The sequence below is a fragment of the Streptomyces sp. NPDC059010 genome, assembly GCF_042740355.1.
GTDB lineage: Bacteria > Actinomycetota > Actinomycetes > Streptomycetales > Streptomycetaceae > Streptomyces.
Window position 1 is genome coordinate 154,311 of the sequence record NZ_JBHYJA010000007.1, and the last position, 55,097, is coordinate 209,407.

Here is a 55,097-nt window from a genome sequence, read left to right on the forward strand (position 1 = left end):
CCGCGAACTCCCGCGCGGTGACCTCGATGTCCCGCCCGGCCCTGCTGACCGTGCGGGCCGCCGGATCGAGCCGCAGATCACCCGCGGCGAGCACGACGGGCCGCTCCCGCGCCTCGCGCCGCAGCAGTGCCCGGAGCCGGGCGAGGAGTACGGCGTAGGAGACGGGCTTGGTCAGATAGTCGTCGGCGCCGGTGTCGAGGCCCTCGATCTCGTCCCACTCGCCCTCCTTGGCGGTGAGCATGAGGATCGGCGTCCAGTCGCGCTCGGCGCGCAGGGTGCGGCAGAGGCGGTAGCCGTTGAGCCCGGGCAGCATGACATCGAGGACGATCGCGTCGTAGCTGTTCTCGCGGGCCAGCCACAGCCCGTCCACCCCGTCGAGCGCGACGTCCACGGCGAAGCCCTCGGCCTCCAGGCCGTCCCTGAGCCCGTCCGCGAACCGCTCCTCGTCCTCGACGACCAGCACCCGCATGCCCTCACGCTACGTCCGCGCGGACGAACGGGCCCGGTGTCAGTACGGGAGGATCCGGCCGGAGGGGGTGCGCCGGTCGATCTCGCCCCTGGTGTCGCGGGGAACGGCGGGCCGGCGGGTGACACGCACACGAACGTGGGTCTGGCGGTTCATGGCGCCCTCCTCTTACGTCGGTCCGTTGCGGCCAGCCTGCTCTGCGCAACCTTTCGGCACATCGTGCCCACGGAGGCACTTGTCATGCCTCCGCGGCAGGAGCAACTGCGCGCCGGGCTACTTCCCAGGGAGGACGGAGGCCTCCCCGAGCCGGGCCGGGGAGCGCTGGACCCGGACCGGGAACAGGCGCACGCTCATCAGTAGGACTCCGACCCAGTACGGAAGTGATCTCGATGGAAGACAAGAACTGGACCGTCCGGATCCACATCACCGAGGACGGCGACGACACCCGCGCCGAGGCCGTACTGACCACGCAGGAAACACCGCAGGACATGATGGCCGTCACCGGCCGGGGGGTGGCCCACCGCAATCCGATCGACCGGCCCATCCCCGAGATCGGCGACGAGCTCGCCGCCAGCCGCGCCCTGGAGGACCTCGCCATCAGACTCCACGACATCGCCTCCGACGACATCGTCCAGCTGGCCGGCCCGCTCGACGCTCAGGGAGGCAGCCGGGCGTGGGAGAGGCCCTGAGGGTGTCTCAGGGGGGCCTTTCTAGACGTCCACCCAGCTGTACCGCCGCTCCGGCCGTCCCGCCTGTCCGTAGCGCAGGGACACCTCCGCCTGGCCGGTGACGCTGAAGTGCTCCAGGTAGCGGCGGGCGCTGACCCGTGACACGCCGAGGCGGGCCGCGCACTCGGCGGCGGAGAGGCTGCCGTCGGCCGTGCGCAGCTCGCGTTCGATCAGCTCGGCGGTCTCCACGCTCATCCCCTTGGGCAGGGCGGCCGGTGCGGCGGCCGGTGCCGCGCCCCGCGCCAGTGCCCGGTCCACGTCGGACTGCCCGCTGACCACCGCCGCGTAGAGGTTGCTGCGCCGGGCCGCGTACTGCTCCAGGCGCGCCCGCAGATCCTCGGCGTCGAACGGCTTGAGCAGATAGTCGACGACGCCCTGCCGTACGGCGGCCCTGACCGCGTCCGACTCGCGTGCCGCGCTGATCACCATGACGTCGCAGTCGTGCCCGGCGGTGCGCAGCCGGGGGATGATCTCCAGCCCGAACATGTCGGGGAGATACAGGTCGAGCAGCACCAGGTCCGGTTGCAGCTCGGCCACCGCGGTGAGCGCCTGCTCGCCGCAGTTCGCCGTGCCGATCACCCGGAACCCGGCGACGTCGTTGACGAATCCGCGGTGGATCCGCGCCACCATGAAGTCGTCCTCCACGATCAGCACATCGATCATCGGACCGTCTCCGTCGCTCGGTCGGCCGGACGGCCGACGGACATCCTGGCGGTGAACATGGCGCCCGCCCGTGTGTTGGCCACGGATACCTCACCGCCCCGGCGTTTGCACACCAGCCGGGTCAGGGCCAGGCCGATCCCCCGGTCGCCGCCCTGGGCGGCCTTGGTGGTGAACCCGTGCGAGAACACCTCCTGCGCCAGCTCGGGAGCCACGCCCGGCCCCGAGTCCCGGACCACGATCTCCACGCTGGAGGCGTCCTGGCGCAGTTCGACCTCCACCCACGCGTCATGCCGGTCGTCCCCCGCCACTGCCGCGTCGACCGCGTTGTCCACGAGATTGCCGAGTACGGTCGCCACGTCCGCGGAGTCCGTCGGTGCCAGCCGTTCCAGCGAGGTCCGCTCGGAGATCTTCAGCCGTACCTTGCGTTCCGCGGCGAGCGCCGACTTGGCCAGGAGCAGCGCGGCGACGGCCCGGTCACGGACCCGGCTGGTGATGCTCAGGTCCAGCGACTCACGGTGTTTGCGCAGGGCGCGGACGTACCGTACGACCTCGTCGTGCTCGCCGATCTGGATGAGCCCGGAGATGGTGTGCAGCTGGTTGGAGAACTCGTGGGCCTGGGCGCGCAGCAGCTCGGTGGTGCTGCGGAAGGAGCCCAACTCCCGCTCCAGCTGGGCGAGTTCGGTACGGTCGCGCAGGGTCGTCACGGAGCCGAGGCGGCGGCCGTCCTTGGTGACGTCCATCCGGTTCATGACCAGGACCCGGCCCCGGCGTACGACCACCTCGTCTCGCCGTACGAGATCGCCGGGCTCCCCCTCGGGCGCGGTCCCGGCCAGGACGTCGTACAGCCGTCCCTCTATCCCCAGGTCGGCCAGGCTCATGCCGACGCAGTTCTCGGGGAGGTCGAGGAGCCCGCGGCCGACGGCGTTGACCAGGGTGAGCCGCTGGTGCGGGTCGAGGGCCACCACGCCCTCGGCGATCCCGAACAGCATCGCCTCCCGGTGCTCGGCCAGCCCGGCGATCTCGCGCGGCTCCATGCCGAAGGTCTGCCGTTTGATCCGCCGGGCCAGCAGCCAGGAACCGGCCACTCCGAGGACGCTGGCGACGCCGAGGTAGATGAGCAGATACGACGAGGCGCCCACCAGCCGCTCCCAGACCGAGGGCGAGGCCCGGCCGATCATCACCGTGCCCAGGTGGTCCCCGGCGTGGCCGCCCTCCGCGCCGAGCACCGGCGCCTGGGAGACCAGCTCGGTGATCCCGTTCACCGGCAGCTCGCCGGACCAGCCGCGGCCCTCGGCGGCGTCCACACCGGCGACCGGCAGCCGGGTCCCGAGGAGGGTGGGGTTGGTGGAGGCAACGATCCGGCCGCGGGAGTCGGCGACCGTCGCGGAGGTGACGCCGGACCTGGTAAGCGTGGACTGGAGCAGCGGCGCGAGCATCTCCGCGACGGCGGGCCGGACCAGCTGGGTGCGCACGAGGGGGTTGCCCGCCATCTCCTCGGCGAGCGCGGTGACCCGGCGTCCCTCGACCCGGTCGAAGGTCGCCTTGGACTGCGCCAGCGACACCGCGGCCACGGCGGCCAGCACGATCACGACAATGGCGAGCTGCCATACCAGCAGCTCACCTGCGAGCGTGTGACGGCGCTGCTTCCGCGACGGTGACCGTGACGTTATGACCACTATGAACTCAACCTTCAATGGTCACACAACCGAGACGGGGTGTCTCAGGAACCGCACAATCATGGCGCCGGATCAGGCCGAGCGAAAGAGATGAGCCATGAGAAGTCGACGAGCCGCACTTGTCGGAGCTCTTGCCACCGTGTCGATGATCGCGGTCAGCGCCTGTGGTGCCACCGCCGACAAGGAGGGTTCCGGGAGCGGAGGCGGGGACGGGAAGCCGGTCACCGGACTTCGTCTGATGGTCCCCAACACCCCGGGCAGCGGGTACGACCTCACCGCCCGCACCGTCACCCAGGTCATGCAGGACACCAAGGTCGCCTCCGGTGTGCAGGTGTTCAACCTGCCCGGCGCCAGCGGCACCGTGGGCCTGCAGCGCCTGGTGAACGAGAAGGGCAACGGCAAGATGGCCATGCAGATGGGCCTGGGTGTCGTCGGAGCCTCGTACACCTCGAAGTCCAAGGCGACGCTGACCGACACCACGCCGATCGCCAAGCTGATCGAGGAGGCCGGCGCGATCGTCGTGCCGAAGGACTCCCCGTACAAGTCGATGGACGACCTCGTCACCGCCTGGAAGAAGAACCCCAAGAAGTTCGCCGTGGGCGGCGGTTCGTCGCCGGGCGGGCCCGACCACCTGCTGCCGATGCAGCTGGCGAAGGCCGTCGGCCTCAAGCCGAAGGACGTCAACTACGTCTCCTACGACGGTGGCGGTGAGCTGCTTCCGGCCATCCTCGGCAACAAGATCGCCTTCGGGGCGAGCGGCTTCGGTGAGTTCCTCGACCAGATCGAGGCCGGGCAGGTCCGGGTCCTCGCGGTGACCAGCGAGAAGCCGATCGACGCGCTGAAGGACGCGCCCACGCTCAGGGACCAGGGCATCGACCTGGTCTTCACCAACTGGCGCGGCATCGTCGCCCCTCCGGGCATCACCGACGAGCAGAAGAAGACCTGGGTCGACTCGCTGACCACCATGCACGACTCCAAGGAGTGGAAGGCGCAGCTGGAGAAGAACGGCTGGGTCGACGCCTTCGCCACCGGTGACGAGTTCGGCAGCTATCTGACCGAGCAGGACAAGGCCGTCGCCGACCTGCTGACCGAGCTCGGCCTGGCATGAGTTCGCAGGTGGAGGACCGGACCGCGGAGGAGTCCCGGCCGCCCCGGGAGGGTGGGGACCGCGCACAGTACGGTGTGTGCGCGTTCCTCGCCCTGCTGGGCACCGCGGTGATCGTGGACGCCGTCGGCATCCCGCACATCACCAGCGGCACCGACCCGGTCGGCCCACGCGCGGTGCCGCTGATCCTGGGCGCCCTGCTCGTCCTGCTGGCGGTGCTGTACGCCGTCGACGTGGCCCGGGGCGGCCACGGTGAGCCGGAGGCCGGCGAGGACGTCGACCTGACGGCCGGCAGCGACTGGCGCACCGTGGTGCTGCTGATCGCGGTGTTCCTGGCGAACGCGCTGCTCATCGAGCGGCTCGGCTGGGTGATCAGCGGCGGCCTGCTGTTCTGGGGCACCGCGTTCGCGCTCGGCAACCGCCACTACTTCCGCAACCTGCTGATCGCGACGACGCTCTCCCTGACGACGTTCTACGCGTTCGCGATCGGCCTCGGCGTGAACCTCCCCGCCGGCGTCCTGCAAGGAATCCTGTGAGGCCTGGGCAATGGACAACCTGAACAACCTCATGCAGGGCTTCGCGGACGTCATGGCCCCGCTGAACCTGCTGCTCGCCCTGGTCGGCGTCGTCATCGGCACCGCGGTGGGCGTCCTGCCGGGCATCGGCCCGGCGATGACGGTGGCCCTGCTGCTGCCCGTCACCTACGGCATGGAGCCGGTGCAGGCGTTCATCATGTTCGCCGGCATCTTCTACGGCGGCATGTACGGCGGTTCGACGACATCGATCCTCCTCAACACCCCCGGTGAGTCCTCGTCCGTGGTCACGGCCATCGAGGGCAACAAGATGGCGAAGGCGGGCCGCGCGGCCCAGGCGCTGGCCACGGCGGCGATCGGCTCGTTCGTGGCGGGCACGATCGGCACCCTGCTGCTGGTCTTGATCACCCCGTTCGTGGTGGACTTCGCGGTCAGCCTGGGCGCTCCGGACTACTTCGCGCTGATGCTGCTGTCGTTCATAGCCGTGACGTCGGTGCTGGGCTCGTCCCGCGTCCGGGGCTTCATCTCGCTCCTGCTCGGCCTGACGATCGGCCTGGTCGGCATCGACTCGGTGTCCGGCCAGCAGCGACTCACCCTGGGTGTACCGCAGTTGGCCGACGGCATCGACGTCGTCGTGGTCGCCGTCGGTATCTTCGCGGTCGGCGAGGCGCTGTGGGTGGCCGCGCATCTGCGGCGCAGACCGGCCGAGGTGATCCCGGTCGGCCGCCCGTGGATGGGCCCGAAGGACTGGAAGCGGTCCTGGAAGCCCTGGCTGCGCGGCACGGCGTTCGGCTTCCCGTTCGGCGCGCTGCCGGCCGGTGGCGCGGAGATCCCGACCTTCCTGTCGTACGCCACCGAGAAGCGGCTCACCAAGCACCCCGAGGAGTTCGGCAAGGGCGCGATCGAGGGCGTGGCGGGGCCGGAGGCCGCGAACAACGCGTCGGCGGCGGGCACCCTGGTACCCATGCTGGCTATCGGCCTGCCCACCAACGCCACCGCGGCCGTGATGCTGGCGGCCTTCCAGTCGTACGGCATCCAGCCCGGCCCGCTGCTCTTCGAGCGTGAGGCGAGCCTGGTCTGGGTCCTGATCGCCAGCCTCTTCATCGGCAATCTGCTGCTGTTGCTGCTGAACCTCCCGCTGGCCCCGGCCTGGGCGAAGCTGCTGCAGATCCCGCGGCCGTACCTGTACGCCGGGATCCTGTTCTTCGCCTCGATGGGCGCCTACGCCGTCAACGCGCAGCCGCTCGACCTGTTCCTCCTGCTCGCCCTGGGCCTGCTCGGCTTCGCCATGCGGCGCTTCGGGCTGCCGGTGCTGCCGCTGATCGTCGGTGTGATCCTGGGTCCGCGCGCGGAACTTCAGGGCCGGCGTTCCCTTCAGCTGTCCGGAGGTGAACTGTCAGGGTTGCTGGGCGGCCCGGTGTCGTACACGGTTTACGCGGTGATCGCGCTGGTACTGGTGTGGCCGCTGATAGGCAGGTTCGTCGTACGTCCCCTGCGCGCGCGTAGCGCCGCCTGAGACTTCTGGAGATCGAGATGACCATCCTGGTCGGCTACGTCCCCTCACCCGAGGGCGAGGCGGCCCTGCGGGCGGGGATCGACGAGGCCCGCCGCCGCGCCGAGAAACTGCTGGTCGTGAACACCACCCGGGGCGAGGCCTATGCGGATCCCCGGTTCGCCCAGGAGCCCGACCTGACCCATGTGCGCGAGGACCTCGCGGCACTGGGCGTCGCCTTCGACGTCCGCCAGGTCGTCGGCGCCCGGGACGCCGCCGAGGAGATCATCGACCTCGCGGAGACCATGGGCGCCTCCCTGGTGGTGATCGGTCTGCGCCGCCGCAGCGCGGTCGGCAAGCTGATCATGGGATCGGCGGCCCAGCAGATCCTGCTGGGCGTGGGCTGCCCGGTGCTGGCCGTGAAGGCGGAGGGCTGACATGCTGCTGCGCACCTTCGGCTGGTCGTTCGTCGTCACCGTGCTCGGCCTCGCGTTCGCCGCGTGGCAGTGGGGCTGGGAGGCGTTCGGGATCGTGCTGATCCTGTCGATCCTGGAGATCTCGGTGTCCTTCGACAACGCGGTCGTCAACGCCGGGGTCCTGAAGAAGATGAACGCCTTCTGGCAGCGCATCTTCCTCACCGTCGGCATCGTGATCGCGGTGTTCGGGATGCGGCTGGTGTTCCCGGTGGTGATCGTCGCCATCAGCGCCAAGGTCGGTCCGATCGAGGCGGTCCAGCTCGCCCTGGACGACCCCGACCGCTACCAGGACCTGGTCACCGACGCCCACCCGGCGATCGCGGCCTTCGGCGGCATGTTCCTGCTGATGATCTTCCTGGACTTCATCCTGGAGGACCGCGAGATCAAGTGGCTGGCCTGGCTGGAGCGTCCGCTCGCGAAGCTCGGCAAGATCGACATGCTGTCGGTCTGTGTCGCGCTCATCGCCCTGCTGGCCACGGCGATGACCTTCGCCACCCACGCCCACGTCAGCACGGGCCACGCGGACAAGGCCGGCACCGTCCTGCTTGCCGGAGTCGCCGGCCTGATCACGTACCTGGTGGTCGGCGGCCTCTCCGCGCACTTCGAGCACCGGCTCGAAGAGGAGGAGGAACACGAGCACGAGGAGGCGGAGAAGGCCAGGGCGCAGGGCAAGCCGGTCTCGGCGGTCGCGCTCGCCGGGAAGGCCGCGTTCTTCCTCTTCCTCTACCTGGAGGTCCTGGACGCGTCCTTCTCCTTCGACGGTGTGATCGGCGCCTTCGCCATCACCAACCACATCTTCTGGATGGCGCTGGGCCTCGGCATCGGCGCGATGTACGTCCGCTCGCTCACCGTCTACCTGGTCCGCCAGGGCACCCTCGACGACTACGTCTACCTGGAGCACGGCGCCCACTACGCCATCGGTGCCCTCGCCGCGATCCTGCTGATCACCATCCAGCACGAGATCAGCGAGATCATCACGGGCCTGATCGGCGTCGTCCTGATCGCGGCGTCCTTCCTCGCCTCCGTCCGCCGCAACAGGGCCCTGGAGGCGTCCGGGGAGGGCGAGTTGACGTCGGAGGAGGAGGCCGAGGACGCGGAGGTGACGTCGAAGGCGTGACGGGCCGGGCGGGACACGGGGCGTTCCGGGCACGACACGGGGCGTCCCGGGTGGGACACAAGGCGTGATATGGGACAAACGTGGCCTGCGACATAGTCCTTTTCGCCCGACTATGGCTAGCTGGATGTGCTTGCCTCGCGCACAGCGTCGCGTCATCCGACGCGCCGTCCCTGTCGTCGTCCGCCCGGGAGACCCATGCGCCTGCGCGCCCCCGCCTTTCCGCGAAAAGCCTCACCTTCCCGCGTAGCCTCCGTTCCACCCCTCGCCCTGGCCGGCGGCGCCCTCGCCGTCGGCGTGGGCGGCCTGTATGTCGCCGGGCTGCTGCTCGCGGGCGGCGACATAGATGCCGGCACGACGGTGCGCGGCGTCGACATCGGAGGCCTCAGCCGGGCAGAGGCCGTCCGGAAGCTGGAGGACCGGCTGGACCCGGCCGCCTCCCGCGAGCTGCCCGTGACGGTCGGCGACCGCAAGGGCACGGTCGACCCCAAGCAGGTCGGCATCACCTTCGACTACGAGAAGACCGCCGACCGGGCGTCGCGCACCGAGGACGCCGACCCGTTCACCGTGATCGGCGGCCTCTTCCGCTCCGGCGGCGCCGTCGAACCGGCCGTACGCGTCGACGAGGACAAGGCCCACTCCGGCATGGAGAAGCTGGCGAAGTCGCTCGACACCAAGGTCCGCGACGGCGCCGTCACCTTCGAGGACGGCCAGGTCCGCCGGACCGCCCCGCAGGACGGCCACGCCCTGGACACGGACGCCGCCGTCGACCCCCTGCGCGCCGCCTTCCTGCGCGGCGAGGCCGCTGCGGTCACGGCGCTGCCCGCCCACGAGACCAAGCCGAAGGTCACGTCGGCGGAGGTGGACCGGGCGGTGCGCCAATTCGCGCAGCCCGCGATGTCGGCGCCGGTCATGCTCAGCGCGGCCGGCGAGCGGTTCAGCATCGGCCCTGCGGTCCTCGGCGAGTACCTGACGATGCGGCCCGACGGCTCCGGCAAGCTCGCCCCGAAGCTGGACGCGAAGGGCCTGCGCGCCGCCCCCGCGGTGGCCGAGCCCCTCTCCGAGCTGCCCGCCAGGCCGCAGAACGCCACGCTGAACCTGGACGGCGACCAGGTCGTCGCGGCCGACGACGCCAGGTCCGGCGTACAGATCACCGACCAGGCGCTGAGCCAGGCCGTACTGCCGCTGCTCACCAAGTCGGGCCCCGCCCGCACCGGCGAGGTCGCCGCGCGTGTGGCCCGGCCGCAGGTGACCGCGCAGAACGCCGAGCGGCTGGGCCTGACGGAGAAGCTGTCGTCGTTCACCGTCAACTTCGAGCCGGCGCCGTACCGCACCAAGAACATCGGCCGGGCCGTGGAGCTGATCAACGGCTCCCTCGTCCTGCCGGACAAGACCTGGAGCTTCAACCGGACGGTCGGTGAGCGCACCGAGGCCAACGGCTTCACCGAGGGCGTCATGATCCTGGGCGGCGAGTTCAAGAAGGCGCCCGGCGGCGGTGTGTCGGCGGTCGCCACGACGATCTTCAACGCGATGTTCTTCGCCGGGGTGAAGCCGGTGGAGTACGGCGCCCACTCGTTCTACATCGAGCGCTACCCGGAGGGCCGTGAGGCCACGGTCGCCTGGGGCAGCCTGGACCTGAAGTTCCGCAACGACACCGGCAACGCCGTCTACATCCAGGCCGAGTCCACCGACACCTCGGTCACCATCACCTTCCTCGGGACCAAGAAGTACGACGACATCGAGTCGGTCACGGGGCCGCGCACCAACGTCAAGGAGCCGAAGCGGAAGGTGAGCACCGACAAGAAGTGCGTGCCGCAGACTCCGCTGGAGGGCTTCGACGTCACCGTGCAGCGGGTCTTCTACGCCGACGGCGAAGAGGTGAAGCGGGAGCCGTTCCGCACCCACTACACCCCGCGCGACGAGATCGTCTGCGAGTGACCGGCCCGGCTCCGGGGGCCATGGGACGAGTCACTCGTCGTCGGCCGGGGCCGGCAGGTCCAGCAGTGCCCGCAGCGGAGCCGACGAGTGCGGGCCGGAGCGCCAGACCAGCGCCTTGGCGTAGGGGATGGCGGGTGTCACCGGCACCACGGCGATCCGCGGATCCCGGGTGATGCCGCGGGCCGCGCCCGCCGCGAGGGCGATACCGACCCCGGCGGCGACGAGTTCCAGCTGGAGCGCCACATGGTTGGTGGCGTAGGCGGGCCGGAACGGGACGCCGGCCGCCTCGAAGGCGGTCCGCAGCCGGGAGTGCAGGCCGCTGTCCGGGCCGTAGGTGATCAACGGGACGGCGGAGACCTCGCGCAGGGACAGGGCCGTCTGTCGCGCCTGCGGCCGGCCGGCGCCGACCAGCGCCACGATCTCGTCCCGCACCAGGACCCGGTGCTCCAGCCCCGGCTCCAGTCCCGCAGGGGGCACGGCGACGAACACCGCGTCCAGCGAGCCCTGCCGCACCTGGGGAACCAGCCCGGCGCTCGCCCCCTCCACGAGATCCACGGTGACGCCGGGATACAGCCGGTGGAACGTGCCGAGCAGCGCCGGAAGGCTGCTGCTCTCCACCCCGTCGGCCGCGCCGAGGGAAAGGGCCCCGGTGAGCAGGCCGGAGCGGGCGGCGAACTCGGCCTTGGCGGCGGCCACGGCCGCCGACACCGTACGGGCGTGCGGCATCAGCGCCTCCCCCGCCGCGGTCAGCCGGACGGCCCGCGAGTCCCGCTCGAACAGCGCCTCGCCCAGCTCCCGTTCCAGCGCACGGATCTGCTGGCTGATGGCGGGCTGGGCGACATGGCAGCGGGCCGCGGCCCGGGTGAAGGACTGTTCCTCGGCGACGGCGAGGAAGTATCGCAGCGTTCGCACCTCCATGGACGTCAGTGTATGCGGGATGCATTCGGGATTCTTATGGCTGGGCCAAGAACCAGGTCTTTGACGTATGGCCGCTACGGCGGCACGGTGGAAGCACCCCCGAGGCACACCCCGAGCAAGGAGTTCCGCCATGCCGCTGGTCCGCATCGATCTCGTCAAGGGCCGCACCGACGCCCAGGTCCGTGCCGTCGCCGACGCCGTGCACACGGCCGTCGTCGAGGTGCTGGGCGTCCCCGGGCGCGACCGCTTCCAGATCGTCACCGAGCACGAGGCCGGCCGGGTCATCGCGCTCGACGCCGGACTGGGCTTCGAGCGCGGCGACGACACCGTGATGATCCAGATCTTCACGCAGACCGGCCGCTCGACCGAGGTCAAGCAGCAGTTGTACGCCGCCGTCAACGCCTCCCTGGCGAAGCTGGGGGTGGCCGGCGAGGACGTCTTCATCGGGTACGTCGAGAACACCGCCGCCGACTGGTCCTTCGGCTTCGGCCGGGCCCAGTACATCGAGGGCGACCTGGCGGTCCCCGCCGCGGCGACCGCCGCCCGGTAGCCGTGCCCGGGGGGGGCGGCGGAGTCACCGTCCCACAGCGGACCGCGGTGAAGAGGTCCTCCCGGACACCACGAGCAGCACCGCCGCCCCGAACGCGAACGCCGCCGCCACCAGCATCGTCGGCCGGGGCCCCGACGCATCGGTGAGGAGCCCGCCGATCAGCGCCCCCACACCGATCGCACCGTTGAAGGCCGCCACGTACCAGGACGAGGCCGCCTCGCTCTCCTCCGGAACGACCTGAAGCACCCACGTCTGCAGCCCCACCGGCAGCGTCGCGTACAGCACGCCCCAGCACACCAGCATCGTCACGGCGAGCACGGTGTTCTCGCCGACGGCCCACATCACCGCCAGTACGACGGCCAGCAGCCCGCTGCCGCCGATCAGGCTGCCCCGCAGCGCACGCCCCACCACGGCGCCGGCCGCGAAGTTGCCCACCAGTCCGGCCACGCCGAAGACCAGCAGCAGGACGCCGATCAGCGACGACCGGACACCCGTGATCTCCTCCAGATACGGCGTCACATAGGTGAAGGCCAGGAAGTGGCCGCTCATCACGAGCGTCGTCACCCCGATCGCTGCCAACAGCGCACGGTGGCGCAGGACTTGAAGAAGCACACCGAGGTTCGCGCTGCCCCGGGCCGGCAGCGCCGGCATGAACAGCAGCGCGGCGGCCAGCACCAGCATGCCGAGCAGTCCCACGCACACGAACGCCACATGCCAGCTCGTCGACTGGCCGATCGCCGTGCCGAGCGGCGTGCCCGCGACCGAGGCGAGCGAGATCCCGCCCAGGACGACCGACGTCGCGCGTACGGCGTGCCGTTCGGGCACCAGCCGTACCGCGACCGCCACGGCGATGGACCAGAACACACCGTGGGCCAGCGCCACGATGATGCGGGCGACCAGCAGCAGCGAGTAGGTCGACGCCACCGCCGCGAGCAGATTGCCGGCGACGTAGAAGACCATCAGCGTCACGAGCAGCCACTTGCGGTCCATCCGGCCCGTCAGCGCGGTCAGCGGCGCGGCCGTCGCCGCCGCCACCGCCGCGAAGCCCGTCACCAGAAAGCCCGCCGTGCCGACCGACACCGACGTTCCGTCGGCGATCGCCGGGAGCAGTCCGATCGGCAGGGTCTCCGTCGTGACGAACGAGAAGACGCCGAGGGCCAGACCTGCCACCGCCAGCCAGCCGCGCAGCGCCGATTCTCTCGGCGGTGCGGACTCCGGCGCCGTCCGACTGGTCACGCTGTGGGACATCAATACTCCCCGGGGAAATATTACTGAGTTGAATTCTTCCGCGAATTACTCTGGGAACTCACTCAGACAATTACGACGGGGCCATCATCGCGTGTGCGCGGCTTGTCCAGGAAGTGTTTCCTCATCATGGTGGTGGAGCCACCACCCAGCACAAACCTCCTGGTAGTCGGCCTGATGGTGCTGGGAACAACCGGATGAATCCACCCCGGCAAGACGCGTACGGGTCGGGTAACTTGCGTCACCCCGACCCCCATTTCCCTGAGGAGTAGAAACGTGTCGACGGACCGAATGAGTGCGCCGGGGCGTGCCCGGGTGGCTCGCCTCAACACGCTCACCGGGCTGCGTTTTCCAGCTGCATTCGTGGTGTTTCTTTACCACGCGGCGCTGCTCGGTTTCCTCGGCGTTCCCTGGATCAGCCACGAGAACGTGCTCGACTACTACCGCACCGTGCACCACGCCGGTTCCCTCGGCGTCAGCTTCTTCTTCGTGCTCAGCGGTTTCGTCCTGACCTGGTCGGCCCGGGACACGGACACCGCGCGGCGCTTCTGGCGCCGCCGGTTCCTCAAGATCGTCCCCAACTATGTCGTGGTCTGGGTGCTGGCGATGGTCGTCTTCGCCGCACCTGTCACCGACATGAAGATCGGGCTGCTCAACCTCTTCATGCTCCAGGTCTACTACCCGGACTTCGCCGTCAACTTCGGTGTGAACCCGGCCGGTTGGTCGCTGGCCGTCGAGGCGATCTTCTATCTGTCCTTCCCGGTCCTGCTGCACCTGGCCAAGAAGATCCCGGCCAACCGGATCAACCTCTGGGTCGCGATCGTCGCCCTCGGCATCGTCGCCACACCGTTCCTGTCCACCCAGCTCGTCCCGGCCGGCTCCGTGTTCATGCCCATGGAGCCCTCGACCTCGGTCAACCAGTACTTCTTCTCGTACATCCTGCCGTTCCCGCGGGTACTGGACTTCGCCCTCGGCATCCTCGTGGCCCGCTCGGTGCTTTCGGGGCGCTGGCGCGACATCGGCATGATCTGGTCCGGTGTGCTGCTCGTCGCCGGCTATGCGCTCGGCTACTTCACGCCGTACATCTACTCGTCGCGGGCCGTCTGCGTCGTCCCGGCCGCCCTGCTGATCGCCGCGGGCGCCATCGCCGACGACGAGGGCCGCTTCACCCTCTTCCGCAACCGGGTGATGGTCTGGCTCGGCGACATCTCCTTCGCCTTCTACCTCGTGCACTTCACGGTGGTGCAGGCCGTGTGGCAGTTACTGGGCAGCAAGTCGTACACCGCACCGCAGGCCGCGGGCCTGATGGTGCTCTGCCTCGGCGCCTCGGTCCTCGTCTCCTGGGCGCTGTACGACCTGATCGAGCGCCCGATCACCCGGCGCTGGTCCAACCCGAAGAAGAAGGAGAAGGGGACGGAGACGGAGACGGAGAACGCGAAGGGGACGGAGACGGGCCGACAGTGGCCGGTGCCCGCCGGGCCCCAGCCGGTCGCCGCCCAGCGAGCCGACAACGAGATCTGACCCACCCCGCGCGACGGACGGGGTCATACAACGACCGCCTGTTCCCTCCGGCCTTGACCGGAGGGAACAGGCGGTCGCCACGTCAACGGCCCGCGAGGCCCGCCGCCGCCCGCAGACCCGCCGCCGTCGAGAAGTACCCGAAGAGCGCGCCGCCGGGCTCCATCGCCTGCGACTCGTCCAGGCCGCCGAGGTGCACCGGGACGAAGCCCGCGTCGCGCACCAGGTCCTCCGTGATCCGCAGGGCGTCCGGATCGTCCGCGGCGACCGCCATTCCCCAGAAGTGCCGCTGCCGGGTGCCGCGCGGCCACAGCAGTTCGTCGGGGAAGTGGCCGAACGCCCGTGCCACCGAGCTGTTCGGCAGCCGCTTCGCCGACCAGCTGCCCTGGGTCATCCCCGCGCCCAGCTCGGACACGAACAGCCCCTCCGCCGAGACCCCGACCGGGCTCGTCGCGTCGATCACGGTCTTCCCGGCCAGCCGGTCCGCCACCTGGTCCAGCAGCTCCGTGAGGGCCGGGTGCGGTACGGAGAGCAGCACCACGTCACTCGCCTCGGCCGCGTCGGCGTACGTCGCCGCCCGCGCCCGCTCGCCGAGCGGCTCGACGAACGACGCGAGCCGCTCCGGGGTCCGGGAGCCGAAGGTCACGGTGTGACCGGCGGCCAGCCAGTGCCGGCCGAGGGGGCGGCCGATGTTGCCCGCGCCGAGGACGCAGATGCGCAGCGGGATGGGTGGGGTGGTGGATGCGGTGGTGGGTGCGGTCATCGTCGGTTCCTTGATCTCTGTGAGGGGTCACGGCGGCGAACGGCAACAGCCGCCGGACATGCATGACGGCCGCCGGTCTTCGCACACCGACGGCCGGCACAGCGAGCCATCAGGGCCCTAGCCGGGGAGGACCTCCGGCCACCGAAGAGCCGTGGAGCCCCAGGTCACGCCGCCGCCGAAGGCGCTCATCAGCACGCGGTCGCCCGGCGTGAGCCGCCCGGCGGCGACGGCGTCGCCCAGCGCCAGCGGGATGGAGGCGGCCGATGTGTTGCCCACGCGGTCGAGGTTGACGACCGTCCGTTCCCGGTCCATCCCCAGCTGGTCGGCGACGGCGTGCAGGATCCGTACGTTCGCCTGGTGGCCGACGAACCAGTCCACCGACTCCGGCGTCCACCCGGCGCGGTCGAGCATGGCCCGGGAGGAGGCCGCCATCCTGGTCACGGCGTGCCGGAAGACGGGCTTGCCGTCCATGTGGAAGTAGGTGTCGGCGGAACGGGCACCGGAGGCGTCGGCCGCGGCGGACGGCTGCCGGGAACCGCCGGCCGGGACGATGATGGCGTCCTTGAGCGAGCCGTCGCTGCCCAGGTCGTGCCCGAGGAGCGCGCCCGGCTCGTCGGGCTCGCCGGCCCGCAGCACCACGGCCCCGGCGCCGTCGCCGAAGATGACCGAGGTGGTGCGGTCCTCGGGGTTGAGGATCGTGGAGTAGGTCTCCGCCCCGATGACCAGGGCGCGTTCGGCGATACCGACCGCGATGGCGCCCGCTGCGGACGCCAGGGCGTAGACGAACCCGCTGCACACCGCGGCGATGTCGTACGCGGGGACGGTGCCCAGGCCCAGCCGGGAGGCGACGTCGGGGGCCGTGGCCGGGCAGGAGTGGTCCGGCGTGGTCGTGGCGAGGACGACCAGGTCGACGTCGCCGGAGCCGGCCGACTTCAGCGCCCGTTCGCCCGCCTCGACGGCCAGGTCGCTGGTGGCGGTGCCGGGTTCGGCCCAGTGGCGCTGGGTGATGCCGGTCCGGGTGCGGATCCACTCGTCGGAGGTGTCCATGGTCCGGGAGAGATCGTCGTTCGTGACGACGCGGGGCGGGGTGTACGTCCCGAGCCCGGTGAGGACCGCTGCTCTGCTCATGACGCCGCCTCGCTCACGAGGGGTCCGTGGGACAACACGAATACCAAGAGGGGCCTCCCTGATTACCGGTGCCGGAGGTCGCGGCCGGGCCACTGGAAGGGGCCTCCCCTCCGGTCGGGGGAGAGCGGGAGGGGAGGCCCTGTGGCCAGGTGTGATCGGCGCACGATCGAAGACGTACCTGACGTGTACGACGATTCTCCGACGGCCGGACGGGACGCTGCCAGACCGTACGGGCCCTGTGGGTGGCACCGGTGGTGGCGGGAGCACCACCCTTCTCCGGCCGGGCCGGACCCGGCCGGACCCGGCCGTGCGAGGGGCTACTTCCAGCCCGACGGCGCGCCGGCCCCGGGCGGCAGATACACGAGGAGGCGGGAGCAGGCGGCCTCACAGAGGTCCATGGTGAACAGCGTGAAAGGGGCACGGCTCGCGCCGAGATGGTCCAGCCGGACGGTCGTCGAGGTGCACTCCTCGACCTCGTGCCGGTCCCAGATCTCGGCGAACTCGTCGCTGTCCTGGGCGAGTTGGTCCGCCATCCGCTCGTAGCGCGGGTCGTCGGGGAGGTACGACGCCTGCAGGCGGAAGCGGGCGGTCATCCGGCGGGCCACGCGCGGCAGATCGCGATAGCGGCGGCCGTGGGATCCGGTGAACAGACTGATCAGGAAGTTCTCGTTGCCGGCCTGGCCCAGGTGCAGCACGCCGGCCGCCTCCTCGTTGACCGCGAGGACGTCCCAGTAGCGGTCGATGACACACGCCGGCCCCAGTAACTGGGTGTCGACCATCCGTTGGAGGATCTCGGCGTCGGGCGGGCCCGCGCATGCCTCCGACAGCGGAGGGTTCGCGTCTGCGAGCCGGTACAGATGGACGCGTTCCAACTCGGTGAGACGTAACGCGCGGCTGATCGCGTCGAGGATGCCGTCCGAGACCCTGATGGGACGGCCCTGTTCCAGCCACGCGTACCAGGAGGCGCTCACCCCGGCCAGGACGGCGACCTCTTCCCGGCGTAAGCCCGCACGGGTGCGACCGCCTGCCGAGGCCATGCCGACCTCGTCCGGAGAGAGCGCGGCGCGGCGGCTGCGCAGGAAGTGGGTCAGCGCGCTGCGCCGCTTTGTTCTGCTTTCGCTCACAGATGACGTGGTGCTCATGTCCACTCAAGGTAGATGGCCCGAACACGCAATGTCAGCGGCGAGGATCACACGGCGGGCGCGGTTTACCCAGGCAGTGGGGCCGCACCCGGCGGTGTGGCCGCACCCGTCGGGCGTGGCTACGCCGGGAGGTCGGCGGACGCCTGCATCAGCGCCCATCCCAACTCCTCGAAGAACAGCTCCTTGTGCTCCTTGTGGAAGAAGTGCCCCCCGGGCATGGTCCGCAGCGAGAAGGTTCCTTCGGCGTGCCGGTTCCAGGCCGCCGCGTGGGCGGTGGGGACCAGCGCGTCGCCCCTGCCGTGCAGGACGTGGACCGGGCAGGAGAGGGGTCGCTCGCTCTCCACCGGATGCCGGTAGGTGGCGCTGACGAGCAGGTCCTGCCGCAGCCGCTGCATGACGGCCGACATCCGCCCGGGGTTCTCCCGCAGCAGCCGCCCGGCTCCGCCGAGGCCCAGCAGCAGCTCCAGGGTGGCGCCGTCCGACGGCTCCACGATCGAGTCCGGCGGGGGCAGATGGGGCGCGCGGTGGGCGGCGGCCACGAAGCAGGCGGGCGGGCGGCGGCCCTCGGCGAGCCGGCGCTGCGCGACTCCGTAGGCGATCAGCGAGCCCATGCTGTGGCCGTAGAAGGCGTACGGCTCGTCGAGGGCGGGCGCGAGCTGCCGTGTCACCTCGTGCACCAGGTCGTCCATGGTGCTGACGGCGCCGTCGGCGCCGGCCGGGGCAGCCGACCGCGGGGGCAACGACACCGGCACCACCTCGACCTCGCGCCCGAGCCACTGCCCCCAGCCCGCGAACGACCAGGCGCTGCCGCCCGCGTGGTGGAAGCAGAACAGGCGCAGCCTGCGTGAGCCACCCCGTACCGCGCCGCGCCGGGCCGCACCGGCGTCGACGCCTCGTGCCGTACCTCCCGCGATGTTCCCTGTCATATGGGCCATGGCCGCCACCCTGCCGCCGACGCCGAAGCGGAGGAAGTGTGTGTCGAACCGGGTGGCACCACCACCCGTAGTACCCACTGCCGGGGCCACCGATATTCGGCCGAAATCAGGCTGCCGAAAATCGCCGTCAAAATTGAGTCAACGGATCTCCGCCTCTTTGAATGTTGCAGTACGGTCTCGCTTCGGGAATCTCTCACGCCCAAAGAGAAGGGTCGGTACATGCAGTCGAATGCATCCTCCAATGCATCCGGAATGTTACGCCGCCAGAAGCTGCGTCATTTCCTGCGGGCGCGCCGCGCACAGCTGTCCCCGGAAGAAGTCGGTCTGGTGAACGTGAATCGACGACGCACCCCCGGACTGCGCCGCGAGGAGGTCGCGGCCCTCGCCGGAGTCGGTGTGTCCTGGTACACCTGGCTGGAACAGGGCCGGGACATCAACGTCTCCGAGGGAATCGTGAACGCCGTCAGCACCGCACTGCGGCTGAAGGGCTGTGAGCGCGAGTACTTCTTCCGGCTGGCCGGACACAACCCGCCGCAACGCACGGCCGACGACCGACAGGACAACACGTACGCCCGGATGTCGGCGCTGGTCGAGAGCTGGTCCTTCCACCCCGCCTACATCACCAACCGGTACGGCGGTATCGAACTGGCCAACCATTGTGCCCGGTTGCTGTTCCGTGTCAAAGCCAGCGGAGACAGCTGCCTGGAGAAGTTCTTCACCGAGACGGACACCCGCGCGAAGTATCCGGAGACCGAAGCGGTGGCGCGCGGTCTGGTCGCCCAGTTCCGGGCGCAGTCGGCCCGGTTCCCGGACGATCCGGAATTCGAGCGAATAGCGAGGCAACTGTGCCGGACGAGCCCCAAATTCGCTGAACTGTGGAACTGCCACGAGGTCGACGACCCGCACCGGAACGTGCGTAAGATCGCCCACCCCAAGACCGGGGTCATGGTCTTCGACCGGGTGGTGATGCAGGTGCCGGAGCAGCCGGAGTCCCTCCTGACCTTGTACATCGCCCAGCCCGCCGCCGCAGCGGCCATACGCTCACGGATGCGCGGCAGCCAAGCCGCCTGATCCGCCCCCTGGTGCAACCGGACGCCGGTACGGGACACCGGCGCATCCGGTTCCACCTCATGATGGTGTTCTCACCACCACCATGAAGAAACACTTCCTCCGTCCGCGCCAGGATCCCAGAATTGCATCCGTGGGACGCAGCGGAATTCAAACCACTGAATTCAGGTCGCCCTTACCGGCGACGCACGGAGGAAGAAAATGGGTAACTCGATCGTCAGTCGCATCATCGTGACCCTGACGGAACTGAACGTGCCGACGGACGGCATCACACCGGACATGACATTCGAGGCCATGGAGATCGACTCCCTGCTCCTCGAAGAACTCGCCCTGCGTCTGCAGAAATCCTTCGGTATTGAGATCGAGACGGGTGAACTCGTCCCCGAGCAGACCGTCGCCGAAGCAGCCGCGGTTCTCATGACCAAGGGTGTCGCCGTAGCCTGACGCGCTCCGCGCCTCGAACCCCGCGCGCCGTCCGCACATTCTCGCCATTCTTCGCGCCGACTCGGCGGAGGAAACGCCTGTGCCCGGCCTCTCGACCGGCCGTGCCGTCACACATGTGTCACATGCAATCAATCGAAGGGAAACCCATGTCCGCCAGCCTGCTCATCCTCAACGAAGTCCGCGTGGCGCCCGGCAAGTTGGAAGATGTCCTGGCCCGCTGGAGCGAGCTGAACCAGAAGGATCCGGTGGCCGGCCGCACGTTGTTCCGCAGCCCGGACGGCGACACGGTTCTTGAGATCACGCCCGTCCAGGACTTCTCCGAATTGGAAGCGCTTTCCTCCGGGTGGCGGAATCTGTGGGACACCATCTCGGCGGATCTCGTCACCGACTTCCGGCGCCAGCTCCTGGAGTTCGTCGAGGCCCCGAAGGACACCGCCGACCCGCTGCCGCAGACGCCGTACGTCCAGCTGCGGTACATCGAGGTGAAGCCGGGTGAGTACACGGCGTACCGCGAATGGCGCGAGAACACGATCTTCGACGTCGTCCGCCGCGCCGAGCCGGTGACCACGTTCCTCGCCTACCACACCCTGCTCAGCACACAGCCGGGTGTGATGTTCGTGGCCGGCTTCGAGTGCGAGCCGGAGGAGTACCAGAAGACCTTCACCTCGCCCGAGTACCAGGGCATAGTCCAGCAGGCCGGAAACCGCTTCATCGTCGGCGGCGAGAGCGGCCTGTACACCCGCGTCTACCAGCGCGCCGATGTCTGAGATCACGACCACGGCCTGGACCGCCACCCCGGGCGTGACGGAGACCCACGAGCTCAGCCTCACCACTCAGGGCCCGCTCTACCCGCCGAGCGAAGTCATGGACGCCGACGGCGACTTCGTGGTGGTCGGGATGATCAACCGGACCACCCGGGAGGGCGCGACCGAGCCCGAGTGGGGCGCGGCCGTCGTCTCCCCGGACAGCCCGCTGCCCGAGTTCGGCACGCTCGCCCCGTACACCGTGCTGCGCGAGCTGGACACCGACCCCGACGGGGCCGACCGGGACCTCGTCCTGCACACGCTTCCGCTGCCCCTGCCGTGCAACAACTACCCCATGGTGTTCGCACCCGAGCAGTCGCCGGACGCCCATCGGGTCGAGCGGCCCAGTCACGCCTTCCACGAGGTGCCCATCCCGGATCTGCGCCCCGAGGACGGCCCCAAGGTCACCGAGCCGGTCACGCTCGGCGCGTGGCTGCGGGCAAGCGGCACCCTGGAGGTCGGGGTCACCCCCGACGGGCACCGCGGGACGTTCGACTTCGCGTTCTCCCGGCTCGTACCGAACAGCGTCTACACCGTGATGTCGCTGCGCGCCCGCGACCTGGACCCCGCCGGGCCGACCCGCCCGGGTCCGCTCGGAGTGCCGAACGTCTTCACCACCGACGCCGAGGGCAACGGCCGCTACCACGCCACCATGCCGGACCCGTTCCCGGACCCGGAGCGGTCCGGGGCCAACCGGATCATCAACGTCGTCGTGCTCTGGATGAGCTACCGGCGCAGCTACGGCGGCGCCATCGGCGAGTTCGGCCTCGGCGGCGACATCCACGCCCATCTCAAGCTGCGCGGCGCGTCCTTCCAGAACCTGCGGACGACCGCCGCCCCGCAGTCCTGACCCGCCGCACACCCACCCGCGTTCAGTACGTTCAGTACGTTCAGTACGAGAGAGGTCCCATGCCCATCATCTCCGTCACCACCTGGGACGGTCAGGACGACGCCCGGACCCAGGAACTCATGGAAGAGCTGACCCGGACCGTCCGGCGGGTCACCGGAGCTCCCCTGGACAAGATCACCGTCTATGTCCAGGAGGTGCCGCGCAACCGCTGGGCGGAGGGCGGGGCCCTGGGCAGCGACCCCAAGTTCGCGGAACTGAGCCGGCGGCTCTCCGAGTGAGACGAGAGGCGAGAGCCATGTCCACCGAGACCCCTGAGACATCTGAGATACCTGAGATATCTGATGAGATATCTGATGAGATATCTGATGAGATATCTGAGACACCCGGCCTCACCGACGCCGATCCGGGCCTGTTCTTCCTCGTCGGCGACGTCTTCGCCGACTTCGCCCGGCACGACGGCGTCCTGACGGTCTCCCAGCTGTCCCGCCGGATCAGGAGCGGCTCGTTCCCGGGCGGCTCCGGCACGGCCCGGGTGACCCTCGGGCAGGGTGTGTCCGACTTCGACGTCCAGTACCTACGCGACACCGCGGCCCGGCGCGGCCTCGCGGAACGGGTCGTCATCGACGACCGGGCCCTGCGCAATCGTGCCGGACGGGAGATCGCGCACAAGCACCGGGCGGAGAACGTACTGATCTCCCGGCCCCTCCCGACCGGCCCCGACCGGTTCGTGTCCGACCTGCTGGTGGATGCCGGCCATGAGGTGATGTCCGACCATGTCACCGGACAGCACATGCAGGGGATGCTGGCCATGGAGGCCGGTCGGCAGATGTTCATCGCCGTGGCCGAGCAGCACTATCTGCCGCGCGAGGCCGTCGGCAACAGCTACTTCGTCATCGACAGCTTCGCGACCCGCTACCGCAACTTCCTCTTCCCGCTCCCCGCGACGGTCCGGTGCCATGTCGTCTCGCACCGCTCACCGCACCGCACCCGCACGATGTTCCACTGCGAACTCGGCGTGCTCCAGGGCGGATCGGAGACCGCGGAGATGGAGGTCCGGTTCACCGCCTTCGACACCGAGGTCTCCCACACCAAGGAGACCCGGGCGGCCCAGCGGTCCCTGCAGGACGCCGGGGCGGCCCTGACCGAGCTTCATACCGCGTGACGGACGACGGCCCGTGCGTGCCGCGGGCCGTCCCCGGCAGCCCGTGCGTGCCACGGGCCGCCGTACGTCATGGATCCGGCCGTCTGGGCCCGGTCGTCAAGGACAAGGAGTCCCCCACATGTCAGATGCCAGCCGTACGTCGGACGCCGCGCGCGGCCACCTGGTCTTCAGCGACGTCGACGAGACCCTGATCTCCGTCAAGAGCATGTTCGACTTCCTCCACTACCAGCTGGTGCGCCGGCACGGCACGGTGGGCGAGGAGGAGTACGAGCGGATCATGGCCGTCATCCGTCACCAGGCCGCCGACGGCAAGCCCCGCGCGGACATCAACCGCTTCTACTACCGGATCTACACCGGCGACTCCGTGGCGGAGATCCGCGCTCTCGCCGACGACTGGTTCGCCGAACGCACCGCGTCCTCCCGGGGCTTCTACATCGAGTCCACCCGCGAGGCCCTGGCCGCCCATCGCGCGGCCGGCGCGACCGTCGTCCTGGTGTCCGGGTCCTTCCCGCCCCTGCTGGAGCCCCTCGCGCGCGAGGTGGGCGCCGACACCGTCCTGTGCACCCGCCCGCTCGTCGCCGACGGCCGCTACACCGGCAAGGTCGGGACCCCGGTCATCGGGGAGGGCAAACGCGCCGCCGTACTACGGGAGTTGGACTCCCACCCCGCCATCGACCCGCGCGACTGCTGGGCGTACGGCGACCACATCTCCGACCTGCCGATGCTGGAACTCGTGGGCCATCCCGTCGTCGTGGGGGACGACGAGGAACTGCGCGCGCGGCTGGCCGAGCGCACCAGGGGCGTGCGGGCATGACGAGCGGGCGTCCGTTCTTCGTGCTGCTGGGCCCCGACGGGGCCGGCAAGTCGTCGGTCATGGGCCGTCTCGCCGCACTGCTGCCCGAGTGGCGGCTGGTGTCCACGGACAGTGCCTTCGTCGCCCCCGAGCACGCGCTGATCCCCCGGCTCCGCCGTGATCTGCAGGACCACCTGCTGCCCGGGCTCGGCACCGCCTATTCGGTGGACTTCCTGGCCAGCGTGCTCCAGACGGCCGTGGTGCACCTCAGGGACCAGGTGCGCGGGCGGGACCCGCGGGTGCCGCTGCTCGTGGACTCGTACTACTACAAGATCCTCGCGAAATGCCGGATGGCCGGGGTCCGGGACAGCCGGATGTACGACTGGTGGCGGGGATTCCCCCAGCCGGACCGGGTGGTCTACCTCGATGTCTCACCCGAGGCGGCCTGGCGGCGGCGCGGTGACGGAACCGGCCTCAACTCCCTTGAGTACGAGGGCGACCACGGCGACTGGGCCGGGTTCGAGCGCTATCAGAAGGACCTGGGCAAGCTGCTCCTTGAGGAGGTGCGCGACCTGCCGGTGACCGTGCTGCCGGAACAGCCCGGTGCGGACCGCGCCGCCGAGGCCGTACGGAAGGTGCTCACCGCGTGAACGTCCCTGACGTCCCCTCCGTGTGGCACACCCCGGGCCACGCCGACCGCTACCGCGAGCGCGTGTACGCCGAACGCGCGCGGCTCGCCGCCGAGCACGCGGACCTGATGGACAGTCAGTCACGGGTTCTCGCCGACCTGCTGGACTTCAACGCGGACACCGAGTTCGGCCGGCGGCACGGGTTCGCCCGTATCCGTACGATGGACGAGTTCCGGGCCGCCGTCCCCGTGCAGGACTACGCCGCCCACGCCCCGCTGATCGAGCGGACCGCCGCGGGCGAGCGGGGCCTGCTCACGGCCGACGCGCCCGAGGTGTACTTCACCAGCAGCGGCAGCACCGGTGCGCACAAGAAGGTGCCCGTCACCGCGCGCTTCATGAGCACCACCTTCATGCCGTTCTACTTCGCGGCCTGGGCCCCCCTGATCGAGCACTTCCCCGAGGTGCTGCACAGGCCCGATGCCGTCCTCAACCTCAAGCACGACCCGCTCAGCGCCCCGCCCACCACCACCGACGGCCGCCCTCATGTGGGCGCCAGCCAGGTCGACTTCGGTGCCCGATTCGGCGAACCCCTCTCCGCCGAGCCCGGCACCGGAGCGCCCTGGGCCGTGCTGCCGGTGCCCACCGAGCCCGGCGACCACCTCGCCCGCGCCTATCTGCGGCTGCGGCTGGCCGTGCAGAGCGATGTGCGCTGTCTGATCGGCATCAACCCCGCGATGATCGCCGCGGTGCCGTACCAGCTGAACCTGTGGTGGCCGCGGATCGTGAAGGAGGTGCGGGACGGAACCCTGGGCGGTCTGCCGCACTGTGCGCCCGCCCCGGAGCGAGCGGCCCAGCTGGAGCGGCTCACCGAGTACTTCGGCACCGTGCGCCCCGCCCATGTGTGGCCCCGCCTGCGCGCCCTGTTCTGCTGGACCACCGGCGTCGCCTCGCTCTATCTCCCCGCGCTGCGCGAGGAGTTCGGCACCGGTGTCACCGTGCTGCCCGCACCGGTGGCCGCCTCCGAGGGCCCGACCGGCGTGGCGCTGGACCGGCACGGCACGGCGGGCAGCCTCGTCGCGTCGGCCGCGGTCTACGAGTTCGTGCCCGCCGACGAGGAGCTCGCCCCCGACAGCGCGACCCTGCTGCCGCACGAGATCGAGGCCGGCCGGGACTACCACGTGCTCTTCAGCCATGTCGGCGGGTTCTACCGGTACGCCGTCGGTGACGTGGTCCGCGTCCTCGACCGGGTCGGCGGAGTGCCACGGGTGGAGTACGCCGGCCGGGGCGTACGCTCCGACGCGGCCGGCGAGCGGCTGCGGGACGCCCAGGTCGTACGGGCCCTGCACACCGCCCTGCGCTGCGGCGGACTCGGGCTGCGCAACGTGGCGTGCCGGGTCGAACCGACGGCCGACGGCACCCCCCGGTACGTCTTCGCGATCGCGCCTCGCACCCCCTGGCAACCGCACGAGAGCGCCCGCTTCGGTGCCGATCTGGACCGCGCCCTGGCGGCCGAGTCCACCGGGTACGGCCACGCCCGGGGCGCCGGACGGCTGGGCCGGCCCACCGTACGGCTGCTGGACGACGAGGCGTTCGCCCGCGACTGGCACACGGCCGTCGAGACCGGAATCCGCCCGACCCAGGTGAAGGACCGCCTGTTCCGCCAGGACGACACCCTGTGGCAACGCCTGACCGGCACGGCTGCGGGTTGAGCCCGTCGTGGCTGGTTCCGGCAGAACAACACCCAGCGGCGGCGCCTGACCGGCCCGACCGCGGACTGAGCCCCGCCCGACACATCCGCCCCGGCCCGCCCAGCGCACCCGGCCCGCCCAGCGCACCCGGCCCGTCCGGCGCGCCCGACCGCCATCGGCACACCGGCCGGCCACCACGATCCGGCCCCCACCCACACCTTCCGCCCACGCCCGCACCCTCCGCCCTGCCGACACCTTGCGTCTCCGCCCCACCCACACCCTCCGCCCCGCCCCGCCCGCGACGAGGAGCCCCCATGCCCGTGTTCAACCCCGTAGAACGGACCGCCCTGCTCACCTCGGCCCTGCGCGCCGCCGAGACCCTTCGTGCGGACCGGCTGTACGAAGACCCGTACGCCGCAGGGCTGGCCGGTGAGGACGGGCCGGGGCTGCTGGCCGAGGTCCGCGCCGCGACCTTTCCCCCGGACCGGCCCCGCTCCCTGCCCAGCACCCCCGACTACAACGCCATCCGCACCCGGTTCTTCGACGACCTGCTGCAAGAGGCCGCGCGGGCACCGGAGACCACCCAGATCGTGCTGGCCCCGGCCGGGATGGACTCGCGCGCCTACCGGCTGCCCTGGCCGGCCCACATCCGCTACTTCGAGGTCGACCGCCCGTCGGTGCTCGGCTTCAAGGCGGAGCGGCTGCGCGGGGTCGAGCCCCGGGTCGACCACCGTACGGTCGCCGTCGACCTCACCGACGACGGCTGGGAGGACCGGCTCGTCGAGGCCGGGTACGACCCCGGCACGCCCTCGACATGGCTGCTGGAGGGCCTGCTCTACTACATCCCCGAGGCCGACTCCCGGCGCATGCTGGAGCGGGTCGCCGCGATCTCCGCGCCCGGCAGCCGGATCGCCGCCGACATCGTCAACCGGGCCGCCCTGACGCTCCCTCATATGCGCGGCCTGCTCGACGTGTTCGAGGGGTGGGGCTGCCCCTGGGTGTTCGGCACCGACGAGCCGGAGGCCCTGTTCGAGCAGTACGGCTTCGACACACGTGCCGTCCAGCCGGGTGAGCCCGACGCCGACTACGGGCGCTGGCCCGACCCGGTGCCGCCGCGCGAAGTCACCGACGTACGGCGGGTGTTCTTCGTCCACGGCCGGCGACGCTGACCATGACGGCCACCGTGATCGCGGGCGGCGGCACCGCCGGCCTCGCCCTGGCCCTGGCACTCGGCGCGCGTGGCCATCGGGTGCGTGTCCTGGAGCGGGGCGAGGCGCCGCCGGACGGACCCGTCGTCAAGAGTGCGGAGCTGTGGCGGCGGCCGATGGTTCCACAGGCCGCCCATGACCACATCCTCAACGCGCTCGGCGTACGGACACTGCGGCGGCACGCGCCCGCGGTGCTGGACGCGGCGCTGGAGGAGGGCGCGCGGCTGCTGGACCTCACGACGGCGGCGCCCGGTGCGGTCCGTGACGAGGACCTGGTCACCCTGGTCTGCCGCCGCTCGGTGCTGGATCTCGTCCTCCACCGGGCGGTGCGGGCCCTGGCCGGGGTGACCGTCAGCCACGACACCACGGTCGCCGGACTCCGGCTCGACGGAGGCCGGGTGAGCGCGGTCGTCACGGCGGCCGGCGAGACCGTCCCCGCCGACCTGGTCGTGGACGCCTCCGGCCGCCGCTCCGCCGCCCGGTCCTGGCTCGCCGCGGCGGGCCTCCCGGCGCCGGACGACCGCACCGGTCCCAGCAGCCTGCGCGCCTTCGGCCGCTTCTACCGGCTGCGCGACCCCGACGGCCCAGCGCCGGGCCCGCTCAACCGGGGCGACGCGGCCGGCGGCATCTGGGGCCACTACTCGGCCGTGGCGCATCCGGCGGACAACGACGTGTTCGCCATCACCCTCGGCACCCTGCCGAACGATCACGGCACGGCGGCGCTGAGCGACCCCGGCGCCTTCACCGCCGCGTGCCGGATCTCGCCGTATCTGGCCGCCTGGGTCGACGAGGACGCCGTGGAGCCGCTGGGCCCGGTACGGGTGACCGGCATGCCGCCGAACATCCTGCGGGGCGCCCCGCCCCTCCCGGGCCTGCTCCAGGTCGGCGACGCCACCTGCGTCACGGACCCGATGTTCGGCCGCGGCCTGTCCCTGGCCCTCACCCACGCCTTCCGGCTCGCCGAGCTGATCGACCAACACCCTTACGCGGACCACGAGTTGAGCGATGCCGCGGCAGACCTCACCGACCAGTTGCTCCGCCCCTGGTTCGAGCAGGGCAGCCACGACTCCTGGTCGCGCATCGAGCGATGGCGGGCGGAGACAGGGGCGGCACCGTCCTCCCCGGCCTCCCCCACCCCACCCGTGTCCCCTGTGTCCGCGCCGCTCTGGGCCGCCGCGATCGCTGCGGCGGCGACCGATCCCGTCGTATGGCGGGCAGTCACCCGCGCCCGGACCAGCCTCACCACCCCCGCCCGGCTCGTCGCCGACGAGAGCTTCCTGGCCCGCATACGGCAAACCCCCGAAGCCTCCGAAGCCCTGGCACCGGCCCCCGCACGAGCCCCCGCACCGCCCCCCGAAGCCACTCCCCCCACCCGGGCCGGACTCCGGGAAGCCCTCACCGCCGCCCTGAAAGGAGCATGAAGATGCCGCCGCGCAAGAACGTGCTGCTGGCCCCGGTCACGGTCACCCCCACCAAACCGCTGACGCCCAGCCACCTCAAGGGTCTGCTGTGGACGGACGTCATGTTCCGGGCCACGATGCCGCTCGCCGAGGTGACGTACCGCTACAGCCACACCACCTACCACGTCACCGAGCAGACGGTCGGCTTCTGGGAGTACCTCGACCGCGCGCACGGCGAGACCGACTGCACGCAGCTCTCCGAGGAGGAGATCGGCGACCTGTACGTCCGCTATCGCGCCGAGGAACCGCAGAGCGCCCAGGCGCTGCGGCCGTACCGGGACGCCGTGGAGCACAGCGGCTGGGTGCACCCCGCGAGCGAGCGGCTGCTGAAGCTGTGGGCCGGGCACTACGAGCGGCTCGGCATGCACGACCCGGGTCTCCGGAAGCACCAGCCGCCCGGCCTCGCCCTGGAGGAGATGATCGAACGGCTCTGTGCCGCGGGCCTCGCCCTCGACCAGCGCGCCTGGGGCGGCCCGGTCTACCTGGACCTCACCCGGTACGGCATGCCGCTGCGCCGTATCGTCACCTCGGACGGCCGCCCAAACTACCTCGCCTGCGCCCTGCGGGAGTTGCTGCCGCTCGTCCCCTGGTACGACGAGGTCGTCCTGCTCTACGACCGTGAGCTGGACACCGACTACCAGTTGCTGAACCGCGTCCTGACCCGGCTCGGTCCGACCGTGCGCCGGGTGCCCGTGGGGCGGGTGCCCATCGACGGACGGATCACCTCGGCCCGGCACGGCGGCTGGCGTGGCCACACGGCCGGCGTGCTGCTCGGCGAGGCCCGCGAGACCTGCGGTGACGACATCGAGGCACTGCGGCTGGGCATGCGCCTGTACTTCGTCGCGACCCTCGGCCCCGGCCAGCGCGAGTCGTTCCGCCACGACCTGCTGCGCAACTGCCTCACCGTGGCCGCCCGGCTGCTCCGGCGCTCCCGGGACGCCGTCACGGCCGGGCCGGGCGAGCTGCTGCACGCGCTCGACCGGCATCGGCGGAGCCACACGTATGTCGACCCCTACCGGCTGACCTGTTCCCTGCTGGGCCGCGGACGGCCCGCTCCCGACCCCGGACTCCTGTCGGCGGTGTACCTGTGACCGGCTTCCCCGAACCGACCGCGCTCACCGGCCGCACGGCCACGCTCCCGCCCATGGCCTCCGTGCCCGCCCCACAAGCCGAAGCCGCGGCCCCCGCCCCACCCCATCCGCTCTCCGCCGCCGAGCTGCTCCGCTCCGCCGTGGAACGCGTCCGCACCGCCCGCCCCGAACTGGCCGACCGGTTCGACCTGTCCAGCGCCCAGGACCTGAGCGCCCTGCGAGCCGGCGTCCACGGCGCCAGCACGGCCGACACCACCGACAGCGTCGACAGCGAGGTGCTGGCCGTGGTCGTCGTGGGCCATCTCGACCTGGCCCGCTGGGTACGCGAGACCTGCGCCTTCGCTCTCGCCCTGCCGCCGGAGGCGCGCGACGCCTGGCGCCGCTCCTTCACGCGCACCGTCTATCTGGCCGGCAGCCCGGCCAACCTGCGCGAGCGGTTCGACTTCGACCATGTCGCGGGCGACGGCTCGGTGGCCTGGCGCGGTCCGGCGCCGGGCGCGGCGACGGCCACGCTGCGCCGCCTCCTCAAGACCTTCGAGGCCGGACACGAACTGACCGCGCGACCGGCGGCCACCGTCACCGTGCCCGGCACCGTGCGCTCCCGCCCCGCCGTCAGCCGCGACCTGTACGTCGCCACCGCCAAGGTGACGCTCGCTCAGGCGCTCGTGCACATCAACCATCTGCTCGCCGAGGCCGTCCTGGACGGCCTGATCGGCCCCGGTGACCGCCTGACCCTGCGGTTCGTGCCTCGACTGAACGGCCTCGTCGCCGAGTTCGCCACGCTCCGCGTCGACACCGACGTCCACCGCCCGGACCAGCTCCAGGCCTACGCCGGACTGACCACGGAGGTCTGACCCATGACCACCCCCACACCCGCCGTCACCCCCACACCCGCTGCCGCCTCCATGCCCGCTGCCGCCCCTGGCGTGGCCGCCCCGCCGCCGGCCGTCCGGCTCGGCATCCACGGCTCCCCCCACCTCGCCTCCCGCATCGTGGCCGCCGCGGGCCATCCGGAGTCGTCGGTGGAGTACGTCCCCTACGAGGTCGCCGAGCCGTTCGCTCCCCTGCGTGCCGGAGCGACGGACATCATGATCGTCAAGTACGACCCGCGCGAACCCGACATCGAGGTCGGCGCCCCGGTCTGCCGGGACGGCCGTGCCGTACTCGTCGGCGCCCAGCACCCCCTGGCCGCGCGGGAGTCGGTCTCCATCGAGGACGTCGCCGACTACGACGGCTTCCAGTGCCCCGGCGACTTCCCGGCGAACGTCTGGGACCGCGTCGTACCACCCCACACCCCGCGGGGCCGCACCATCCGCCGCAGGCACCCCATGACGACCGTCCCCGCCCTGGTGGACCTGCTCCGGAACAGCACGGCGATGCATGTGTCCTTCCAGTCCCTGGACGCGGTCCTGCCCGCGGACATCAGGGTGGTCCCGGTGCGCGACCTGCCCCCGTCCCCGGTCGCCTTCGCGTGGCTGCGGGGTGCCCGGCTGCCCGACCACGTGGAACGGTTCGTCGGCGACGCGGAGCGGGCGGCCCGGCGATGAGCGAGACGACGGCCTGCGGCGGCCTCCCGGTCGTCCTTCTGCACGCCCTGCCCCTGGACTCGTCCATGTGGGACGAAACGGCCCGGGCCCTGCGCGCCCACGGCCACCCTGTGCTCCCGGTCGACCAGCGCGGCTTCGGCGGCGCCCCGCTCCCCGCCGGCGACACGCCCTGCCTCGACCTCGTCGCCGACGACCTGGCCCGCGAACTCGACCGGCGCGGCCTCGATGCCGTGGCCCTCGCCGGCTGCTCGATGGGCGGCTATACGGCGATGTCGTTCCTGCGCCGCCATCCGGACCGTGTCCGCGCGCTGGCCCTGTTCGCCGCCCGGGCCACGGCCGACACACCGGAGCAGGCCGCGGCGCGCCTGCGCTTCGCCGAACTGCTCCTGGACGACTCCCTGCGCGCCAGGATCGTCACGGACACCGCCCCGTCCCTGCTCGGCGCCACCACGCGTGCCGGGCGGCCCCGGCTGCTGAACCGGGTGACGGACCGGGCGCGGGCCGCCGCACCGGACTCCGTCGCGTGGGCGCAGCGGGCCATCGCCGCCCGCGAGGACTCGTTGCCCACCCTGGGCACCACGGGCGTTCCCGCGGTCGTCGTCCAGGGCGAGGAGGACGAGCTCGTCACCCTCGAAGAGGCCCGCGAGACCGCCGCCGCCCTGCCGAGCGGCCGGCTCGTCACCCTCCCCGGCGTCGGTCATCTCGCCCCGCTGGAGGCACCGGAGGCGACCGCGGAGATCCTCTCGGACCTCCTCGGCCAGGCGCAGAGGTCCACCACCTCGGGCGGAGCCACCGCATGCTGACCGACGACCACGCCGCCCTCGGCTACACGACCTCCACCGGCCTGGCCTTCACCCACGAGGAGATCGTCGACCCTCATTTCGAGGCCTGCGCCGACGCCTACCTGGAGGCCCTGGACGGCGTCGGCATCCGCCCCGGCTGGCATGTGCTGGACGCGGGCTGCGGAAGCGGCGCCTTCCTGCCCCGGCTCGCGGAACTCGTCGGCGAGCGGGGCCGGATCTCCGCGCTCGACCTGGCCGAGGAGAGCGCCGAACGAGCCGCCGAGCGGATGCGGGACCACCCCGTCAGGGCGCGCCTGGAGGTACGGCAGGGCAGCCTGCTGCGGCTGCCCTACCCGGACGACTCGTTCGACGCGGTGTGGTGCGCGAACACCACGCAGTACCTCGACGACGCCGAACTGGCCTGCGCGCTCGCGGAGTTCCGCCGGGTCACCCGGCCCGGGGGGCTCGTCGCGGTCAAGGACGTCGACGGCACGCTGAGCACCGTACGCCCCGCGGACCCCTTCCTGATCACGGACTTCTTCCGCGCGTCCGCCGTCTCACCGGGATACGCCCGGCAGCTGTTGCGCGGCCGGGACCTGTATCGCCGGCTGCGCGAGGCCGGTCTGCGTTCGGTACGACAGCGCACGATCCTCATGGAGCACCACGCTCCGCTCTCCCCGGCGGCCCTGCGGTTCTACGGCAACGCGTGCGCGCGTTTCGCACGGCAGGCATCGAGTCTCGGGATTCCGGGCGGCTGGGCGCCCTTCCTCGACCCGGACGACCCGACGAATCCGTTGCGGCATCCGGACGGATACATCAGCGAGGGCAATGTCGTCGCGGTCGGCACCGTCTGAATTTCGCAAATTGCTTGGCGTTCACTCCAATTACTAGCCTGGTGAATCATGAATGGATCAAAGAAATCCTCGGCCGACCGGAACGACACCCGATTCGAGCGCGGCCTCGCCATCCTCCAGGAGGTCTCCGGCCCACGCGGCGCCGCCGTCGTCGACGCGCTGGCGGACATCGCCCCGGACCTGGGCCGTTTCGTGGCCGAGTGGGCCTACGCCGACATCTTCGACCGCCCCGGCCTCGACCTGCTCGAACGCGAGCTGGTCACCGTCGGCGCGCTGGTCGCCCTCGGGGACACCGCACCCCAGCTGAACTTCCACATCGACGCGGCCCTGCGGGTCGGCGTCCCCCCCGTGGAGCTGGTGGAAGCCCTCATCCACCTGGTCCCCTTCACGGGCTTCCCGCGCGTGCTCAACGCGATCGGCGTCGCCCGGACCGTCTTCACCGAGCACGGCGTCACCATCGAGCCGCCGGTCATGGCCGACGACCGCGACCGCTATGAGCGCGGCGCCGAGAACCTCGTGAAGATCGACGGCCAACACGGCCTGGACGTCATCGCCTCCCTCGACGACATCGCCCCCGACCTAGGCAGGTTCATCGTCGAGTTCACCTTCGGCGACGTCTACCACCGGCCGTGGCTCTCACCGCGGCGCAGGCAGCTCGTCACCGTCGCCGCCCTCACCGCCCTCGGCGACACGGCCCCCCAGCTGCGTGTGCACATCGGAGCCGCCCTCAACGTCGGCCTCGACCCGGCCCAGGTCGTGGAGATCCTTCTGCAGGTGACCCCGTACGCCGGATTCCCGCGCGTACTCAATGCCATCAGGACGGCCCGGGAAGTGTTCGAGAACCGGAACATCTCCGCCCATCCCTGAAAATCGTATCCCTGAAGGGAATTCACTCACCATGAAATCGGATGTCACGGGCGTCGCGGATGTCACGGACGTGGTCGCAGACTTCGGGACGCTCGGCGAGGAATTCTTCAGGAATCCGCACCCGGTCTACGCCGGACTCCGTGCCCAGGGCCCCGTGCACCGCGTGCGGGTGCCCGAGGGCGCGGAGGCGTGGCTGGTGGTCGGGCACCAGGCGTGCCGGGCCGCCCTCGCCGACCCCACGCTGTCCAAGAACTGGAAGCACGCGTCCCCGGACCTGCCCCTCGCCCGGCTCTCCGCGGGCGAGAACCTGCTCAGCTCCAACCCGCCGGACCACACCCGGCTGCGCCGGCTGGTCTCCAGGGAGTTCACCCCTCGCCGCGTGGAGACGCTCGCCCCGCGGGTGCGGGCCCTGACCGGCGACCTCCTCGACACCATGCTCACGTCGCCCGACGGACGCGCGGACCTGGTCGAGGACCTCTCCTTCCCGCTCGCCATGGGCACCATCTGCGAGCTCCTCGGTGTGCCCCGCCTGGATCGCGGTTCCTTCCGCAGCTGGGCCGAAGAGGCCCTCAGCAGCCCGGACCGCGACACCCGCACCGCCGCCACGGCAGCGATGACCCGCTACCTGGTCGACATGATCGACGAGAAGCGCGGACACCCGGGCGACGACCTGATCAGCGCTCTGATCCGCACCACGGACGAGGACGGCGACCGCCTGTCCTCGGACGAACTCGTCGGCATGGCCTGGCTGTTGCTCGTCACCGGCTTCGAGACGACCGTCAACCTCATCGCCTCCGGCGTACTCGCCCTGCTTCGCCACCCGGACCAACTCACGGACCTGCGCGCCGACTTGGGCCTCATCGACAACGCCGTCGAGGAGATGCTGCGCTACGACACCCCGGTCGAGACGACGACGTACCGCTTCACCACCGAGCCGTTGGAAATCGCCGGCGTGATGATCCCCGGGGGCGGCGAGCTGGTACTCCTCGCACTCGCCGACGCCGGCCGCGACCCCGCCCGCTTCCCCGACCCGGACCGCTTCGACATCCACCGCGCCACGAGCGGTCACCTGGCCTTCGGACACGGCATCCACTACTGCCTGGGCGCCCCCCTGGCCCGCCTCCAGACCACGACCGCCGTCACCGCACTCCTGGAGCGGTGCCCCGACCTGGCCCTGGACGCAAACCCCGCAACCCTGCCCTGGCGCCACGGCCTGCTCATCCGCGGCCCCCGCCGCCTCCCCGTCCGCCTGCTCCCGCGACACTCCTGAGCGGGCACCTGCGGGCCGCATCGGGCCCCGGCCGGCTCAGTGGCCCAGACGTGACAGGGAGAGCGCGGCCGCGGCCTGAATCCGGTCTTGTCGGCCTGCGACAGCGAGAGCCTGCTCCCGCCGGGTCTGCGCTTTCACAGCTCAGAACGTTTCTGCACAGGTGACCACTGGTGGGGCGGGTGGGACTCGAACCCACGGCCGACGGATTATGAGTCCTTTCGGGTTCTTCCGAGCAGTTGCCGATCTTGCCTCAACCTTCCTGTTTTCGCAGGTCAGAGGCGCAGGGCGGCTCAGGGCTTGCTTCGGTCATCCCGGTCTTTCTCGATCCTTCCGTCCCCTGCGTGTCCCCTAAAGGTCCCCCCGCGAGACTTCCCGGGCGCACCCGCGGCCGAGTTCCCACGCGTCACGGCAGGTCAATCCAAGGGGGGAATCGCAGGGTGGAACTCTCGCGCAGCGGAGTTCCTTACCGGCGAAAGGGTCGCCGCCCTCTTCGCCCGGGGGAGGAGCGCACCACGTCTTCGCAGGTCAGGACGTGTTCTTAAAGATTACCCCGCCGTCAGCGGCTCGCCCGGAGATGGTGTGGAGTTTGCTTCTGCCGCCGTATCCGCATGTTCGAGGCTGCGGACCGCTGCTATCTCTGCGTCCAACCTCTGACGGGCTTGTCCCAAGCGAGCACGATGCTTCCGCAGGGCACGCCTTGTGTTCGCGAGATTCCTAGCCTGGCGCTTCTCCAGGTCCGTGAGCCGGGTGATCTGCCGCTCGTGGTGGGCGATCTCTTCGGCGCGTATGACGGCTGTGGGTCGGTGCGGGCCCGTCTTTCGGGCGGTGCCGGTCCCCTTGTTCAGCTGCCCATGCGCGAAGTCGAGGAACTCTCTGCGGGGGATGTACTTCGCCTGGCGGGCGCCTATGCCGATCTGAAGCGCGATTTTCGGGAACTTGGGGTGGCGTTTGAGCCAGTTGCTGATGGTGGAGCGTGTGACTCCTACGAGGGCGGCTGCGGCGGAGAGGTGGACCAACTCGTCTTCGCGGCCTTGGAATTCGGGGCGGAGCCAGACGACGGATGCGGCTGGTGTGGTCATGCGCGGTCTTTCTGCTCAGCGCGGCCCCTGGCGGGGCGCCGGGGCCGCGAGGGCTGGTTGGTCAGTCGGTCGGGGTGGTGTTGCTCTGAGCGCGGGCGTGGCGCTCGGCCTTCGCGGTGCGGGCGATGGGGAGGAGGCTTGCGGCGTCGACGCCGTGGTTGATGGCCTCGTGGAGGGCGTCGGCGAAGTCGTCGTCGGGGTCGAGGGCGAGGGCATGCTGGAGGGCGTAGCGCGCGGTGGGGATGTCGTCCTGTCGCCAGGCGACTGCGGCGAGGAGGGTGAGTGCGGGGACGGCGGCGGCTTCGTACGGGGCGATGGAGCGGCGGGCGAGGAAGGCCCACAGGCGGCGGGCGTGGGGCAGGTCGTCGTCCTCGATGTGTTCGAGGCCGTGGTCGCGGGCCCATTCGTCGTTGAGGCCGTGGATGAGTCGGGCGGTGATGTCGTGGGCGAGTCCGGTGGCGCCGGCTCGGAAGTCGGCTATGGCGGTCTTTAGGAGCGTGTGGGTGGCCTGCAGGAACGTGCCGTCGTCGGAGGGGTTGGCGCAGTATCGGGCCCAGACCTCACCCTCGTTGTCGAGGGCGCGGAGCAGGTTGGCGGCGTCCTGCGGCTCGGTGGGCCGGAACTCTTGGGTGATCTCGCTGGTGCGGCGTCCGAGGGTCCAGCCGTGGTGGGCGAGTTGCGCGGCGACGCTGGTGGGGTCGTCGGGGCTGGGGAGCGTGTCGCCCTCGCAGCATCCGGGGAGGTGGCACTCGTATGCCCACCAGCGGTCGTCGACGAGGGCGATGGTCGACTGGACGGGGGCGCGGCCGATGTCGGTGAAGGCGTCGACGAAGTAGTCGGCCAGGGGCCGCAATTCCTCGGCGGTCTCCTCTGCGCTCTGGCCGGGGCGCGGGGTGCGGCAGAGGAAGACAACGATGTCCAGGACGTCGGAGTGTCCGGGCGCGTGTGTGATGTGGATGAACTTGGCCGCGAAGGCTGCGGCGGTTGCCTGCCAGGCGTCGGGGTCTTCGGGGAGCGACATGGTCATGGTCGGCCCGGTGCCGGTCCCGGTGGCAATGCGGCCGTGGAGGGCGATGCAGTCCTCGGGCTGGTGCCCGACGAGGAAGGGCAGGAGCTGGGCGAATTCGGCGGGGCCGTCGACCTTGATGCGGGGGTCTGGCGTGGTCACTTCGGGGTGCCTTCCTTCTGGGTCGAGTGGGCCTGCTGGGTGCTGGTTTCTGGGGCTGGCCCGTACGTGGTGGCGCGGATGCGTTTGGGCTTGGTGGTGAGGGAGCGGATGAGGCCGTCGCGCAGGACGGTGTCAATGGCCGCTGTGAGGTCGTCGGTGTAACGGATGGGGATGGTGCGGTGCCAGGTGCGGCCGGGTTGGAGGCGTGCGTCGTTGGCTGCCTGGGCCTCGGCCTGCTCTGTCTCCGTGCCGTCGGGGACGGGCGGTAGGTCGGGGCCGGCGGCGATCCAGGTCTGGATGATCAGGTCGCCGCCTTGGAGGCGCAGACCGATGTGGTGGCCTTCGGGGTGGGTGTAGGCAGCGGTGCGGTCGGGGGTCTCGGTGTCCTCCTTTGTCCAGGGCGCCTCCAGGTCGGGGACGAGCTGATTGAGCGGGTGCGCCGCGCCGGTGGGTTGGGGCAGCGCGAAGGCGGGTGGGCGCCTGTCCTGGGTGGGGGTGGCGCGTGGTCGTGCGAGGTCGTCCTCAATGCTCATGCGGCGGTCGTCTCCTTGCCGGAGATGAGGTCGTCCACGAAGCGGAAGGCGCGTTGGTGGGCGGCGATCGTGGTGGCGGTGTCCACGTAGCGGTCACGTTGCTCGAAGGCCTCTTTGGCTTCGGCGAGCGTCTTCGCGTAGCCGCCGTCTTCGAGGGCGAGGGAGTCGGCGCAGCCGATGAGGCACTTGGGGCCGAGGTCCCAGATGATCGCGTTGATGGCGGCGCAGGCTGCGGCGAGTGCGTCGATGTCGTTGCCGTACCAGAGGTAGTCGTGCGGGTTGAGGCCGAGGTAGCGCAGGCGTTGGGCGACGGAGCGGAGCATGGTGCCGGAGCCGACGGAGGGTTCGCGGATGGTCATGCCGGGCTGGGCGAAGTCCTTGTCCACGGTGATGTTGGCCATGAGGTCGGTGACGCTGGCTGGTGTGTGGTATTCGCCGCGCCACTTCTTGTCGCTCTTGTGGCGCAGGCCGGTCAGGAGCGGGCTGAGGACGTCGGTTTCAGCGCGCATGTAGGGGTCGTCGTGGCCGGTGAGGTCCAACAGGCCTTGGTTGATGGCGCGGTGGGTGACGGCCTGGACGGCGCGGAGTTGCTGGGGGTCGGGGTCGGGGTTCCACGTCCAGTCGTGCAGGCGCAGGGCGCGGTTGATCAGGTCCGGGCGGCTGATCCAGTAGCCGAGGTAGATCTCCTTGAAGAGCTGGGGCAGTTCGTGCGGCTGGAGGTTGAGGATCCAGTCGGCGAGGCCGGTGCCGACCTGGTGGGGCTGGCGTAGGAGCGCGAGTGCGGCGACGGTGCCGAGGGGTATGTCGATGCTGCTGCCGCCGTAGTTCTGGTGCCAGGCGTCGATGACGTTCTCGGCGATCTTGCGGGCGTGCTCGTGGGGGTTGCGTGGGGCGTAGGCCTTCCGCCAGGTGGTTGTGGTGGGGCGGCGTACGGCTGCCTTGGACTTGGGTGGGGGCTTCTTCGCCCACGAGGGCGCGGGCCGTGCGGCGGCCGGCGCCGCGGCGCGGGGCAAGAAGTCGTCGGACATGTCTGCGGATTCCTTTCTGCGGGCGTGTACGGCGCCGCCCCGGTGCGCGGGGTGCGCGGCCGGGGCGGCGGGGGTGGTGCTGTGGGTGGAGGGGCGTCAGCAGTCGGGGCCAGCGGCGAGCGCGGCTTTGATGGCGCGAAGCTCCACGCGGCGGGCGGCGTCCGGGTGCCCGGCTTGGTGCAGGCCGCTGATCAGGAACATCAGGGCAAACTCGTCCTCGCTCATGGCGTCGACCAGTTCCTCGAAGGAACTGTCGAGCAGCGCGGGCGGGCGGTTGGCGTAGCCGTGGCGCAGGGTGTTCTCGATGCCTGCGAGGGCTGCGGCGGTCTGCGCGGGGGTCAGGGCGAGGAGCTTGGACCAGGTGCGGAGGGTGTCGTCGTCTACCGGAAACTTCACGTGCGTTTGGCCTTTCGGGGTCGGGTGCCCAGGACCCGCCGGTGAGCGGGCCCGGGCACGCTCACGGTCAGGAGGTGAAGGGGGTGTTCCGGTAGTCGGGGTGGACGACGGCCCACAGCCCTGAGGGCATGGGTTCGGTGATGACGCCCCATCCGGCCCAGCGCATGACGGCGAGGTAGCCCAGGCGGCCGCCGGCGAAGCCGCTGCGGTCATCGCAGTCCGGATCGGGTGCGATGAGGATCCAGCCAGGCAACTCGTCGCAGGTGGGCAAGACCTGGAAGCCGGGGCGCAGTTGGTAGGTGCCGTCGGTGACGATGGGCGGCAGTCCGGCGGCGTCGAGGATGCGGATGGCCTGCTGGATGTGGGGGTGCTCGTGGTGCTCGGGGACGGTTCCGACGCCCTTGCGGATGACCTGCCGGGGCGGCTTGGCGCCTTGGCTGGCGTGGTAGATGTCCATGAGGAGCAGCGCGTCCTCGACGCGTCCGGCGAAGCGCATCGCGAGGTTGGCGACCACGGCGACAACATGGCGGTCGCCGCCCGTGAGGTGTCGGAATTGCTCGTCGGTCAGGTGCTGGAATTGGTTGGCGCGTATGACGGCGTGGGCGCTGGATGCCGCGCGCAGGGCGCGGGCGACGTATTCGGGTTCGATGCCGATGTGGTTGGCGAGGGTCTGAATTCCTCGGTTGTAGGTCATGAGGGTGGGTCTCCAAGAGGACGCTTGCGCGTATGGGTGCGCCCCCGGCCGTGGGCCGGGGGCGCGAGGTGAGGCGGGGTGGTGTTACCGGCAGCCGTGGTGTGTCAAGGCCTTGTTGAGTGCGAGGAGTTCGCTCGGGGTGAGAGGGCGGTCGATGATGCGCGTGATGCGGATTCCACTGTTTTGTTCGTCGGCCGCGACGGTGGAGAGGTGGTCGGCGTTGACGACGGTCCAGCTGACGCCATGGTGGGTGAGGACGCAGAATCGTTCGTCCTTGGAGATTTCCCAGTGGACTTCGGCGTCATGGAAGGCAGCAACGAGGGTTTCCTCGTCGGCTTTCGCCCTAGCGAAGGGGAGTTGTTCGTAAGGCAGTTTCCGCACCGCTTTCCCTTTCCGAGTGTTTGGCATTTCCGAACTTCTTACTTATATCTTAATGGCAAATACCCCAAGAGCAAGGTCCATGCATTTGAATTCGCATTTATTTTCCGCAAATTCAATTCCCTAATTTGCGGAAATTGGGATGAGTTCGGGCCACTGCACCGCTTCCAGGGCCCGCCGGTGGGTGTCCGGAACCGGGACCGTCGGGTAGCCGAGCCAGTCGAGGCCCATCGCGGCGAGGATCGTGGCGTCCGCCTGGTCGTACCGCCCCGGGCCGTCGCATTCGACGCCGTACCGCTCGACCGCCACGTTGCGCACCATGCCCTTGGCCACGCGGGACCGCTCCTTGCGGGGAAGGTGCTGTGCAGGATTCGCCCGCCCGGTCGCGTAGATCGTGCGGTGGTGGGGGTTGGCCACGGCATACGGGATGCGCTGGCGCCACAGGTACTGCGTCACCAGCCACCACAGTCCGGCCAGTTCGTGATGTCCGGCCTGCCCGCCCTGCGCGTACGCTGCGCCTTCGACCACCACCAGGTCCGCGCCGTCCTGCAGGCGCACCGCGAGGGCGGCCAGCAGCCAGTCGAGCCGCTCGTGGTTGCGCCGCTTTCCGGGCCGGGCCGCCAGCGCCCAGCCCGTTCCCGCGATCCCGGTCGAGGTCAGGGACAGGTCGAGGCCGATAACGCGCGGCTGCCACTGCCCTGCGGCCTGCACGCTGGGCAGCGTGACGGGCGCGCTCTGGGGTCGGGTGTTCACTGCTCGGCCTCGGCCGCCGCGGCGAGATGCTGGGTGATCAACCGGTCGGCCGCGATGGTGGCCTCGGCCTTCCGTCCGGCCGTCCACTCGCCGAAGCAGCCTTCGGCCGGCCCCCACAGGTACCACCCGGAGTCGTGGCAGCCATCCTTCGGGTTCTTCCTGCGATAGGCCAGTTCCCACCAGCCGTTGCGCCAGCGCCACAGGCGGCGTGGTTCGGCGTCGGGCATCCAGCCCGCGCGTTCGACCAGGTTCTGAAAGCGCGCCAGATCGACACGCATCAGGGCGTTGTCGCGGGCGACTTCCAGCGCGGGAGGCGCTGAAGGCCTGGCCTGCCCGCTGAGCAGGTAGGGCGTGTTGCCCAGTCGCCGTGCCAGTTCAGCAGCTCCGGCAGCCTGGTGCTCGGCACGCCGACGCGCCGAGCACCAGGCCAGGCGATAGCGGTGCACGCGGTCCAGTGCGTCGTCTTCCCGGGTGCGCGCCTTGTCGCGTTGGTGAGCGACGCGGCGCAGGACATGGGCCGCACCGTCGGCGCCACGCTGCTCCAGCCACTGGGCGGTGGCTTCTATCTCGGCTCCCACAGGGTGGTTCATCGTGAGTCCTTCGTGCGGCCGCCGCCCCCCCCCCGCCCCCCGGCGCGGCGGGGCGGGCGGGGGGGGGGCCGCCCGGCGACAACGCCCGCCGTCTCTACGGACTGTCCGCCGACACCGACCCCCGTCAGCCCCGCGACTGAGCGTTCGCAATTCCCGGAAAGTATGATCAAGCAATGTCTGACATGACCGAAACCACGCCCGGCTGGCTGTCCCCCGACGAGCTGGAGATGGCGCGCGCCCGGATGCCGATCCTGTATGTCGAGGCCGTGCCCGTGCGGGTCGACGACAGCGGCGAGGTCACCAGCATCGGCCTGCTGCTGCGCATCGGAGCGGACGGAACGGTCAGCCGGACGCTGGTCTCCGGCCGGGTGCTGCACCACGAGCGCGTGCGCGACGCCCTGCTGCGTCACCTGGAGAAGGACCTCGGCCCGATGGCGCTCCCCCGCGTCCCGACCTCCCTGCAGCCCTTCACCGTCGCGGAGTACTTCCCGACGCAGGGCATCACGCCGTACCACGACCCGCGTCAGCACGCGGTCTCCCTCGCCTACGTCGTCCCGGTCACCGGCGACTGCCGTCCCCGCCAGGACGCCCTGGACCTGGTCTGGTTCAGCCCGCAGGAGGCCCTGTCACCGGCGGTGCAGAGCGAGATGCCGGGCGGGCACGGGGTGCTGCTGAAGCAGGCGCTGGCCCATGTGGGCTGCGTGGGCTGACCGGCGCGCCTGCCACTGCCTGGCCCCGGCGCCCCCCTCCTCAGAGCCTGTGCGACAGGCTCTCAGGCCGGGCCGCCCACCGCGCCGACGATCAGCGCTTCGAGCTGCTCGGCGACCCGGTCCAGGGGCTCCATGCTGCGCTTGGCGCGGCTCATGGCGATCGCGCCCTCGACGGAGGCCACGATCAGGGCCGCCAGCCCCGGTGCCCGCTCGGCGTCGGCGCCGTGCGTGCGCAGCGTCTCGGCGAGCAGCCGCTCCCAGTCCTGGAAGGCCTCGGCCGCGGCGGCGAGGGCCGGTGGCGTCTCGTCGGCGGGCGGCTCCTCGACGGAGACGGCCAGCACCGGGCAGCCCGCGCGGAAGTCGCTCTCCACGACGATGCCGCGCCACAGGGCCAGGAAGGCCCGCAGACCGGCGACCGGGCCGGCGTCCAGTTGCCTGCGCAGGATGCCGGACACCGCCGCACCCGCGTACCGGACGGCCTCGGTGGCCAGCTGCTGCTTGCCCTCGGGGAAGTAGTGGTAGGTCGAGCCGAGCGGTGCCTTGGCGTGCTTGGCGACCTCACGGATGCTCGCGGCTTTCAGACCGCGCCTGCTGATCAGGTCGGCCGCCCCGGCCACGATGCGGTCACGTGACGGTGCACCGGCTGACGGTGCGCTGGATTTGGCCACGACCGTAACTCCCCTCTGGCTATAACGCTCGTCATAGTCTAGCGTGACCTTCACTTATAACGACTGTCATAGACGGTGTGCGGGCAGAACGCAGACCGTGCGCAGACAGTGCGCAGAACACGAGGGGAGACTTCGTCATGCCGATGATCCGGCTCACCGTCCCGGCGGGTTCGCTGACCGAGGAGGGCCGCAAGACCGTCCAGCGGGACCTGGCCGCCGTACTGCTGCGGTGGGAAGGGGCGCCCGACACGGCGTTCTTCCGCGCCCAGGCGTGGAGCTATCTCGTAGAGCTGCCGGAGGGGACGCAGACCACCGCCGAGGACGACGCGCCCCGCTTCCTGGTCGAGGTGACGGTGCCGCAGGGCGCCGTGTCCGAGCGGCGCAAGGCGGGGCTGGTCCAGGACGCCACCAGGACCGTGCTCGACGCCGCCGGGCTGACCCAGGACGACGCCCTGCGGGTGTGGGTGCTGGTGCACGAGCAGGCCGACGGCACCTGGGGTGCGGGCGGATCGGTGATCCGGTACGCCGACCTCGTGGCCCTGGCGAAGGGGCAGCGGGCCGATGCGTGAGCTGACCTACGTCGCCCGGCACACCGTCGAGTGGTGTGAGGCGCCCGACCCGAAGCTCGGCTCGGACCAGGAGGCGATCGTCGCCCCGGTGGCCGCGACCTCCTGCGACGTCGACTCGGCGATCCTGGCCGGGCATGGCTTCATCGACCCGCCGTTCGCCCTTGGCCACGAGTGCGTGGCCCGGGTCGTGGAGACCGGCGACGCCGTCACGACCGTGGCGCCGGGCGACCTGGTGGTGGTCCCGTGGTCCATCAACTGCGGCGCGTGCGACCGCTGTCGCGCCGGGCTGACCGCGCACTGCACGGCCGTACCGCACATGGCGATGTACGGCGCGCCCATCGGCGGCAGCTGGGGCGGGCTCTTCTCCGATCTGGTCCGGGTCCCATGGGCGGACGCCATGCTGGTGCCGCTGCCCGCCGATCTGGACCCGGTCGCCATGGCGTCGGCCAGCGACAACTGGTCGCTGTCCTGGCGTCTGGTCGCACCGCACCTCAAGCAGCGGCCGGGAGCGCGTGTCCTGGTCGTCGCCCGGGGCAGCATCGGCCTGTACGTGTGCGACATCGCCCGCGCGCTCGGCGCCGCCGAGGTGCTGTACGTCGACCCGGATCCCGCGCACCGGGAGATCGCCCGTGGCTTCGGCGCGGACACCGCCGAGACGCTGGAGCCCGTCCGGCCCGGGTTCGACATCGCCGTCGAGGCCACGGGGCGCGTCGACCAGCTCGCCCTGGCCGTCAAGTCCCTTGCCCCGGAGGGCATCTGCGAGTCCGCCGGAAACCACTTCCGGCCCGGCGAGCTGCCGCTGCTCGACATGTACCTCACCGGCGTCACCCTGCGCGTCGCCCGCGACAACGTCCGGGGCCACATCCCCGACGCCCTCGAACTGGCCCGCTCCGGCAAGGTCGACCCCCGGCGGGTCGTCTCCCATGTCATCGACTGGGAGCAACTGCCCGACGCCCTGCCCGAGAAGCACCTCAAGCCCGTCTTCGTCCGCACGGACGGCTGACCGAGAAACCCGATGAACGCACCACTCACCGAACACCCGCCGACGGCCGCCGAGGAACTGGACCACCAGCGGGCGGCGATCGCCGCACTGGGCCACGAACTGCGCGCCCTCGTCGACGCCACCGTACGCACGGCCGCCCCGGCCGAGGCCCTCCACCGGATGGCCGGCGAAGTCCGTCGGCTCACCGGGCAGCTGACCGGCCGGAGGCGGCTGCGCGCGGAGATCCCGGCCGTGGACGAGTTCCCCGGCGGAGTACGGATGTACAGCCCCGTCACCGGCCCCGGCAGCGCCCTCGCCCCGCCGATGCGGGTGACACCGGACGGCGACGGGGTCGTGGGCCACTGCACCCTCGGCATCGCCCACGAAGGCCCGCCCGGGTATGTGCACGGCGGCATGAGCGCCATGCTGCTGGACGAGCTGATGGGCTGGGCCTGCTATGCGGCGGGGACCCCCGCCATGACGGTCTCCCTGCGCACCCGGTACCACCGGCCTGTCCCGCTGGAGACCCCGCTACGGGTCCACGCCCGCGTCGCGGGCACGGAGGACCGCAAGATCTTCGTGGCCGGCGCGATCAGCACCGAGGAGGAACGCTCCACCGAACTGGTCACCGCGGACGCCGTCTTCGTCTCACCGGACCCGGACCGCGCCCGCGCCCTGTTCCCGGAGAGGTCGCCGTAGACGGGCACCGTACGAGACGGTCATCGGAGCCTCATGCCGTCCAGGCCATGCTGTATCAATTAATAGCTAGATACAATCCAGTTCCGATCCTTTCCCGGATCAGCCTCCATGGACGGGAACTGATGCACCCCTGCCGGTGACGGCCGGGTTCATAGGATGAGGCTCCGCCGACCCACCACGTGAAGAGCGCAGGAACGATGCCGAGGACCGACCTGACCACCTCCATGGCCACCCGGCTGGTGGACCTGATGCGTCGTCGCGGCCTCACGGAGGGCGCCCATGTCACCGAGCAGTGGGCGGCGGACGAACTGACGGTCTCCCGCACCCCGGTACGCAAGGCGATGCTGTTCCTCACCGAGGTCGGCATCCTGGAACGGCTCCCCAACCGCGGCTTCTTCCTCACCCGCGACGCGAGCACCCTCGCCCGTCCCGACCTGAGCGGCACCGAGGACGTGGAGGAGTCGGCGTACTTCGAGATCGCGGACGACTTCGTCGGCGGCCGGTTCGAGGGCTCCTTCACCACGGCCGACATCACCCAGCGCTACCGGCTCACCCCGCGCCAGGCGGACCGGGTGCTCTCCCGCATGGAGGGCGAGGATCTCGTGCGACGCAAGGCGGGCGGCCGGGGCTGGGAGTTCCAGCACGTCATGGCGACCGCCGAGGCACACGACCAGAGTTACCGGTTCCGGATGATCATCGAGCCGGCCGCGCTCCTCGAACCCGGCTTCACCGTGGACGCCGACGCCTTCGCCCGGCACCGGCGGCAGCAGGAGGCCCTGCTGCACGGGGACATCCTGCTACTGCCGCGGGCCGAACTGTTCCAGGTCAACGCGTCCTTCCACGAGATGCTGGTCGGCTGCTCCGGCAACCAGTTCCTGCTGGACGCGGTGCGCCGGCAGAACCGGCTGCGCCGCCTGATCGAGTACCGCCACCAGATCGACCGCTCCCGCCTGGCCAATCAGGCCCGGGAGCATCTGCACCTCCTGGACCTCGTGGAGAGCGGGGACCTCAGGGAGGCGTCCGCCTTCCTGAGCACGCATCTGGACAAGGTGCGGTCGATCAAGACGGGGATCGGCGCGGAGGACTAGCCCCTCGGTGCGCTCGCCCTCTTCCCGCACGGCTGGATTGATTGTATTAATGAGCGACATAAGACAATGGGGCTGGGAACGACAACGACTCCGTCGCCCTCTCCACGACCGCAGGGGATCATGAACGCCGACCGCACCGCCGTACTCACCCTGGAGGGCCGCTCCTACCGCTGGCAGCCGCTGGAGCGGATCCTGCCGACCGCGGAGCTGGACGCCCTCCCGTACGCGATCCGCGTGCTGCTGGAGAACGTGGCCCGCCGGGCACCGGAGGCGCTGGCGGACGTGGTGGCCCGGGCGCGTGCCATGAGCGGCTCGTGCGAGGTGCCCGTGCATCCGAACCGGATCATGCTGCACGACACCACCTGCCTGCCGGCCCTGGCCGACTTCGCGGCGATGCGCGACAGCGTGGCCGAACTCGGCGGCGATCCCGGGCGGTTGCAGCCGTCCCTCCCGGTGGACCTGACCGTGGACCACTCGGTGATCGTCGAGGAGTACGGCCGTGCCGACGCCGTCGAGCGCAATCTGCTGATCGACTTCGGGCGCAACGGCGAGCGGTACGAGATGGTCAAGTGGGCCGAGCGCAGCGTGCACAACTTCCGAGTGGTCCCGCCCGGCACCGGGATCATCCACCAGGTCAACATGGAGGCGCTGGCCCGCGTGGTGTGGGTGACGGACCCGGCGGACCCGGCGGAGGGCGAGCGGCCCGAGCCTCCGTTCCTGCACCCGGACGTGCTCGTCGCCACCGACAGCCACACCCCGATGATCAACGCCCTGGGTGTCGTCGGCTGGGGCGTCGGCGGGCTGGAGGGGCAGGCGGCCATGCTGGGCGAGCCGGTCACCATCCCCTACCCGGAGGTGGTGGGCGTCCGCCTGACCGGCCGGCTCCGCCAGGGCGTGGGCGCCACCGACCTCGCCCTCACCCTGACCGAACTCCTGCGCGCCCACGGCGTGGTGAACAAGTTCGTCGAGTTCTGCGGCGACGGCGTCACGACACTGGGCTGGGCCGAGCGCGCCGCCGTCTCCAACATGGCACCGGAGTACGGCGCGACCTGCGTCTTCTTCCCCTACGACGACGAGACCGCCGCCTATCTGCGGCTCAGCGGCCGCGAGGAGGAGCACGTCCGGCTGGTCGACGCCTATCTCGACGCCCAGGGACTCAAGCGCACCGACGACCGCCCCGTCCCCCGCTACGACCAGCTGCTCGACCTCGATCTCGGCACCGTCGAGCCCAGCGTGGCGGGCCCGGACCTGCCGCACCAGCGGCTGCCGCTGTCGCGGGTCCCGGCGTCGTTCCGGCAGGCGGCGGGACGACCCACCACCGAGGCGGGCCCGTTCGGTGAGCCGCTGCCCGAGGCGCCCGTCGCCATCGCCGCGATCACCAGCTGCACCAACACCGCCAACCCGGCCCTGATCGTGCAGGCCGGTCTGCTCGCCGAGCGGGCGTCCGAGCGGGGCCTGACCGCCAAGCCGTGGGTCAAGACCTCGCTCTCGCCCGGCTCACGGGTCGTCGAGGAGTACCTGCGCGCGGCCGGGCTGCTGCCCGCCCTGGAGGGGACCGGCTTCCACATCGTCGGCTTCGGCTGTATGACCTGCATCGGCAACTCTGGCCCACTGCACCCGGACCTGGAGCGGCTCGCCGAGGCGGGCGCGGCCGAACCGGTGGCCGTGCTGTCCGGCAACCGCAACTTCGCCGGCCGGGTCAACACCCGGGTCTCCCTGTCGTATCTCGCCTCCCCTCCGCTGGTCGTGGCCTACGCGCTGGCCGGCTCGGTGCTGCACGACTTCGACACGGAGCCCCTGGGGACCGGCCCCGAGGGCGACCCGGTCTTCCTCAAGGACCTGTGGCCGTCCGACGAGGAAGTCGCCGCGTGCGTGGCGGAGTTCGTACGGCCGGAGATGTTCCGCGCCAACGTCGCGAACATCCGGCGGGGCACCCCGGCCTGGCGGGAGATCGAGGCGCCCAGCGGTACCCGGTTCCCCTGGCACCCGGAGTCGACGTACATCCGCCGTCCCCCGCATCTGACGGACCTGTCCGCCTGTCCGCCGGCCGAGTTGAGGATCGACCGGGCCCGGATCCTGCTCCGGCTCGGCGACGACATCACCACCGACCACATCTCCCCCGCCGGCGCGATCCCGGCCCGCAGTGCGGCGGGGCAGTGGCTCGCCGAGCGCGGTGTCGCCCGCCGCGGCCTGAACCAGTACTCCACGCGCCGCAGCAACCACGAGGTCATGCTGCGCGGCGCCTTCACCAACGCGGCCGTCACCAACCTGCTCCTAGACGGCGACGCCGCCGCACCACCGGGATCCGGTGGCCACGCGTACACCGCCGACGGCGCCCTGGTGCTGCCGGTCCATCAGGCCGCGCCCACCTATCGAGCGGCGGGCTACGACCTGGTTGTCGTCGCCGGGCACAACTACGGGGCGGGCTCCAGCCGGGACTGGGCCGCGAAGGCGCAGGCGCTGCTGGGCGTACGCGCGGTCGTCGCCGGGTCGTACGAGCGCATCCACCGCAGCAACCTGATCGGCATGGGCGTACTGCCCCTGGAGTTCACCGAGGGCGACGACGCGTCGTCCCACCCCTTCACCGGCGAGCAGGAGCTGTCCTTCGAGGGTCTCGACAGCCTGACCGTCGGCACGAACCGGGTCACCCTCCATCTGCGGGAGGCGGAGGGCTGCCATGGCAGGGTGGAACTGCGCCTGCGGATCTTCTCCCGCCAGGAGCTGGCCTATCTCCGGCACGGCGGCATCCTGCCGTATATCGCCCGCCGCGCCCTCTCCACGTCATGAGGCTCACCGACGGGCCGCCGCCATCCGGGCGGCCCAATCGGTTAACCGGTTGACGTATAGCTGGCTACCTCACCCTCACGCCCGGCCGAGCCGGGCCCGCAGCCGTCGCGTCGCCGAGTCCATGTGGGCGTGCATCGCGGCCCGCGCGGCCCGGGGGTTCTTGGCCCGTACGGCCTTCAGCACGGCCTCGTGCTCATCGAGCCGCCCCTCCCCCGGCTTGCGGATGTTCTGCCGGATCCACACCGCCACGAGGGTCTCCAGGCGGGCCTGGAGGCCGGCCAGCGCGCCGTTGTGCGAGGCCTGGGCCAGGGCCCGGTGAAAGGCCAGGTCGGCCTCCAGATAGCGCTCCGGGTCGGCGTGTTCGGCGGCCATCCGGGCCAGATGCGCCTCCAGCGCGGTGACGTCGTTCTCCGTCCTGCGCAGGGCGGCGAGTTCCGCGAGGTCGACCTCCACGCACGCGCGTGCCTCCAGGAGCTCGTCCATGGTGTGGTCGCCCAGCATCAGTCCCCACTCCAGGACCTGCGGCAACAGGTCCGAGGTGGCACCCCGCACATAGGTGCCGTCGCCCTGCCGGATCTCCAGGAGACCCAGCAGCGACAGGGACTTGAGGGCCTCGCGGACCGCGGAGCGGCCCACCCCGAAGGTCTCCGCCAGCTCACGCTCGGGCGGCAGCCGGTCACCGGCCCTGAGCTGGCCCGACGTCAGGAGATGGTCGAGCAGACGGCGTGCCACCTCCACCGCCGGAGTCTGCGGCTGCGCCCGTTCGATCCGTGCAAGCCCGGCCATGCCCGCGGCCTCCCCGCTCTGGTGGTCCACCGGCGCGGCAGGACTGTCGCGCACGACCCAAAAGTAACGCAGCAGGAATGGTTGACAGGTGGACCGGTTGAAGTCATGGTCTTCATCGTCTTCCGGAAGCCACGCAAGCTGCACCGGCACCGTCGCGCCCCTCACGAGAAGAGCCCCCCATGTCTCCCCCCGTTCCGGCACGCCGTCCCGCCGCGGGGTTCTGCGCGCCGCCGCCGTCGGAGCCCTCGGCGTCACCGGCAGCGCGCTCGGCGGCTGCACCAGCACGGACGCGAACGCCGCCGCACAGCCGAACCCCGCGTACTACCCGGCCTCGTACGAGAAGCTCGTCGACGCCTCGCGCCGCGAGCGGAAGCTGCTGATCTACTCCGAAGATCAAGCAGTGCTCCTACACGGGCGCCCGCTTCGAGTACGCCCTCTGCGTCGACGGCCTCGACCTCACCGCCGAGAGTCCGGTCCGCCATGAGGGCGAGGAGATCAACCTGCTGATCCGGCCCGAGGACTGTCTGCTGTACCCGGCGGCCGACTGATCCGCACAGTAGGTATAACTGTGAAAAAATCGCGCATAAAGCCTAAAGGAGGTGCTTTGTGAGCAGTCCCGGCGACCAGCTCGGCTACGGGAGCCTGCCGCTCGACCGGGGCGGCCAGGCCGAGGCCTTCGACGCCATCGGCGACCGCTACGACGAGGCGTTTCCGCACAAGGAAGGGCAGGTGGCGTCCGCCGAGTGGCTGATCAGGTCCCTGCCGGCCGGGGCCCGGGTGCTGGACCTGGGCTGCGGCACCGGGATCCCGACCGCGCTCCAGCTCTCGGAGGCGGGCCTGGACGTCGTCGGTGTCGACCTGTCGGACGGGATGGTCGCACTGGCCCGCAAGAACGTGCCCGGCGGGGTCTTCCACCGGGCGGACATCGCCGATCTACGGCCCGGCGGCCCGGTGGACCTCGGCCGCTTCGACGCGGTGGTGGCCTTCTTCTCCCTGCTGATGCTGCCGCGCGCCGAGATCCCCCTGGCACTGCGGACCGTCCACCATCTGCTGGCTCCGGAGGGCCTCTTCGCGCTGTCGATGGTGGAGGCCGACGTGGACGACTTCATGATCCCGTTCATCGGCACCACCATCCGCGTGTCCGGCTATCTGCGGGACGAGCTCCGCGAGGTCGTCGAGGCGGCGGCTTTCGAGATCGTCGAGGAGACGTCGTACACGTACGCCCCGTCGGCCGCGGACGTCCAGCCCGAGGTGCAGATCTTCCTGCGCTGCGGGCGGCGCACCTGACGACGCCCGATGCGGACCCGCGCGGCTGGAAGGACAGGCGTGACGAAGGACCTCGGAGCCGACCCGGTCGAGCCGCAGAGCAACCGGCTCCGCTACCTCGATGCGGCGACCCGGCAGATCGCCCGGGGCATGAACCTCGACGAGACGTTGCAGGAACTGTGCCGGGCCGCCGTCCCGGCGTTCGCCGACACCGCGTTCGTCCATCTGTACGCCCCGCTTCCGGTCGGCGACGAGACCGCCGCCGCGCCCCGGGTCCTCAAGCTGCACACCGCGGACCGCGCCCCGTTTCGCCGGGCGACCGCACAGCGGTCCGGACCCCGCGCGCCCACCGCCGGCCCGGTCCAGGCGGCGGAGGCCGTACACCCTGCGGCAAACGGCCTGCTCACCAAGCTGCTCCGGGCCGGCCGCCCGGTGATCGCGGACACCCGGGACATCGCGGCCGCGCTGTCCGAGCTGCTGGCGGCCGACTCCGCGTCCCGGACCGAGGTGACCGGACGACGCCTGATCCTGGCTCCGCTGCACGGCCGCAACCAGGTCATGGGCAGCGTGGTCCTCATCCGCGAAGGTGACCGGCCGGCGTTCACCGAGGACGATCTCCTCGTCGCCTCCCAGCTCGCCACGCACACCGCGCTCGGCATCGACAAGGCGGTGCTGTACGCCCGCGAGGCCTCCGTCGCCGACGCCCTGCAGCGCACCATGCTCCCGCCCTCGCTGCCCGAGCCGGCCGGGGTCCTGCTGGCCAGCCGCTATCTGCCGTCCTCACGGACCGCGCAGGTCGGCGGCGACTGGTACGACGCGATCCCGCTGCCCGGCAACCGTGTCGCCCTCGTCATCGGCGACGTGATGGGCCACTCCATGACCTCGGCCGCGATCATGGGCCAGCTGCGCACCATCGTGCAGACCCTGGCCGGGCTCGACCTGCCCCCGGACGAGATCCTGCACCACCTCGACGAGCAGGCGGAACGCCTGGGCAGCGAGCACACGGCGACCTGTCTGTACGCCATGTACGACCCCGTACTGCACCGGCTGCTGATCTCCAACGCGGGCCATCTGCCGCCGGTGCTGCTGCGCCCCGACGGCGGCACGGAGGTGGTGGAGGTTCCGCCCGGGGCGCCGATCGGGGTGGGCGGCGGCGGGTTCGAGTGCACCGAGCTGCACGCACCGGCCGGGGCGACGCTGCTGCTGTACACCGACGGCCTGGTCGAGTCCCGTGACTCGGACGTACTGACCGGGGTGGAGCGCCTGCGCGGATGCCTCCAGGCAGCCGCCGCGCAATCCACGCCCCCGGCGCTGGAGCTGCTCTGCGACCAGGCACTCGGCACGCTGGGCCCGGGAGACCGGGACGACGACGTCGCCCTCCTCGTCGCCCGCTTCCAGGGCATCCTCCCGGAGACCGTCGCGTACTGGTACCTGGCCCCACGCCCCCAGACCGCGGGCCAGGCCCGCCGGCTGACCCGCAGGACCCTGCACGACTGGGGCCTCGACTCCCTGGTGGAGTCCACCGAGCTCCTGGTCAGCGAGGTCGTCGCCAACGCCGTACGCTTCGCCTCCCGCCCGCTCGTCCTGCGCCTCCTGTGCACCGACGTACTGCGCTGCGAGGTCGAGGACGACTCCCCCCTGGTCCCCAGAATGCGCCACGCCCGACTGAGCGACGAGGGCGGCCGGGGACTGTTCCTGGTCGACCAACTGGCCCGGCGCTGGGGGGCGACGCGGGTGAGCACGGGGAAAGTGGTGTGGTTCGAGCAGCCGTTGCCGTCGGACGAGGACTCCGGCTGACGGGGCGGGGGCCGGTCCGCTACCCGGGTGTGCTCGTCACCGTCACCGTCCGGTTCCTCGCGGCGCTCGGGTATGGCGCCTCCCGCTGGCAGGCGGGGTTGACGGAGACTCAGCAGAGGCGCGACAGGTCCGGCCACCAGCGGGGGTGTTCGGACACGACGGCTCGCAAGGTCGGACTGCGGTCGAGCACATATCGGCAGTACGAGGCCCAGTCCTCCTCGGACTCGTTCTGCGGGATGCGCCGGGTCACTTGGATGCCGCTGTCCAGCACGTCCGCCAGCATCTCGGCGATCGTCAGCACCCGCTCACGGCCCAGTTCGTCCGTGGGCAACGGCCGTCCCTCGTAGATACAGGCCCGCGTGCCCGGGTACTCCAGCATCTTGAAGTGGATCTCACGTATGCCCGTGTAGGTGTGGTCCAGGGACTTGGTCCCGGCGAGGTTGTTGCTCGCCTTCACCTGCCTTGAGACCGCCCTCGTCTGCACGGCAAGGAACACCAGAGACACGATCAGACCCGCGAGACCCCCGATTGCCGTCACCGTCGCGACCATGCTTCCCCCTCCCCTGTGGGACAGAAGCATGCCCGCAACGAGGCGTGATCGGCACGGCACAGCAGGCCGCGAGCGACCCGACGAGCAGGACCGCCGCCAGGAGCCACCACCTCCGGGGGAGTCAGCCGCGCTCCGGGTGAATGACCGGTGGCGCGTGATCGTGGTGGGTGACGGCCACGTCGAGCAGCAGGCGCACATGGGCATCGCCCAGCCGGTAGTAGGCCAGTCGGCCGGTGCGCCGGACCTGCACGGCTCGGTGGGCGCGCAGCAGGCGCAGGTGATGGGAGACGGCGGATTCGCCCTGCTCGCAGACGGCGGCGAGATCACGTACGCAGAGTTCCCCTTCCAGCAGGGCCAGGAGGAGCTTGAGCCGTGCCGGGTCGGCGAGCAGGGCGAAGACATCGGCGACATCGGCCACATCCGCGTCGCACGGCAGGGAATCGCGTACCGCGTCCAATCGCCCCGCGTCGTAATGCGGTTGCACCTGCCCGGCCATAACGCTCCATTCACCCGCACCCGCTCAACCCTGCAGGTGTTCACCTATAGCAGCGCCGGGCGGGGCATCCGCCTTTTCGTCCTCCGGTGTGCAGGGAGTGACGCCGCAGGCGAACACGCGAGCCCGGAATCGGAATGAGTTCGAGCGGCATTCACCCTGAAGAGCTGAATGCCTGAACAGTCGTTTGTTGGTTCGACGCGCATGGGCAGCCACTCTTCGCAAACGCCGCAGTATTCACCAAACGGTGTTTTCTTCCGCTCCGCGACTTCTTCCGCTCCGCGACTTCTTCCGCTTCGCGTTTTCTTCCGCCACCGCGATGCGAACCGCCTCACGAAAACGAAAGGACAGTCGCTCATGGCCCCGCACGGCAAGGATGCCCATGCCCCGCACGGGCACGGCCATCAGCACGGCGTGAGTGCGCAGGCCGACCGCCGCTACCTCACCGCAGCTCTCTTACTCATCGCCGCCTACATGGCCGCCGAAGTCGTCGTCGGCCTCATCGCCCGGTCCCTGGCGCTGATTTCGGACGCCGGGCACATGCTCACCGACACGGCCGCCATCGTCCTCGCCCTGCTCGCGATGCGCCTGGCCGCACGGCCGCCCAGGGGCGGTTTCACCTACGGCCTCAGGCGGGCGGAGATCCTCTCCGCCCAGCTCAACGGACTCACCCTGCTGGGGCTGGCCGGATACTTCCTGTTCGAGGGAGCGCGGCGGTTGCTGGACCCGCCGCCCGTCGAGGGGCTCTTCGTCGTGGTCACCGGGGCCGTCGGCGTCGTCGTCAACATCGCCGCGACCTGGCTGCTGAGCAAGGCCAACCGCACCAGCCTCAACGTGGAAGGCGCCTTCCAGCACCTCCTCAACGACCTCTACGCCTTCATCGCCACCACCCTCGCCGGCCTCGTGGTGTGGCTGACCGGCTTCACCCGTGCCGACGCGATCGCCGCCCTCGTCGTCGCCGTCCTGATGCTCAAGGCGGGCTGGGGCCTCGTCCGCGACGCCGCTCGGGTGTTCCTGGAGACGGCGCCGACCGGACTGGACCCGGCCGAGGCAGGCGCCCGGCTCGCCGCCCTGCCCGGGGTGACCGAGGTCCACGACCTCCACATCTGGGAGATCACCTCCGGCTACCCCTCGCTGTCCGCACACATCCTGGTCGGCCCGGCCGCCTCCTGCACGG

At 70.9% G+C, this 55,097-nt stretch carries 58 protein-coding genes (2 of these 58 cut by a window edge); 36 read left to right on the forward strand and 22 right to left on the reverse strand.

Annotated elements, in window-relative coordinates:
- Positions 1–469 carry the 5' portion of a response regulator transcription factor gene (locus ACFWYS_RS09480; RefSeq protein ID WP_384765336.1) on the reverse strand. The gene continues 209 nt to the left of window position 1, outside the view, so only the first 469 of its 678 coding nucleotides appear in the window; the start codon lies at positions 467–469; its stop codon lies beyond the left edge, outside the window.
- Positions 470–855: 386 nt separating this feature from the next.
- Between ACFWYS_RS09480 and ACFWYS_RS09485 the strand changes: the two genes are divergently transcribed.
- Positions 856–1,155, forward strand: coding sequence for a DUF1876 domain-containing protein (locus ACFWYS_RS09485; protein ID WP_384765338.1), 300 nt, complete (start codon positions 856–858; stop codon positions 1,153–1,155).
- 21 nt (positions 1,156–1,176) lie between these two features.
- Here the strand turns inward: ACFWYS_RS09485 and ACFWYS_RS09490 are convergent, their stop codons facing one another.
- On the reverse strand, positions 1,177–1,857 hold the full coding sequence (locus ACFWYS_RS09490) for a response regulator (protein ID WP_384765340.1): 681 nt from the start codon (positions 1,855–1,857) through the stop codon (positions 1,177–1,179).
- On the reverse strand, positions 1,854–3,533 hold the full coding sequence (locus ACFWYS_RS09495) for an ATP-binding protein (protein ID WP_384765342.1): 1,680 nt from the start codon (positions 3,531–3,533) through the stop codon (positions 1,854–1,856). The genes ACFWYS_RS09490 and ACFWYS_RS09495 overlap by 4 nt, the downstream gene beginning before the upstream one ends.
- Positions 3,534–3,678: 145 nt before the next feature.
- On the opposite strand from ACFWYS_RS09495, the gene ACFWYS_RS09500 reads away from it, so the two are divergent.
- From ACFWYS_RS09500 to ACFWYS_RS09525, 6 genes are all read left to right on the forward strand, one after another.
- Positions 3,679–4,641, forward strand: a complete 963-nt coding sequence (locus tag ACFWYS_RS09500) for a Bug family tripartite tricarboxylate transporter substrate binding protein (RefSeq protein ID WP_384765517.1) — start codon at positions 3,679–3,681, stop codon at positions 4,639–4,641.
- Positions 4,638–5,174 (forward strand): tripartite tricarboxylate transporter TctB family protein, encoded by a 537-nt coding sequence (locus ACFWYS_RS09505; protein ID WP_384765344.1) that lies wholly within the window; start codon positions 4,638–4,640, stop codon positions 5,172–5,174. The genes ACFWYS_RS09500 and ACFWYS_RS09505 overlap by 4 nt, the downstream gene beginning before the upstream one ends.
- A gap of 10 nt (positions 5,175–5,184) precedes the next feature.
- The gene (locus ACFWYS_RS09510) at positions 5,185–6,687 is read left to right on the forward strand and encodes a tripartite tricarboxylate transporter permease (protein WP_384765346.1); all 1,503 of its coding nucleotides are present in this window, start codon (positions 5,185–5,187) and stop codon (positions 6,685–6,687) included.
- 17 nt (positions 6,688–6,704) lie between these two features.
- Positions 6,705–7,100 carry a universal stress protein gene (locus ACFWYS_RS09515; protein ID WP_384765348.1) on the forward strand — a complete coding sequence of 132 codons (396 nt, stop codon included), beginning with the start codon at positions 6,705–6,707 and terminating at the stop codon, positions 7,098–7,100.
- Position 7,101: 1 nt separating this feature from the next.
- Positions 7,102–8,256: a DUF475 domain-containing protein gene (locus tag ACFWYS_RS09520; RefSeq protein WP_384765350.1), complete on the forward strand. Its 1,155-nt coding sequence runs from the start codon at positions 7,102–7,104 to the stop codon at positions 8,254–8,256.
- Positions 8,257–8,451: 195 nt separating this feature from the next.
- Complete coding sequence (locus ACFWYS_RS09525) at positions 8,452–10,191, forward strand: VanW family protein (protein ID WP_384765352.1); 1,740 nt, start codon at positions 8,452–8,454, stop codon at positions 10,189–10,191.
- A 30-nt stretch (positions 10,192–10,221) separates the two neighbouring features.
- Here ACFWYS_RS09525 and ACFWYS_RS09530 read toward each other — a convergent pair whose 3' ends face one another.
- Positions 10,222–11,109, reverse strand: a complete 888-nt coding sequence (locus ACFWYS_RS09530) for a LysR family transcriptional regulator (RefSeq protein WP_384765354.1) — start codon at positions 11,107–11,109, stop codon at positions 10,222–10,224.
- 130 nt (positions 11,110–11,239) lie between these two features.
- Between ACFWYS_RS09530 and ACFWYS_RS09535 the strand changes: the two genes are divergently transcribed.
- A complete protein-coding gene (locus ACFWYS_RS09535) occupies positions 11,240–11,659 on the forward strand; it encodes a tautomerase family protein (protein ID WP_384765356.1) in 420 nt (139 codons plus the stop codon).
- A gap of 24 nt (positions 11,660–11,683) precedes the next feature.
- Here ACFWYS_RS09535 and ACFWYS_RS09540 read toward each other — a convergent pair whose 3' ends face one another.
- On the reverse strand, positions 11,684–12,907 hold the full coding sequence (locus ACFWYS_RS09540; protein ID WP_384765357.1) for an MFS transporter: 1,224 nt from the start codon (positions 12,905–12,907) through the stop codon (positions 11,684–11,686).
- A gap of 273 nt (positions 12,908–13,180) precedes the next feature.
- Between ACFWYS_RS09540 and ACFWYS_RS09545 the strand changes: the two genes are divergently transcribed.
- On the forward strand, positions 13,181–14,425 hold the full coding sequence (locus tag ACFWYS_RS09545; RefSeq protein WP_384765359.1) for an acyltransferase family protein: 1,245 nt from the start codon (positions 13,181–13,183) through the stop codon (positions 14,423–14,425).
- Between the two features lie 82 nt (positions 14,426–14,507).
- Here ACFWYS_RS09545 and ACFWYS_RS09550 read toward each other — a convergent pair whose 3' ends face one another.
- The 4 genes from ACFWYS_RS09550 to ACFWYS_RS09565 all read right to left on the reverse strand — a co-directional run bounded on the left by ACFWYS_RS09550 (position 14,508) and on the right by ACFWYS_RS09565 (position 18,390).
- Positions 14,508–15,185: an NADPH-dependent F420 reductase gene (locus ACFWYS_RS09550; RefSeq protein WP_384765361.1), complete on the reverse strand. Its 678-nt coding sequence runs from the start codon at positions 15,183–15,185 to the stop codon at positions 14,508–14,510.
- Between the two features lie 117 nt (positions 15,186–15,302).
- Positions 15,303–16,313 carry a beta-ketoacyl-ACP synthase III gene (locus tag ACFWYS_RS09555; RefSeq protein ID WP_384765363.1) on the reverse strand — a complete coding sequence of 337 codons (1,011 nt, stop codon included), beginning with the start codon at positions 16,311–16,313 and terminating at the stop codon, positions 15,303–15,305.
- A gap of 317 nt (positions 16,314–16,630) precedes the next feature.
- Positions 16,631–17,437 carry a helix-turn-helix transcriptional regulator gene (locus tag ACFWYS_RS09560; RefSeq protein WP_384765365.1) on the reverse strand — a complete coding sequence of 269 codons (807 nt, stop codon included), beginning with the start codon at positions 17,435–17,437 and terminating at the stop codon, positions 16,631–16,633.
- Between the two features lie 137 nt (positions 17,438–17,574).
- Complete coding sequence (locus ACFWYS_RS09565) at positions 17,575–18,390, reverse strand: thioesterase II family protein (RefSeq protein ID WP_384765366.1); 816 nt, start codon at positions 18,388–18,390, stop codon at positions 17,575–17,577.
- A 252-nt stretch (positions 18,391–18,642) separates the two neighbouring features.
- Between ACFWYS_RS09565 and ACFWYS_RS09570 the strand changes: the two genes are divergently transcribed.
- The 18 genes from ACFWYS_RS09570 (at position 18,643) to ACFWYS_RS09655 (ending at position 34,906) form a co-directional block, all read left to right on the forward strand.
- Complete coding sequence (locus ACFWYS_RS09570) at positions 18,643–19,461, forward strand: helix-turn-helix transcriptional regulator (RefSeq protein ID WP_384765368.1); 819 nt, start codon at positions 18,643–18,645, stop codon at positions 19,459–19,461.
- 198 nt (positions 19,462–19,659) lie between these two features.
- Positions 19,660–19,902 carry a phosphopantetheine-binding protein gene (locus ACFWYS_RS09575; protein ID WP_384765370.1) on the forward strand — a complete coding sequence of 81 codons (243 nt, stop codon included), beginning with the start codon at positions 19,660–19,662 and terminating at the stop codon, positions 19,900–19,902.
- 146 nt (positions 19,903–20,048) lie between these two features.
- A complete protein-coding gene (locus ACFWYS_RS09580; protein ID WP_384765372.1) occupies positions 20,049–20,669 on the forward strand; it encodes a hypothetical protein in 621 nt (206 codons plus the stop codon).
- Positions 20,662–21,555: a hypothetical protein gene (locus ACFWYS_RS09585; RefSeq protein WP_384765374.1), complete on the forward strand. Its 894-nt coding sequence runs from the start codon at positions 20,662–20,664 to the stop codon at positions 21,553–21,555. The genes ACFWYS_RS09580 and ACFWYS_RS09585 overlap by 8 nt, the downstream gene beginning before the upstream one ends.
- Positions 21,556–21,614: 59 nt before the next feature.
- Positions 21,615–21,833, forward strand: a complete 219-nt coding sequence (locus tag ACFWYS_RS09590; protein WP_384765376.1) for a 4-oxalocrotonate tautomerase family protein — start codon at positions 21,615–21,617, stop codon at positions 21,831–21,833.
- Between the two features lie 17 nt (positions 21,834–21,850).
- The gene (locus tag ACFWYS_RS09595) at positions 21,851–22,717 is read left to right on the forward strand and encodes an AfsA-related hotdog domain-containing protein (RefSeq protein WP_384765377.1); all 867 of its coding nucleotides are present in this window, start codon (positions 21,851–21,853) and stop codon (positions 22,715–22,717) included.
- Positions 22,718–22,835: 118 nt separating this feature from the next.
- A complete protein-coding gene (locus ACFWYS_RS09600) occupies positions 22,836–23,531 on the forward strand; it encodes an HAD family hydrolase (protein ID WP_384765379.1) in 696 nt (231 codons plus the stop codon).
- Entirely contained in the window at positions 23,528–24,160 is a 633-nt protein-coding gene (locus ACFWYS_RS09605) for a hypothetical protein (protein WP_384765381.1), read from the forward strand. Before ACFWYS_RS09600 ends, ACFWYS_RS09605 begins: the two co-directional genes overlap by 4 nt.
- Positions 24,157–25,848, forward strand: coding sequence for a GH3 auxin-responsive promoter family protein (locus ACFWYS_RS09610; RefSeq protein WP_384765383.1), 1,692 nt, complete (start codon positions 24,157–24,159; stop codon positions 25,846–25,848). The genes ACFWYS_RS09605 and ACFWYS_RS09610 overlap by 4 nt, the downstream gene beginning before the upstream one ends.
- A gap of 293 nt (positions 25,849–26,141) precedes the next feature.
- Positions 26,142–26,996, forward strand: coding sequence for an SAM-dependent methyltransferase (locus tag ACFWYS_RS09615; RefSeq protein WP_384765384.1), 855 nt, complete (start codon positions 26,142–26,144; stop codon positions 26,994–26,996).
- A 2-nt stretch (positions 26,997–26,998) separates the two neighbouring features.
- Positions 26,999–28,456: an NAD(P)/FAD-dependent oxidoreductase gene (locus ACFWYS_RS09620; protein WP_384765386.1), complete on the forward strand. Its 1,458-nt coding sequence runs from the start codon at positions 26,999–27,001 to the stop codon at positions 28,454–28,456.
- A 2-nt stretch (positions 28,457–28,458) separates the two neighbouring features.
- Entirely contained in the window at positions 28,459–29,586 is a 1,128-nt protein-coding gene (locus ACFWYS_RS09625; protein ID WP_384765387.1) for a hypothetical protein, read from the forward strand.
- The gene (locus tag ACFWYS_RS09630) at positions 29,583–30,440 is read left to right on the forward strand and encodes a DUF6182 family protein (RefSeq protein ID WP_384765388.1); all 858 of its coding nucleotides are present in this window, start codon (positions 29,583–29,585) and stop codon (positions 30,438–30,440) included. The genes ACFWYS_RS09625 and ACFWYS_RS09630 overlap by 4 nt, the downstream gene beginning before the upstream one ends.
- A gap of 3 nt (positions 30,441–30,443) precedes the next feature.
- On the forward strand, positions 30,444–31,133 hold the full coding sequence (locus ACFWYS_RS09635) for a substrate-binding domain-containing protein (RefSeq protein ID WP_384765390.1): 690 nt from the start codon (positions 30,444–30,446) through the stop codon (positions 31,131–31,133).
- On the forward strand, positions 31,130–31,936 hold the full coding sequence (locus tag ACFWYS_RS09640) for an alpha/beta fold hydrolase (RefSeq protein ID WP_384765392.1): 807 nt from the start codon (positions 31,130–31,132) through the stop codon (positions 31,934–31,936). Before ACFWYS_RS09635 ends, ACFWYS_RS09640 begins: the two co-directional genes overlap by 4 nt.
- Positions 31,930–32,769 (forward strand): class I SAM-dependent methyltransferase, encoded by an 840-nt coding sequence (locus ACFWYS_RS09645; RefSeq protein WP_384765394.1) that lies wholly within the window; start codon positions 31,930–31,932, stop codon positions 32,767–32,769. Before ACFWYS_RS09640 ends, ACFWYS_RS09645 begins: the two co-directional genes overlap by 7 nt.
- A 48-nt stretch (positions 32,770–32,817) precedes the next feature.
- The gene (locus ACFWYS_RS09650) at positions 32,818–33,636 is read left to right on the forward strand and encodes a carboxymuconolactone decarboxylase family protein (protein WP_384765396.1); all 819 of its coding nucleotides are present in this window, start codon (positions 32,818–32,820) and stop codon (positions 33,634–33,636) included.
- A gap of 31 nt (positions 33,637–33,667) precedes the next feature.
- Entirely contained in the window at positions 33,668–34,906 is a 1,239-nt protein-coding gene (locus ACFWYS_RS09655; protein ID WP_384765398.1) for a cytochrome P450, read from the forward strand.
- A gap of 545 nt (positions 34,907–35,451) precedes the next feature.
- On the opposite strand, the gene ACFWYS_RS09660 is transcribed toward ACFWYS_RS09655, so the two are convergent.
- From ACFWYS_RS09660 to ACFWYS_RS09700, 9 genes are all read right to left on the reverse strand, one after another.
- Positions 35,452–35,985, reverse strand: a complete 534-nt coding sequence (locus tag ACFWYS_RS09660; RefSeq protein ID WP_384765400.1) for a hypothetical protein — start codon at positions 35,983–35,985, stop codon at positions 35,452–35,454.
- A 61-nt stretch (positions 35,986–36,046) separates the two neighbouring features.
- The gene (locus ACFWYS_RS09665; RefSeq protein ID WP_384765401.1) at positions 36,047–37,153 is read right to left on the reverse strand and encodes a DUF4192 domain-containing protein; all 1,107 of its coding nucleotides are present in this window, start codon (positions 37,151–37,153) and stop codon (positions 36,047–36,049) included.
- Complete coding sequence (locus tag ACFWYS_RS09670; protein ID WP_384765403.1) at positions 37,150–37,686, reverse strand: hypothetical protein; 537 nt, start codon at positions 37,684–37,686, stop codon at positions 37,150–37,152. Before ACFWYS_RS09670 ends, ACFWYS_RS09665 begins: the two co-directional genes overlap by 4 nt.
- Positions 37,683–38,714, reverse strand: a complete 1,032-nt coding sequence (locus tag ACFWYS_RS09675) for an N-6 DNA methylase (RefSeq protein ID WP_384765405.1) — start codon at positions 38,712–38,714, stop codon at positions 37,683–37,685. Before ACFWYS_RS09675 ends, ACFWYS_RS09670 begins: the two co-directional genes overlap by 4 nt.
- A 96-nt stretch (positions 38,715–38,810) precedes the next feature.
- A complete protein-coding gene (locus tag ACFWYS_RS09680) occupies positions 38,811–39,110 on the reverse strand; it encodes a hypothetical protein (RefSeq protein WP_384765406.1) in 300 nt (99 codons plus the stop codon).
- Positions 39,111–39,177: 67 nt separating this feature from the next.
- Positions 39,178–39,804: a hypothetical protein gene (locus tag ACFWYS_RS09685; RefSeq protein WP_384765408.1), complete on the reverse strand. Its 627-nt coding sequence runs from the start codon at positions 39,802–39,804 to the stop codon at positions 39,178–39,180.
- 84 nt (positions 39,805–39,888) lie between these two features.
- A complete protein-coding gene (locus tag ACFWYS_RS09690; protein ID WP_384765409.1) occupies positions 39,889–40,212 on the reverse strand; it encodes a hypothetical protein in 324 nt (107 codons plus the stop codon).
- 93 nt (positions 40,213–40,305) lie between these two features.
- Positions 40,306–40,893 carry a hypothetical protein gene (locus tag ACFWYS_RS09695; RefSeq protein ID WP_384765411.1) on the reverse strand — a complete coding sequence of 196 codons (588 nt, stop codon included), beginning with the start codon at positions 40,891–40,893 and terminating at the stop codon, positions 40,306–40,308.
- 38 nt (positions 40,894–40,931) lie between these two features.
- Positions 40,932–41,525, reverse strand: a complete 594-nt coding sequence (locus ACFWYS_RS09700; RefSeq protein ID WP_384765413.1) for a hypothetical protein — start codon at positions 41,523–41,525, stop codon at positions 40,932–40,934.
- A gap of 182 nt (positions 41,526–41,707) precedes the next feature.
- Here ACFWYS_RS09700 and ACFWYS_RS09705 point away from each other — a divergent pair, with 182 nt between their 5' ends.
- A complete protein-coding gene (locus ACFWYS_RS09705) occupies positions 41,708–42,235 on the forward strand; it encodes an NUDIX hydrolase family protein (RefSeq protein WP_384765518.1) in 528 nt (175 codons plus the stop codon).
- A gap of 62 nt (positions 42,236–42,297) precedes the next feature.
- On the opposite strand, the gene ACFWYS_RS09710 is transcribed toward ACFWYS_RS09705, so the two are convergent.
- On the reverse strand, positions 42,298–42,903 hold the full coding sequence (locus ACFWYS_RS09710) for a TetR/AcrR family transcriptional regulator (protein ID WP_384765414.1): 606 nt from the start codon (positions 42,901–42,903) through the stop codon (positions 42,298–42,300).
- Positions 42,904–43,040: 137 nt separating this feature from the next.
- Here ACFWYS_RS09710 and ACFWYS_RS09715 point away from each other — a divergent pair, with 137 nt between their 5' ends.
- The 5 genes from ACFWYS_RS09715 (at position 43,041) to acnA (ending at position 49,028) form a co-directional block, all read left to right on the forward strand.
- Positions 43,041–43,472 (forward strand): 4-oxalocrotonate tautomerase family protein, encoded by a 432-nt coding sequence (locus tag ACFWYS_RS09715; protein WP_384765416.1) that lies wholly within the window; start codon positions 43,041–43,043, stop codon positions 43,470–43,472.
- Positions 43,465–44,475, forward strand: coding sequence for a zinc-binding dehydrogenase (locus ACFWYS_RS09720; protein ID WP_384765418.1), 1,011 nt, complete (start codon positions 43,465–43,467; stop codon positions 44,473–44,475). Before ACFWYS_RS09715 ends, ACFWYS_RS09720 begins: the two co-directional genes overlap by 8 nt.
- Before the next feature lie 12 nt (positions 44,476–44,487).
- On the forward strand, positions 44,488–45,153 hold the full coding sequence (locus tag ACFWYS_RS09725) for a PaaI family thioesterase (protein ID WP_384765420.1): 666 nt from the start codon (positions 44,488–44,490) through the stop codon (positions 45,151–45,153).
- 197 nt (positions 45,154–45,350) lie between these two features.
- Positions 45,351–46,241 carry an FCD domain-containing protein gene (locus ACFWYS_RS09730; protein ID WP_384765421.1) on the forward strand — a complete coding sequence of 297 codons (891 nt, stop codon included), beginning with the start codon at positions 45,351–45,353 and terminating at the stop codon, positions 46,239–46,241.
- Positions 46,242–46,361: 120 nt separating this feature from the next.
- On the forward strand, positions 46,362–49,028 hold the full coding sequence (acnA, locus tag ACFWYS_RS09735; RefSeq protein WP_384765422.1) for an aconitate hydratase AcnA: 2,667 nt from the start codon (positions 46,362–46,364) through the stop codon (positions 49,026–49,028).
- A gap of 75 nt (positions 49,029–49,103) precedes the next feature.
- On the opposite strand, the gene ACFWYS_RS09740 is transcribed toward acnA, so the two are convergent.
- Positions 49,104–49,868 (reverse strand): FadR/GntR family transcriptional regulator, encoded by a 765-nt coding sequence (locus ACFWYS_RS09740; RefSeq protein WP_384765423.1) that lies wholly within the window; start codon positions 49,866–49,868, stop codon positions 49,104–49,106.
- A gap of 552 nt (positions 49,869–50,420) precedes the next feature.
- Between ACFWYS_RS09740 and ACFWYS_RS09745 the strand changes: the two genes are divergently transcribed.
- The gene (locus ACFWYS_RS09745) at positions 50,421–51,101 is read left to right on the forward strand and encodes a class I SAM-dependent DNA methyltransferase (protein WP_384765425.1); all 681 of its coding nucleotides are present in this window, start codon (positions 50,421–50,423) and stop codon (positions 51,099–51,101) included.
- 9 nt (positions 51,102–51,110) lie between these two features.
- Positions 51,111–52,877: a SpoIIE family protein phosphatase gene (locus tag ACFWYS_RS09750; RefSeq protein ID WP_384765427.1), complete on the forward strand. Its 1,767-nt coding sequence runs from the start codon at positions 51,111–51,113 to the stop codon at positions 52,875–52,877.
- 109 nt (positions 52,878–52,986) lie between these two features.
- Here ACFWYS_RS09750 and ACFWYS_RS09755 read toward each other — a convergent pair whose 3' ends face one another.
- Together ACFWYS_RS09755 and ACFWYS_RS09760 are read right to left on the reverse strand one after the other, a co-directional pair.
- Positions 52,987–53,415 carry a hypothetical protein gene (locus ACFWYS_RS09755; RefSeq protein ID WP_384765429.1) on the reverse strand — a complete coding sequence of 143 codons (429 nt, stop codon included), beginning with the start codon at positions 53,413–53,415 and terminating at the stop codon, positions 52,987–52,989.
- Positions 53,416–53,548: 133 nt separating this feature from the next.
- Complete coding sequence (locus ACFWYS_RS09760) at positions 53,549–53,923, reverse strand: ArsR/SmtB family transcription factor (protein WP_384765431.1); 375 nt, start codon at positions 53,921–53,923, stop codon at positions 53,549–53,551.
- Positions 53,924–54,277: 354 nt separating this feature from the next.
- Here ACFWYS_RS09760 and ACFWYS_RS09765 point away from each other — a divergent pair, with 354 nt between their 5' ends.
- On the forward strand, positions 54,278–55,097 hold the 5' portion of the coding sequence (locus ACFWYS_RS09765; protein WP_384765432.1) for a cation diffusion facilitator family transporter. Its footprint extends 146 nt past the window's final position; 820 of the gene's 966 nt are visible here — the first part of the coding sequence; its start codon is at positions 54,278–54,280; its stop codon lies off the right edge, out of view.

Excerpts from the sequence above, each read along its gene's own strand:
- ACFWYS_RS09485 (WP_384765338.1), top strand. The coding sequence starts at position 856 with ATGGAAGACAAGAACTGGACCGTCCGGATCCACATCACCGAGGACGGC.
- ACFWYS_RS09730 (WP_384765421.1), top strand. The coding sequence starts at position 45,351 with ATGCCGAGGACCGACCTGACCACCTCCATGGCCACCCGGCTGGTGGAC.
- ACFWYS_RS09750 (WP_384765427.1), top strand. The coding sequence starts at position 51,111 with ATGCGGACCCGCGCGGCTGGAAGGACAGGCGTGACGAAGGACCTCGGA.
- ACFWYS_RS09520 (WP_384765350.1), top strand. The coding sequence starts at position 7,102 with ATGCTGCTGCGCACCTTCGGCTGGTCGTTCGTCGTCACCGTGCTCGGC.
- ACFWYS_RS09615 (WP_384765384.1), top strand. The coding sequence starts at position 26,142 with ATGCCCGTGTTCAACCCCGTAGAACGGACCGCCCTGCTCACCTCGGCC.
- ACFWYS_RS09705 (WP_384765518.1), top strand. The coding sequence starts at position 41,708 with ATGACCGAAACCACGCCCGGCTGGCTGTCCCCCGACGAGCTGGAGATG.
- ACFWYS_RS09715 (WP_384765416.1), top strand. The coding sequence starts at position 43,041 with ATGCCGATGATCCGGCTCACCGTCCCGGCGGGTTCGCTGACCGAGGAG.
- ACFWYS_RS09595 (WP_384765377.1), top strand. The coding sequence starts at position 21,851 with ATGTCCACCGAGACCCCTGAGACATCTGAGATACCTGAGATATCTGAT.
- ACFWYS_RS09670 (WP_384765403.1), bottom strand. The coding sequence starts at position 37,686 with ATGAGCATTGAGGACGACCTCGCACGACCACGCGCCACCCCCACCCAG.
- ACFWYS_RS09580 (WP_384765372.1), top strand. The coding sequence starts at position 20,049 with ATGTCCGCCAGCCTGCTCATCCTCAACGAAGTCCGCGTGGCGCCCGGC.
- ACFWYS_RS09650 (WP_384765396.1), top strand. The coding sequence starts at position 32,818 with ATGAATGGATCAAAGAAATCCTCGGCCGACCGGAACGACACCCGATTC.
- ACFWYS_RS09535 (WP_384765356.1), top strand. The coding sequence starts at position 11,240 with ATGCCGCTGGTCCGCATCGATCTCGTCAAGGGCCGCACCGACGCCCAG.
- ACFWYS_RS09760 (WP_384765431.1), bottom strand. The coding sequence starts at position 53,923 with ATGGCCGGGCAGGTGCAACCGCATTACGACGCGGGGCGATTGGACGCG.
- ACFWYS_RS09620 (WP_384765386.1), top strand. The coding sequence starts at position 26,999 with ATGACGGCCACCGTGATCGCGGGCGGCGGCACCGCCGGCCTCGCCCTG.
- ACFWYS_RS09505 (WP_384765344.1), top strand. The coding sequence starts at position 4,638 with ATGAGTTCGCAGGTGGAGGACCGGACCGCGGAGGAGTCCCGGCCGCCC.
- ACFWYS_RS09585 (WP_384765374.1), top strand. The coding sequence starts at position 20,662 with ATGTCTGAGATCACGACCACGGCCTGGACCGCCACCCCGGGCGTGACG.
- ACFWYS_RS09625 (WP_384765387.1), top strand. The coding sequence starts at position 28,459 with ATGCCGCCGCGCAAGAACGTGCTGCTGGCCCCGGTCACGGTCACCCCC.
- ACFWYS_RS09555 (WP_384765363.1), bottom strand. The coding sequence starts at position 16,313 with ATGAGCAGAGCAGCGGTCCTCACCGGGCTCGGGACGTACACCCCGCCC.
- ACFWYS_RS09570 (WP_384765368.1), top strand. The coding sequence starts at position 18,643 with ATGTTACGCCGCCAGAAGCTGCGTCATTTCCTGCGGGCGCGCCGCGCA.
- ACFWYS_RS09540 (WP_384765357.1), bottom strand. The coding sequence starts at position 12,907 with ATGTCCCACAGCGTGACCAGTCGGACGGCGCCGGAGTCCGCACCGCCG.
- ACFWYS_RS09565 (WP_384765366.1), bottom strand. The coding sequence starts at position 18,390 with ATGGCCCATATGACAGGGAACATCGCGGGAGGTACGGCACGAGGCGTC.
- ACFWYS_RS09490 (WP_384765340.1), bottom strand. The coding sequence starts at position 1,857 with ATGATCGATGTGCTGATCGTGGAGGACGACTTCATGGTGGCGCGGATC.
- ACFWYS_RS09720 (WP_384765418.1), top strand. The coding sequence starts at position 43,465 with ATGCGTGAGCTGACCTACGTCGCCCGGCACACCGTCGAGTGGTGTGAG.
- ACFWYS_RS09645 (WP_384765394.1), top strand. The coding sequence starts at position 31,930 with ATGCTGACCGACGACCACGCCGCCCTCGGCTACACGACCTCCACCGGC.
- ACFWYS_RS09530 (WP_384765354.1), bottom strand. The coding sequence starts at position 11,109 with ATGGAGGTGCGAACGCTGCGATACTTCCTCGCCGTCGCCGAGGAACAG.
- ACFWYS_RS09725 (WP_384765420.1), top strand. The coding sequence starts at position 44,488 with ATGAACGCACCACTCACCGAACACCCGCCGACGGCCGCCGAGGAACTG.
- ACFWYS_RS09510 (WP_384765346.1), top strand. The coding sequence starts at position 5,185 with ATGGACAACCTGAACAACCTCATGCAGGGCTTCGCGGACGTCATGGCC.
- ACFWYS_RS09605 (WP_384765381.1), top strand. The coding sequence starts at position 23,528 with ATGACGAGCGGGCGTCCGTTCTTCGTGCTGCTGGGCCCCGACGGGGCC.
- ACFWYS_RS09655 (WP_384765398.1), top strand. The coding sequence starts at position 33,668 with ATGAAATCGGATGTCACGGGCGTCGCGGATGTCACGGACGTGGTCGCA.
- ACFWYS_RS09685 (WP_384765408.1), bottom strand. The coding sequence starts at position 39,804 with ATGACCTACAACCGAGGAATTCAGACCCTCGCCAACCACATCGGCATC.
- acnA (WP_384765422.1), top strand. The coding sequence starts at position 46,362 with ATGAACGCCGACCGCACCGCCGTACTCACCCTGGAGGGCCGCTCCTAC.
- ACFWYS_RS09525 (WP_384765352.1), top strand. The coding sequence starts at position 8,452 with ATGCGCCTGCGCGCCCCCGCCTTTCCGCGAAAAGCCTCACCTTCCCGC.
- ACFWYS_RS09500 (WP_384765517.1), top strand. The coding sequence starts at position 3,679 with ATGATCGCGGTCAGCGCCTGTGGTGCCACCGCCGACAAGGAGGGTTCC.
- ACFWYS_RS09575 (WP_384765370.1), top strand. The coding sequence starts at position 19,660 with ATGGGTAACTCGATCGTCAGTCGCATCATCGTGACCCTGACGGAACTG.
- ACFWYS_RS09590 (WP_384765376.1), top strand. The coding sequence starts at position 21,615 with ATGCCCATCATCTCCGTCACCACCTGGGACGGTCAGGACGACGCCCGG.
- ACFWYS_RS09640 (WP_384765392.1), top strand. The coding sequence starts at position 31,130 with ATGAGCGAGACGACGGCCTGCGGCGGCCTCCCGGTCGTCCTTCTGCAC.
- ACFWYS_RS09675 (WP_384765405.1), bottom strand. The coding sequence starts at position 38,714 with ATGTCCGACGACTTCTTGCCCCGCGCCGCGGCGCCGGCCGCCGCACGG.
- ACFWYS_RS09550 (WP_384765361.1), bottom strand. The coding sequence starts at position 15,185 with ATGACCGCACCCACCACCGCATCCACCACCCCACCCATCCCGCTGCGC.
- ACFWYS_RS09600 (WP_384765379.1), top strand. The coding sequence starts at position 22,836 with ATGTCAGATGCCAGCCGTACGTCGGACGCCGCGCGCGGCCACCTGGTC.
- ACFWYS_RS09690 (WP_384765409.1), bottom strand. The coding sequence starts at position 40,212 with ATGCCAAACACTCGGAAAGGGAAAGCGGTGCGGAAACTGCCTTACGAA.
- ACFWYS_RS09700 (WP_384765413.1), bottom strand. The coding sequence starts at position 41,525 with ATGAACCACCCTGTGGGAGCCGAGATAGAAGCCACCGCCCAGTGGCTG.
- ACFWYS_RS09635 (WP_384765390.1), top strand. The coding sequence starts at position 30,444 with ATGACCACCCCCACACCCGCCGTCACCCCCACACCCGCTGCCGCCTCC.
- ACFWYS_RS09660 (WP_384765400.1), bottom strand. The coding sequence starts at position 35,985 with ATGACCACACCAGCCGCATCCGTCGTCTGGCTCCGCCCCGAATTCCAA.
- ACFWYS_RS09515 (WP_384765348.1), top strand. The coding sequence starts at position 6,705 with ATGACCATCCTGGTCGGCTACGTCCCCTCACCCGAGGGCGAGGCGGCC.